The 57,671-nt window shown below is 70.9% G+C and carries 45 protein-coding genes and 1 pseudogene (2 of these 46 cut by a window edge); 25 read left to right on the forward strand and 21 right to left on the reverse strand.

Annotation, left to right across the window (positions count from 1 at the left end; genetic code table 11):
- Positions 1–281: the 5' end (the start) of an ABC transporter ATP-binding protein/permease gene (locus LIV37_RS41610; protein ID WP_020873070.1), read on the reverse strand. It extends 2,395 nt beyond the left edge of the window; the window shows 281 of its 2,676 coding nt (coding positions 1–281); its start codon is at positions 279–281; its stop codon lies beyond the left edge, outside the window.
- Positions 282–807: 526 nt separating this feature from the next.
- Between LIV37_RS41610 and LIV37_RS41615 the strand changes: the two genes are divergently transcribed.
- Both LIV37_RS41615 and LIV37_RS41620 read left to right on the forward strand, forming a co-directional pair.
- Complete coding sequence (locus tag LIV37_RS41615; RefSeq protein WP_121823880.1) at positions 808–1,749, forward strand: quinone oxidoreductase family protein; 942 nt, start codon at positions 808–810, stop codon at positions 1,747–1,749.
- Positions 1,750–1,783: 34 nt separating this feature from the next.
- On the forward strand, positions 1,784–2,377 hold the full coding sequence (locus LIV37_RS41620; protein WP_020873072.1) for a TetR/AcrR family transcriptional regulator: 594 nt from the start codon (positions 1,784–1,786) through the stop codon (positions 2,375–2,377).
- A 44-nt stretch (positions 2,378–2,421) separates the two neighbouring features.
- Here the strand turns inward: LIV37_RS41620 and LIV37_RS41625 are convergent, their stop codons facing one another.
- Both LIV37_RS41625 and LIV37_RS41630 read right to left on the reverse strand, forming a co-directional pair.
- Positions 2,422–4,365 carry an ATP-binding cassette domain-containing protein gene (locus LIV37_RS41625; RefSeq protein ID WP_020873073.1) on the reverse strand — a complete coding sequence of 648 codons (1,944 nt, stop codon included), beginning with the start codon at positions 4,363–4,365 and terminating at the stop codon, positions 2,422–2,424.
- A gap of 358 nt (positions 4,366–4,723) precedes the next feature.
- A complete protein-coding gene (locus LIV37_RS41630) occupies positions 4,724–4,948 on the reverse strand; it encodes a hypothetical protein (protein ID WP_020873074.1) in 225 nt (74 codons plus the stop codon).
- A 138-nt stretch (positions 4,949–5,086) separates the two neighbouring features.
- On the opposite strand from LIV37_RS41630, the gene LIV37_RS41635 reads away from it, so the two are divergent.
- Positions 5,087–6,028, forward strand: a complete 942-nt coding sequence (locus LIV37_RS41635; protein WP_020873075.1) for an aminoglycoside phosphotransferase family protein — start codon at positions 5,087–5,089, stop codon at positions 6,026–6,028.
- Between the two features lie 32 nt (positions 6,029–6,060).
- Here the strand turns inward: LIV37_RS41635 and LIV37_RS41640 are convergent, their stop codons facing one another.
- Entirely contained in the window at positions 6,061–7,227 is a 1,167-nt protein-coding gene (locus tag LIV37_RS41640; RefSeq protein WP_254807148.1) for an acyl-CoA dehydrogenase family protein, read from the reverse strand.
- Positions 7,224–8,487: pseudogene (locus LIV37_RS41645) on the reverse strand (CaiB/BaiF CoA transferase family protein). The gene LIV37_RS41640 and the pseudogene LIV37_RS41645 overlap by 4 nt, the downstream one beginning before the upstream one ends.
- A 137-nt stretch (positions 8,488–8,624) precedes the next feature.
- Between LIV37_RS41645 and LIV37_RS41650 the strand changes: the two are divergent.
- The 6 genes from LIV37_RS41650 to LIV37_RS41675 all read left to right on the forward strand — a co-directional run bounded on the left by LIV37_RS41650 (position 8,625) and on the right by LIV37_RS41675 (position 13,958).
- Positions 8,625–9,578, forward strand: a complete 954-nt coding sequence (locus tag LIV37_RS41650; protein ID WP_020873078.1) for a LysR family transcriptional regulator — start codon at positions 8,625–8,627, stop codon at positions 9,576–9,578.
- Between the two features lie 189 nt (positions 9,579–9,767).
- Positions 9,768–10,637, forward strand: a complete 870-nt coding sequence (locus tag LIV37_RS41655; protein ID WP_121823878.1) for an HTD2 family dehydratase — start codon at positions 9,768–9,770, stop codon at positions 10,635–10,637.
- Positions 10,634–11,461 carry an HpcH/HpaI aldolase/citrate lyase family protein gene (locus LIV37_RS41660; protein WP_020873080.1) on the forward strand — a complete coding sequence of 276 codons (828 nt, stop codon included), beginning with the start codon at positions 10,634–10,636 and terminating at the stop codon, positions 11,459–11,461. Before LIV37_RS41655 ends, LIV37_RS41660 begins: the two co-directional genes overlap by 4 nt.
- A gap of 243 nt (positions 11,462–11,704) precedes the next feature.
- Positions 11,705–11,845 (forward strand): hypothetical protein, encoded by a 141-nt coding sequence (locus tag LIV37_RS41665; protein ID WP_020873081.1) that lies wholly within the window; start codon positions 11,705–11,707, stop codon positions 11,843–11,845.
- A 128-nt stretch (positions 11,846–11,973) separates the two neighbouring features.
- Positions 11,974–13,056: an NADH:flavin oxidoreductase/NADH oxidase gene (locus LIV37_RS41670; RefSeq protein WP_020873082.1), complete on the forward strand. Its 1,083-nt coding sequence runs from the start codon at positions 11,974–11,976 to the stop codon at positions 13,054–13,056.
- A 104-nt stretch (positions 13,057–13,160) separates the two neighbouring features.
- Positions 13,161–13,958, forward strand: coding sequence for an alpha/beta fold hydrolase (locus tag LIV37_RS41675; protein WP_020873083.1), 798 nt, complete (start codon positions 13,161–13,163; stop codon positions 13,956–13,958).
- Between the two features lie 43 nt (positions 13,959–14,001).
- Here LIV37_RS41675 and LIV37_RS41680 read toward each other — a convergent pair whose 3' ends face one another.
- Positions 14,002–14,817 (reverse strand): IclR family transcriptional regulator, encoded by an 816-nt coding sequence (locus LIV37_RS41680; protein WP_020873084.1) that lies wholly within the window; start codon positions 14,815–14,817, stop codon positions 14,002–14,004.
- 149 nt (positions 14,818–14,966) lie between these two features.
- Here LIV37_RS41680 and LIV37_RS41685 point away from each other — a divergent pair, with 149 nt between their 5' ends.
- The 3 genes from LIV37_RS41685 (at position 14,967) to LIV37_RS41695 (ending at position 18,305) form a co-directional block, all read left to right on the forward strand.
- Positions 14,967–16,109: a CapA family protein gene (locus LIV37_RS41685; protein ID WP_020873085.1), complete on the forward strand. Its 1,143-nt coding sequence runs from the start codon at positions 14,967–14,969 to the stop codon at positions 16,107–16,109.
- 68 nt (positions 16,110–16,177) lie between these two features.
- On the forward strand, positions 16,178–17,071 hold the full coding sequence (locus LIV37_RS41690; RefSeq protein ID WP_020873086.1) for a polysaccharide deacetylase family protein: 894 nt from the start codon (positions 16,178–16,180) through the stop codon (positions 17,069–17,071).
- A 70-nt stretch (positions 17,072–17,141) separates the two neighbouring features.
- The gene (locus LIV37_RS41695) at positions 17,142–18,305 is read left to right on the forward strand and encodes a M20 family metallopeptidase (protein WP_020873087.1); all 1,164 of its coding nucleotides are present in this window, start codon (positions 17,142–17,144) and stop codon (positions 18,303–18,305) included.
- Positions 18,306–18,314: 9 nt separating this feature from the next.
- On the opposite strand, the gene LIV37_RS41700 is transcribed toward LIV37_RS41695, so the two are convergent.
- Positions 18,315–19,013, reverse strand: a complete 699-nt coding sequence (locus LIV37_RS41700; protein WP_202979576.1) for a GntR family transcriptional regulator — start codon at positions 19,011–19,013, stop codon at positions 18,315–18,317.
- A gap of 189 nt (positions 19,014–19,202) precedes the next feature.
- On the opposite strand from LIV37_RS41700, the gene LIV37_RS41705 reads away from it, so the two are divergent.
- The 3 genes from LIV37_RS41705 to LIV37_RS41715 all read left to right on the forward strand — a co-directional run bounded on the left by LIV37_RS41705 (position 19,203) and on the right by LIV37_RS41715 (position 23,018).
- Positions 19,203–19,625 carry a carboxymuconolactone decarboxylase family protein gene (locus LIV37_RS41705; RefSeq protein ID WP_020873089.1) on the forward strand — a complete coding sequence of 141 codons (423 nt, stop codon included), beginning with the start codon at positions 19,203–19,205 and terminating at the stop codon, positions 19,623–19,625.
- 106 nt (positions 19,626–19,731) lie between these two features.
- Positions 19,732–20,634, forward strand: coding sequence for an NAD(P)-dependent oxidoreductase (locus tag LIV37_RS41710; RefSeq protein WP_020873090.1), 903 nt, complete (start codon positions 19,732–19,734; stop codon positions 20,632–20,634).
- A 200-nt stretch (positions 20,635–20,834) separates the two neighbouring features.
- A complete protein-coding gene (locus tag LIV37_RS41715) occupies positions 20,835–23,018 on the forward strand; it encodes a SpoIIE family protein phosphatase (protein WP_020873091.1) in 2,184 nt (727 codons plus the stop codon).
- 75 nt (positions 23,019–23,093) lie between these two features.
- Here LIV37_RS41715 and LIV37_RS41720 read toward each other — a convergent pair whose 3' ends face one another.
- The gene (locus LIV37_RS41720) at positions 23,094–23,882 is read right to left on the reverse strand and encodes an AraC family transcriptional regulator (protein ID WP_020873092.1); all 789 of its coding nucleotides are present in this window, start codon (positions 23,880–23,882) and stop codon (positions 23,094–23,096) included.
- A 96-nt stretch (positions 23,883–23,978) separates the two neighbouring features.
- Between LIV37_RS41720 and LIV37_RS41725 the strand changes: the two genes are divergently transcribed.
- The gene (locus tag LIV37_RS41725) at positions 23,979–24,776 is read left to right on the forward strand and encodes a sulfite exporter TauE/SafE family protein (protein WP_121824972.1); all 798 of its coding nucleotides are present in this window, start codon (positions 23,979–23,981) and stop codon (positions 24,774–24,776) included.
- Positions 24,777–24,946: 170 nt separating this feature from the next.
- Here LIV37_RS41725 and LIV37_RS41730 read toward each other — a convergent pair whose 3' ends face one another.
- Together LIV37_RS41730 and LIV37_RS41735 are read right to left on the reverse strand one after the other, a co-directional pair.
- On the reverse strand, positions 24,947–26,176 hold the full coding sequence (locus LIV37_RS41730) for an ROK family transcriptional regulator (protein ID WP_121823875.1): 1,230 nt from the start codon (positions 26,174–26,176) through the stop codon (positions 24,947–24,949).
- Positions 26,177–26,322: 146 nt separating this feature from the next.
- On the reverse strand, positions 26,323–27,204 hold the full coding sequence (locus tag LIV37_RS41735) for an alpha/beta fold hydrolase (RefSeq protein ID WP_121823874.1): 882 nt from the start codon (positions 27,202–27,204) through the stop codon (positions 26,323–26,325).
- A gap of 180 nt (positions 27,205–27,384) precedes the next feature.
- Between LIV37_RS41735 and LIV37_RS41740 the strand changes: the two genes are divergently transcribed.
- The 3 genes from LIV37_RS41740 to LIV37_RS41750 all read left to right on the forward strand — a co-directional run bounded on the left by LIV37_RS41740 (position 27,385) and on the right by LIV37_RS41750 (position 32,802).
- Positions 27,385–28,326 (forward strand): helix-turn-helix transcriptional regulator, encoded by a 942-nt coding sequence (locus LIV37_RS41740; protein ID WP_020873095.1) that lies wholly within the window; start codon positions 27,385–27,387, stop codon positions 28,324–28,326.
- A gap of 63 nt (positions 28,327–28,389) precedes the next feature.
- A complete protein-coding gene (locus tag LIV37_RS41745; RefSeq protein WP_020873096.1) occupies positions 28,390–29,544 on the forward strand; it encodes a serine hydrolase domain-containing protein in 1,155 nt (384 codons plus the stop codon).
- A 126-nt stretch (positions 29,545–29,670) separates the two neighbouring features.
- The gene (locus LIV37_RS41750; RefSeq protein ID WP_020873097.1) at positions 29,671–32,802 is read left to right on the forward strand and encodes a discoidin domain-containing protein; all 3,132 of its coding nucleotides are present in this window, start codon (positions 29,671–29,673) and stop codon (positions 32,800–32,802) included.
- Positions 32,803–32,888: 86 nt separating this feature from the next.
- Here the strand turns inward: LIV37_RS41750 and LIV37_RS41755 are convergent, their stop codons facing one another.
- The 3 genes from LIV37_RS41755 to LIV37_RS41765 form a co-directional block, all read right to left on the reverse strand.
- On the reverse strand, positions 32,889–34,304 hold the full coding sequence (locus tag LIV37_RS41755) for an amidase (protein WP_020873098.1): 1,416 nt from the start codon (positions 34,302–34,304) through the stop codon (positions 32,889–32,891).
- A gap of 64 nt (positions 34,305–34,368) precedes the next feature.
- The gene (locus tag LIV37_RS41760; protein ID WP_020873099.1) at positions 34,369–35,115 is read right to left on the reverse strand and encodes a hypothetical protein; all 747 of its coding nucleotides are present in this window, start codon (positions 35,113–35,115) and stop codon (positions 34,369–34,371) included.
- A gap of 337 nt (positions 35,116–35,452) precedes the next feature.
- Complete coding sequence (locus LIV37_RS41765) at positions 35,453–36,364, reverse strand: LysR family transcriptional regulator (protein WP_020873100.1); 912 nt, start codon at positions 36,362–36,364, stop codon at positions 35,453–35,455.
- Between the two features lie 108 nt (positions 36,365–36,472).
- Between LIV37_RS41765 and LIV37_RS41770 the strand changes: the two genes are divergently transcribed.
- Positions 36,473–37,546: a YeiH family protein gene (locus LIV37_RS41770; protein WP_121823873.1), complete on the forward strand. Its 1,074-nt coding sequence runs from the start codon at positions 36,473–36,475 to the stop codon at positions 37,544–37,546.
- Positions 37,547–37,570: 24 nt separating this feature from the next.
- Here the strand turns inward: LIV37_RS41770 and LIV37_RS41775 are convergent, their stop codons facing one another.
- Together LIV37_RS41775 and LIV37_RS41780 are read right to left on the reverse strand one after the other, a co-directional pair.
- Positions 37,571–39,253 (reverse strand): tetratricopeptide repeat protein, encoded by a 1,683-nt coding sequence (locus tag LIV37_RS41775; protein WP_121823872.1) that lies wholly within the window; start codon positions 39,251–39,253, stop codon positions 37,571–37,573.
- A 45-nt stretch (positions 39,254–39,298) separates the two neighbouring features.
- Complete coding sequence (locus tag LIV37_RS41780) at positions 39,299–40,189, reverse strand: NAD-dependent protein deacetylase (RefSeq protein WP_020873103.1); 891 nt, start codon at positions 40,187–40,189, stop codon at positions 39,299–39,301.
- A gap of 91 nt (positions 40,190–40,280) precedes the next feature.
- On the opposite strand from LIV37_RS41780, the gene nthB reads away from it, so the two are divergent.
- The 3 genes from nthB to LIV37_RS41795 are packed head-to-tail and all read left to right on the forward strand — an operon-like array spanning position 40,281 to position 41,934.
- A complete protein-coding gene (nthB, locus tag LIV37_RS41785; protein ID WP_121823871.1) occupies positions 40,281–40,952 on the forward strand; it encodes a nitrile hydratase subunit beta in 672 nt (223 codons plus the stop codon).
- Positions 40,949–41,551, forward strand: coding sequence for a nitrile hydratase subunit alpha (gene nthA, locus LIV37_RS41790; RefSeq protein ID WP_020873105.1), 603 nt, complete (start codon positions 40,949–40,951; stop codon positions 41,549–41,551). Before nthB ends, nthA begins: the two co-directional genes overlap by 4 nt.
- Positions 41,548–41,934, forward strand: coding sequence for a nitrile hydratase accessory protein (locus LIV37_RS41795; protein ID WP_020873106.1), 387 nt, complete (start codon positions 41,548–41,550; stop codon positions 41,932–41,934). The genes nthA and LIV37_RS41795 overlap by 4 nt, the downstream gene beginning before the upstream one ends.
- Positions 41,935–41,997: 63 nt before the next feature.
- On the opposite strand, the gene LIV37_RS41800 is transcribed toward LIV37_RS41795, so the two are convergent.
- The 6 genes from LIV37_RS41800 to LIV37_RS41825 all read right to left on the reverse strand — a co-directional run bounded on the left by LIV37_RS41800 (position 41,998) and on the right by LIV37_RS41825 (position 53,859).
- On the reverse strand, positions 41,998–42,288 hold the full coding sequence (locus LIV37_RS41800; RefSeq protein ID WP_020873107.1) for an acyl carrier protein: 291 nt from the start codon (positions 42,286–42,288) through the stop codon (positions 41,998–42,000).
- A gap of 131 nt (positions 42,289–42,419) precedes the next feature.
- On the reverse strand, positions 42,420–43,529 hold the full coding sequence (locus tag LIV37_RS41805; protein ID WP_020873108.1) for a Rieske 2Fe-2S domain-containing protein: 1,110 nt from the start codon (positions 43,527–43,529) through the stop codon (positions 42,420–42,422).
- Between the two features lie 10 nt (positions 43,530–43,539).
- Positions 43,540–45,012, reverse strand: a complete 1,473-nt coding sequence (locus LIV37_RS41810; RefSeq protein ID WP_020873109.1) for a cytochrome P450 — start codon at positions 45,010–45,012, stop codon at positions 43,540–43,542.
- On the reverse strand, positions 45,009–46,037 hold the full coding sequence (locus tag LIV37_RS41815) for a 3-oxoacyl-[acyl-carrier-protein] synthase III C-terminal domain-containing protein (protein ID WP_020873110.1): 1,029 nt from the start codon (positions 46,035–46,037) through the stop codon (positions 45,009–45,011). Before LIV37_RS41815 ends, LIV37_RS41810 begins: the two co-directional genes overlap by 4 nt.
- A 17-nt stretch (positions 46,038–46,054) precedes the next feature.
- Positions 46,055–52,300 (reverse strand): SDR family oxidoreductase, encoded by a 6,246-nt coding sequence (locus tag LIV37_RS41820; RefSeq protein WP_020873111.1) that lies wholly within the window; start codon positions 52,298–52,300, stop codon positions 46,055–46,057.
- Positions 52,297–53,859, reverse strand: a complete 1,563-nt coding sequence (locus LIV37_RS41825) for an acyltransferase domain-containing protein (protein WP_158634845.1) — start codon at positions 53,857–53,859, stop codon at positions 52,297–52,299. Before LIV37_RS41825 ends, LIV37_RS41820 begins: the two co-directional genes overlap by 4 nt.
- A 683-nt stretch (positions 53,860–54,542) precedes the next feature.
- On the opposite strand from LIV37_RS41825, the gene LIV37_RS41830 reads away from it, so the two are divergent.
- Both LIV37_RS41830 and LIV37_RS41835 read left to right on the forward strand, forming a co-directional pair.
- Positions 54,543–55,658: a M24 family metallopeptidase gene (locus LIV37_RS41830; RefSeq protein ID WP_020873113.1), complete on the forward strand. Its 1,116-nt coding sequence runs from the start codon at positions 54,543–54,545 to the stop codon at positions 55,656–55,658.
- A 219-nt stretch (positions 55,659–55,877) separates the two neighbouring features.
- Positions 55,878–57,671, forward strand: partial view of a CARDB domain-containing protein gene (locus LIV37_RS41835; protein ID WP_121823869.1) — the 5' portion only. It continues 1,620 nt past the right edge of the window; 1,794 of the gene's 3,414 nt are visible here — the first part of the coding sequence; its start codon is at positions 55,878–55,880; its stop codon lies beyond the right edge, outside the window.

Raw genomic sequence — 57,671 nt, forward strand, 5'->3', positions numbered from 1 at the left:
AAGTCCAGCCGCATGCCGGTGGAGACGTTTCCCAGCCGGACGATCGAACCGTGGCCGATCTCCATCCGCTGGACACGGCGCCCTTCGGCGAATGTGCCGTTCGCGCTGCCGAGATCTTCGATGACCCACGTCCCGCCGTCGCAACGGATCATCAGGTGCCGCCGGGAGACCCGGCGGTCGATGCACGGGATGTCGGCCTCCAGATCGCGCCCGATGGTGTAGCTCCGGGACGCGTCCAGGGTCCAGGTGCGTCCATTGGCATGCAGTACAAGTTCCGGCACGTCTGCCCCAAGTCGGTCGTGTGCACCGAGGCCGTCTGCGCGAGTACAGACGGCGGCTCGGACGGTTCCTGCGGTTCCGGTGTGCGCCCGGACGTCCCGGGTGCGGATGTACGTCATACGGTCTGCGGCGCGAGATGGCGAACCACCACCGGTCCATACGACGCCGATGATTCCCCGGGGACCGAGCCGTGCGTTTCGCGACGAACGCGACGGGCTGCGCGCGGACGATCGATGAGCTCGTCGGCGATGCGGTCGAAGTGTTCGTCAGGCCTCACAGCGGTGTGTCCTCGTGGAGTCGGGGTCGGGGTCGGGGTCGGGTTCGGAGCCGGGGTCGGGCAGCCGGTGCGCGGCCCGGACCGGGGCACGGCGGCGCGCGTACGGTCATGGCCGGTATGGAAGAGGGCGCGGGACATGCGGAGGTTGCGCGCCATGGCGCGAAGCCTCGACGGGATGAACGCCTTGAACGGGTGCCCGCTCTTGTCGTATCGTTCCGATTCGGATCGGAACGTAATGAGAGGTGGCCACTATGCGAGCAGCGGTCGTGCAGCCGTCCGGGGCGCTTGGCCTGACCGACGTGCCACAGCCGGCCCCCGGGCCCGGCCAGGTACTCGTCGAGGCCGACGTGATCGGCGCGGGCTATGTCGACGTCATGCTCAGCCGAGGCGAGTACCGGGGCATCCCCGGCCCGGGCTCCGTGCCAGGGGTGGAAGTCGTCGGCCGAGTACAGGCGGCCGGGCCGGGCGCGCCCGGCGATCTGGTCGGCCGGCGGGTACTGGCCATGCCCGGCCTCGGCGGTTACGCCGAGCGAGTCGTCGTCGACGCGGACCGGGTCCTGCCGGTGCCGCAGGAGGCCGACGCAGCCGAGACGGTCGCGCTGGGCGTGAACGCGCTCGTCGCCGAGATCGCGCTGCACCGAGCCGGGACGGCGGCAGGCGAACACGTTCTCGTCCGCGGTGCGGGCGGCGGAATCGGTTCGCTGGCAACACAGATCGCATCCGCTCGCGGGGCCGAGGTCACCGCGGTCACTTCCTCGGCGGCCCGTGGCGAGCGTCTGCTGGAACTGGGCGCCGCGCGGATCGTGGACCGGACCGCCTCCGCCGTCCCCGACCAGAGCTACGACGTGGTCGTGGACACGGTCGCGGGTCCGGACATGGGCCGGTATCTGAAATCACTGCGCGACAACGGACGCTATGTGATGTGCGGCGGCGCCGGTGGCGCTCCGGGCGAAGACCTTCTCCCCACGCTGCTGAGCGATTTCCACAAGTCGCCGACGCTGCTGGCCCTCAGCCTGAACTCGATGACACCACAGGAACTGCTGCGCTCCTGGCAGGAGATCACGGCGCTGTGGACCGAGGGCCGGCTCACCCCCGTGCTCTACCAGCGCCTTGCGCTCACCGACGCCGAGCACGCCCTGGAGCTGCTGGAACGCGGAACACCGTTCGGCAAGGTGGTGCTGGTTCCTCGGTAAGGTGGGCGGATCACGGCGGCAGCAGGGAGGTGCGATGGCACGCCGACGCGACGAGCGCATCGACCGCGCCGTGCTGGCCGCGGTCTCCGAACTGGTGCGGGAGGTCGGCTACTCGGCGCTGACCATGGAGGCCGTCGCCGCCCGCGCGGGCACCACCAAACCGGCCATCCGCCGCCGCTGGAAGAGCCGGCAGCACCTGGTCATCGCGGCCATGGCGCACGATCGGGTCGGCGTTGTGGAGATCGACACCGGCTGCCTGCACTGCGACATCGTCGGCCACCTGGAGGCGCTGCGCGTCGGCATGGCCGATCCCGCCCTCAGCCGCGTGATCCCCGCACTGCTGGCCGACCTCGCCGACGATCCCCGGCTCCACGAGGAATTCCTCGCCATCGTCTGGGAACCCCGCAGGGATGCCTGCGGGGTCTCGCTGCGCAGGGCGCAGGAACGGGGCGAGGTAAAGCAGCTCAACGCCGACCTCCTGCTGGACCTGTTCGCCGCGCCCGTCGTCTTCCGGGCGTTGTTCCGCCATGCCGAGCTGGGGCCGGACTTCGCCGAACTCGTCACCCATGCCGTGCTCGTCGGAGTGGGGGACAATAGGCCGTCCTACTGCACGCGCCCAACCGGCTAGAGATCGTTATCCCCTGGAGGGGCCGGGGCGGTCGGTGCTGGTGGTCATGCGCGGCTGCTCGCCTCGCCGCCCGTGCGTTGCTGCAGTGCCCACAGTGACCTGAACAGCCCCGGCTCCCGGGTGAGTTGCGCGTACGTCCCTTCCTGTACGACCCGTCCTTGGTCGAGGACGACGATCCGGTCTGCCACGGCGACGTTGGCGAGCCGGTGGGTGATCAGCAGGATCGCTCGGTCCTTGGCCAGGCTCCGCAGTCCGGTGAAGATGTGGTGCTCCGCGCGGGCGTCCAGCGCGGCGGTGGGCTCGTCCATCACGAGCAGAGCCGCCTTCCGGTGGAACGCCCTTGTCAGCACCACACGCTGCCACTGCCCTCCGGACAACTGCTGCCCTCCGTACCACTCCGACGTCAGAAGGGTGTCGAGTCCCGACCGCAGGCCGGGCAGCATGTCCATCGCCCCGGACGCCTCGCAGGCCGCCAGGACGGCGGCGTCGCCGGTGTCCCCCTGCCCGAAGGTGATGTTGTCGCGGAGGGTCAGCGGCAGGTAGGTGTACTTCTGCGGGGCCAGGGCGGCATGTTTCCACGCCTCCCAGGGTTCCAGCTCCGCCGTGGTCGTGTGGTCCCACGCCACTTCGCCGGACGTGGGCAGCAGCAGACCGCAAAGGAGCCGGGACAGGGTGGATTTGCCCGATCCGTTCTCCCCGACGAGCGCCACGATCTCCCCGCGCCGCACTCGCAGGGACACCCCGCTGAGGCTGTCTTCGCCGGCGCCGTCGTACCGGTAGGTGACGTCGCGGACCTCGAACCGCTCCGGCGCCCCGGTGAGGGTCTTCGTGCCCCGGGACGCCGTCATGGCCTGTCCGTGGGCGTTGTCGAGGAAGTTCTGCCAGTCCTGGACGTACCAGCCGGTGCGTACCAGCCTGGCCCCGCCGTTGATGATGCCGCGCACGGAGCCGGTCGCGGTTTGGAGGGCGAAGACCGCACCGCCTCCGGCCGCGAGGTTCATGTGGCCGGAGGCCAGGAGCCAGAGCAGCGCGGCCCACACCGCGGCCGACGCCACGCCGCCGGCGACCGCACCGGCCAGCCCCATCCACGCACCGGTGTCCGCGGCCTTGCGCTCCGCCGCGTTGACCGAGGCGGCGAGCCGCCGGTACCGGCTGGTGAGGAAGGGGCCGGCCAGACAGGCCCGCATCTCCTCGCTGGACTCCACGTAGGCCATGTGCCAGCGGAGCTTGTGCAGCATCCGGCGCCGCCCCGAGGTCTCCAGCGCCGCCAGGTACACCACCCGGGCGGCCCGCACATACGCTGCGGCCTGCGGCAGACACGCCAGCAGGAGCAGCGGAAGGAGTGCCGGGTGCAGCACGGTGAGAACGGTCGCGCCGGCGGTGAGCGTGGCCGTGGCGGCCAGCACGTTCTGGGCCTCGTCGACAAGGTCGGGAGTGACTTGGGCGCCGCGGTCGGCGATGTCGTAGAAGTCGTTGTAGCCGGGCTTGTTGTTGGCCGCCAGCTCCGCGCCGAGCGCTGCCTCGATCATCGTCAGCTCCGCCGCCCGGGCCAGCACCGGCCGCAGCCGCGCCGTCAACCACGTGACCGAGATCCCCAGCAGGGCGCGCAGACCGGCCGCCGCGGCGATGACCGCCAGCCGCGGAGCCGCCTCCCACAGTCGCGCGGTGATGTCTCCCGACGAGATCAGCGCGGTGATCGTCCCCGTGACCGCGAGCAGCCCCACGGCGGCGAGCACACCCGTGCCGACCTGGCACGCCAGCAGGCCGAGCGTGGCGCCGCGATCCACCTGCCACGCCATCTTCAGGGACCGCAGGACCAGCGCGGGCAGCCGCCGCGCCATCGTGCTGGTCGTCATCTGCGCTCCGGCCTGGAGCCTGGACTTGTCGCGGTACAGGAACTCCTCGTCCCGTGCGCTGTCCGTGTCGTCCGGTGTGCTGGTGTCCGATGTGCCCGGAGTCGGTTGTTCTTGTGTGCTGGCCGAAGTCAACGTGGTCCCCCTTGGCGGTCGCGCGGCTGGCTTGTGAGGGTCAACGACTCAGCGGGAATTTCGAACACATGTGTTTCGGTCGGCCTTGGAACCCCGTGGTTGAGCGTGTGCCGGAGCGTGCGGGTTGCACCGGCCCTTGCCGCGCAAGGGCCGGGCCCGGAAGGGGGAGTGGCCAAAACGCCGATGGTGCGGCCGGCCCGTGGACTGCGAGGTGTGCCTCGTCCGGATCACCGGGCAGACCTCGCCCGAGTGGGCCGACGGCCCGCCGGCGGCTACGTGGGCGGGGCGCCGAATCCCGGCGGGCCCCGGTGCGCGACGTGCGACCGCTCGCACGGGCGTCCGGGGCGACGAGGGCCGACTACACCTCCTCGGTGGCGAACAGCTCGAGGTGCCCGCACTTGGGGCAGCGGAATGCCACTATCTGCCGCCGCGGCCGGCCCGTCCGCTTGGCACCCCCGAAAAACCCCCGCTCCATCGCGCCCTCGATCCAGCGCGCGTACCCGCGCGAGTGCTCGCCGGCGTCCTCGATGAAACCTTCCGCCAGACCGACGGTGCCGCAATGGGTGCACGTGTAGTTGTTCATCCTGCGAGTGTAGGAAACCCCGTGGCCAGGACGACCCGCGGCCGTCGACTCCTGCCCGGCCGGGACGACGGAGGTCCAGGGCCACGGCCTGCTGGATGTCACCAACGGCGGGTCACCGTCCGGCTATCGTGGCTCCGCATGACCCACACCGAGATCGAGATCACCGCGGAACTGGTCCGGGATCTGCTGCGCGACCAGCACCCCGACCTGGTCGATCACCCTGTGCGGCTCGGTGCGCGGGGCTGGGACAACCAGCTGTGGCGGCTCGGCGACGACCTCGCCGTCCGGCTGCCCTGGGCGACGCTGTCCGCGGACGCGCTGCTGCGCAAGGAGTACGCCTGGGTTCCCGCGCTCGCCCCGGGTCTTCCCCTGCCGGTCCCCGTCCCGCAACGTCTCGGGGAGCCCTCCGAGCGGTTTCCGCGGCCCTGGATCGTCACCACCTGGGTGCCGGGAACGCCCGCCGACCGCGCCCCCGCCACGCGCGCCACGGAGGCCGCCGACACCCTGGCCGGGTTTCTGACCGCTCTTCACCGGCCCGCCCCCGACGGGGCGCCGACCGGCCGCGACCGTGGCGGGCCGCTGGCCGACCATGCCGAGGGGTTCGCCGGGACTTTGGCCTCGGCCACCGAATCGGGGCTGATCACCGACCCGGACGCCGTCCGCGCCGTCTGGGAGGATGCCGTCGCCGCGCCCGACTGGACGGGGCCGGCCCTGTGGCTGCACGGCGATCTGCATCCGGCCAACGTCCTCACCGAGGACGGCACCTTCTGCGGCGTGATCGACTTCGGTAACCTCTTCGCGGGCGATCCGGCCTGCGATCTCGCCGCCGCTTGGACACTGCTGCCGGACGGCGCCGCCGACCGCTTCTACGACGCCTATCAGCCGGCCCCGGACGCGGCGACCCGACGCCGCGCCCGCGGCTGGGCGGTACTGAAAGCCCTCGTCTGCGTCCTCATCGGAGAGGCGGGCGTCCACGGCCGTCCGGGTGGCAAGCGCACCTGGGGCCCACCCGCCCATGCCACGCTGCGACGCCTCACCACGACGATCCACCACTCCGGTTCACCAGCGCCACAGTGGTGAGCTGCCGCCCTCTTGTGGATCGGGGCCCGGCCTCATGCGTCCAGACCGCCGCGCTTGACCAACTGGCTTGCGATGACATTGCGCTGGATCTCGTTGGTGCCCTCTCCGACAATCATCAGCGGAGCGTCACGGAAGTAGCGCTCGACGTCGTACTCCGTGGAGTATCCGTAACCGCCGTGGATGCGGACCGCGTTCAGGGCGATCTGCATCGCCGTCTCGGAGGCGAAGAGTTTCGCCATGCCTGCCTCCATGTCCACCCGGCGCCCGGCGTCCGCCTCCCGGGCCGCGTAGAGGGTCAGCTGACGCGCCGCGGTCAGTGAAGTCGCCATGTCGGCCAGGTAGTTGCCGATGGACTGGTGCTGCCAGATCGGCTTGCCGAACGACTCGCGTTCCTGTGCGTAGACGAGCGCGTCCTCGAGTGCCGCCCGGCCCACGCCGAGGGCGCGGGCGGCGACCTGGAGGCGGCCGGTCTCCAGCCCCCTCATCATCTGCGGGAACCCCTTGCCCGCCACGCCTCCGAGTACGGCATCCGCGGGCGCCCGGTAGTCCTCGAAGGACAACTCGCAGCTCTCCACGCCCTTGTAGCCGAGCTTGGGCAGATCACGCGAGACGGTCAGCCCGGGGCCGTGCTCGGCGAGCAGGATGGAGATGCCCGTGTGCGCGGGGCTCGCGTCCGGGTCGGTCTTGCACAGCAGGGCGATGAGCTGGGACCGGCGGGAGTTGGTGATCCATGTCTTCGAACCGTTCACCAGATAGCCGTCCGCGTCCCTCCGGGCTACGGTGCGCATCGCCTGGAGGTCGGAGCCGCCGCCCGGTTCGGTCAGTGCCATGGTCGCCCGGATCTCGCCGGTGGCCATCCGGGGCAAATAGCGCTGCTTCTGCTCCTCGGTGCCGAAGCGCAGCAGCAGCTTGGCGACGACCGTGTGCCCTCCCATCGCGCCCGCCAGGCTCATCCAGCCACGGGCCAGCTCTTCGGTGATCAGCACATAACAAGGGGTGGAGACCGGGGTACCGCCGTACTCCTCCGGGACGGCGAGTCCGAAGATCCCGAGCTGTTTCATCTGCTCGATGAGGGCTTCTGGGTAGGTGTTGGCGTGCTCCAGCGCCTGGACGACGGGCTTCACTTCCCTGTCGACGAAGTCGTGCACGGTGCTGACGATGAACCGCTCGTCCTCGGACAGGATGTCGAGTGTGCTCATGCTTGACGCTCCTCGTGGGGTGCCGGGGGAGACGGGGGTGCCGGGGATGCCGCCTCGGGCCGTTCGATGACGCGCTCGGTACTGAGGTTGTCGATGTCGGCCGCGCCGTACCCCAGCTCGGCCAGGACGCTGCTGGTGTGTTCTCCCGCGGCGGGTACGACGTCCATGCGCGGGGCCATGCCCGCGAGGTCCACCGGTGGCAGCAGCGCGGACACTGTTGATCCGCCGGGGATCCGCACATTTCGCCAACGGCCGCGGGCTCCGAGTACCGGGTGGGCCAGGAACTCCTCGATGTCGTTGACTCCGGCGTTGGCCAGACCCGCCCGGTCCAGCAGCTTCATCGCCGTTTCGCGGTCGAGTGCTCCGAGGCGGGCGGCCACGATCTCGTTCAGCTCCGTGCGGTGGGCCACCCGGCCGGAAGTGGTGGCGAAGCGCTGGTCCTCGATGAGGTCGGGACGTTCCAGGAGCTCGCACAGGGCGGTCCATTCGCGCTCGTTCTGCACCGTGAACAGGACTTCCCTGCCGTCGGCGCAGGCGTAGGCGCCATAGGGGGCGATGGTGGCGTGCTGGGTGCCGATACGCGGGGGCTGGGTGCCGCCGTGGCGGGTGTAGTAGGCGGGCTGGCTGACCCACTCGGCCAGGGCCTCGAACAGGGAGACCTCCACGGCTCTCGCGATTCCGGTGGTCGCGCGGGTGAACAGAGCGGTGAGGATGCCCGAGTAGGCGTACATGCCGGCGGCGATGTCCGCGATCGACACTCCGACGCGGGCGGAACCGTGCTCATTGCCGGTGAGCGAGACCAGGCCGGTCTGGCACTGCACCAGCAGGTCGTAGGCCTTGCGGCCGGCCCATGGGCCGCTGGTCCCGTAGCCGGAGATGGAACAGGGGATCAGCGAGGGGAAGCGCTCTGCCAGGGCCTCGGCGTCGAACCCCATCCGGGCGACCGCCCCCGGGGCCAGGTTCTGCACGAACACGTCTGCCCGTCCGAGCAGCCGCTCCAGGATCGCTCTGCCCGCGTTCGACTTCAGGTCGAGCGTCACGGATTCCTTGGAGCGGTTGAGCCAGACGAAATAGCTGGACTGCCCGTGCACGGTGGTGTCGTACCGGCGGGCGAAGTCACCACCGCCCGGGCGCTCCACCTTGATGACCCGCCGCGCCGAGATCCGCCAGCTGCCGGGTGGCGAACGGAGCGGCGACGGCCTGCTCGAGGCTGACGACGGTGATACCGGAAAGCGGCAGCTGGTCCGGGCTTTCGGTCATGGGATGGCCTCCAAGGGAGTGCGGGTCCAGCACCGGAGTACCATCATGAACACGCATTGATCGATGGGTGAAATAGAATTTCGTGATGGCCCCATGCGTTCCCCGGATGCCGCGGAGGGTGCGGGAAGGAGGACACCTTGGACGTCAAACAGCTCAAGGCGATCGTCACGGTGGCCGAGGTGGGCAGTGTCACGCGCGCCGCGGAACTGCTCCATCTGGTGCAGCCCGCCGTCACCCGGCAGATCCGCACCCTGGAGCAGGAGCTCGGCGTCGAGCTCTTCGAGCGGACCGGGCAGGGCATGCGCCCCACCGGAGCAGGGGCGATCATGGTCGACCGGGCGCGGCGCGCCCTGAACGAGCTGGAGCGGGCCCGCGCCGAGGTGCGGCCGACCCCCGGCAAGGTGGCCGGCATCGTCACCGTCGGCCTGCTGGAGAGCACCAGCGACCTGCTTGCCGAGCCACTGGTGACAGCGATCGCCCGCGACCACCCCGGCATCGAACTCCGGCTGATGACCGCCTACTCCGGACATCTCCAGCAGTGGCTGGACGACGGCGACCTCGACCTCACCCTGCTCTACAACCTGAACAGCACACCCTCCCTCAACGCCCTTCCGCTGGCGCGTGAGCGTCTGTGGGCCGTCGCGCCGGCGGCCGCCGGTCTGCGCGCCGACCGCCCTGTCACCTTCGCGGAAACGGCCGAGCACCCATTGGTCATGCCCACCTCGGGCCATGCGCTGCGCAGTCTGATCGACGCGGCGGCCACGCGTGCCGAATCCGCTATGAACGTCGTCGTGCAGACCAACTCCATGCGTGTGCAGAAGCGGCTCGTGCTGGCCGGTCACGGCTGGACCGTCCTGCCCGGTATCGGCATCGCCGAGGACGTGGCGCGGGGCACCCTGAGCGCCGCGCCGCTGAGCGAGCCCGACGTATGGCGGTCCATCGTCCTCGTCACCCCGAGGGCCGGACGCACCCCTCCCGGCGTGGAGGTCGTCGCACGAGAACTGGTCCATCAGGTCAACTCGGCGGTCACCGAGGGCAGATGGCCCTCCGCGCGGTTGCGGGGAGCCGAGGCTCCGGCCGGGCTCGAGTGATCTCGCGCCCCTGGCCCGGGAGCCCACTCGGCATCGTGCGAGGGCTGCGGTTCCTCATGCGCGCTACGCATGGGTGCATCAGCTCTTTTTATTACTCTGCCCGCTTCATCAGACCCCATGATGGAGCCCCTGTCTTGAACTGGGCGTTCGTACGCGCTCACCCACCGGACCGCAAAGGACACACGGACCATGCCAGCAACCCCACCCCCGCTCGAGTCCTACGTGGAGTCGTGGACGCCAGGGCCGATCATGGCCGAGGACCCCCTGCCCACCGGCCCGGTGGAAGCCTTCTCGGCACTGCTGGACCTGCCCGGCACAGCCGCCGGGGCCGGTGATCCAGTCCCTCCACTGTGGCACTGGTTCTACTTCCTCACCTGGCCCGCGCAGCGCGATCTGGGTGCCGACGGCCATCCGTCGCACGGGCACTTCCTGCCGCCTCTCCCCGGCCGGCAGCGCATGTGGGCCGGTGGGCGGTGCGAGATCACCGAGCCGCTCCGGCTCGGCGAGCCCGCCGAACGCGTCAGCAGCCTCGGCTCGATCACCGTGAAAGAGGGCCGCACGGGGGAGATGCTCTTCGTCACCGAGCGGCGCGAGTTCCGCCAGCGCGGTCGCATCCGCCTCGTCGAGGAGCAGGACATCGTCTACCGGTCCGGGCGCGGCGCCGGACGGCATCCGGTCGCCTTGGACGAGTCCGCCGTCCCCCGCCCCGCCGACCCGTGGCGGCTCCAGTCGCGACCGGATCCCGCGCTGCTCTTCCGCTTCAGCGCCCTCACGGCGAACGCCCACCGCATCCACTACGACACGCCGTACGTCCAGCGTGCGGAGGGCTACCCCGGGCTCGTGGTCCACGGCCCTCTGCTCGCTCTGCTCATGCTCGAACTGCCTCGCCGCCACTCCCCGGACGCCCGGGTGCGCTCCCTGTCCTACCGGCTGCGGCGGCCGGTGTTCTCCGGCGAACACCTCGCGGCCTGCGGTGTTCCCTCCGACGGCCGCGCCGAACTGCGCGTCGCCACCCACCGGGAAGACCAGCACGCCACAGCCGAGGTGACCTTCGCATGAGCACCCTCGCCGAGCGGATCGCCGTCGCCGGAAGTCTTCTCTTCGTGCCGGGGGACCGGCCCGATCGCTTCGGCAAGGCCGCCGCCTCCGGTGCCGATCTCGTCATCATCGACCTGGAGGACGCGGTCGCGGCACCGGACAAGGACCGTGCCCGCGACAACGCCGCCGCCTGGCTCGCCCACGGCAACCACGCGATCGTACGGATCAACCCGCCCGGTACCACCTGGGCGGAGACAGACCTGCGGATGGCGGCGGAGCACGGCAGTCCGGTCATGGTGCCCAAGGCCGAGGACCCCGTCGCCCTCGCGGACCTCGCCGCGCGTATCGCCGGACGGTGCGCTCTGGTCCCGCTCATCGAAACAGCGCTCGGCCTCGAGCGGGCTCACACCGTGTGCACCACACCCGGTGTCGTACGCGCCGCGTTCGGCAACATCGACCTCGCCGCACAACTCGGTGTGGCCCCCGACGACCACACAGCGCTGACCTTCGCCCGCTCCAGGCTGGTCCTCGCCTCGGCCGCGGCCGGTATCGCCCCACCCGTCGACGGTGTCACCACCGCCGTACGCGACACAGCGGCACTGCGTACCGACACCGCCCACGCCCGGCGCCTGGGCTTCACCGGAAAGCTCTGCATCCATCCCGCCCAACTGCCGCTCGTCGCCGAGGGGTTCGCCCCTTCGGCGGAGGAGCTGCGGTGGGCCCGTGCGGTGCTGGACGCCGGTGACTCCGTCACCACGGTGGACGGACAGATGGTCGACAAACCGGTACTGGAACGCGCCCGCCGCACCCTGGCCCGAGCGCGCGAACCGCACACCACCGCCTGACACCGCCGGTCAGGTCGCGCGGTGCGCTCCCTCCCGCCGGGCGCCGAGCCATATGTGGTCGGCGTCGTGACCATGCCGATTACCGTCGCGACCACGATGTAGATCCAGATTTTGTCCTGGTGACCGATGCTGGTCAGCCAGGAGCTGAAATAGGGTGCGGTGCCGCCGAACAGGGCAACGGCCGACGCGTAGGGGAGCCCGGTTCCGGTCGTGCGCACCGAGGTCGGGAACAGTTCGGCGTAAATGGCCGCCACGAGCCTGGCAACCAGCAGCACCAGCGGCGAGAACACTCCGATGCTCGCGTGGGTGGGGCACAGGGCGATGGCGAATCCGCCGGCCGACATCATGCCGACGGTCAACGTCAAGGCTTTCTTGCGGCCGTGACGGTCGGCTTCCTTCGCTTGCCCGGTCGATCCGCCATCGCCTTAGGCTGGAGTACCGTATTACGGTAATCTTGTCTGTCGAGATGCCGTGCGGCAGCCGTACGGCTCGTCACCAGAGAGGTGTTCAGCATGCCCAGCGCAGAGTTCCCGGCCCCGGAGATGCGCCCCTTGCGGCTCCGGGAGGTCACGGTTCCCAACCGTGTCTGGATGTCCCCCATGGCCCAGTACTCCGCCGGGGCCGAGGGGAAGCCGGCCGACTGGCACCTCGTGCACTACGGCGCGCGTGCGGTCGGTGGTGCGGGCCTGATCATGGTTGAGTCCACGGCCGTCGGACCGCGGCACCGGACCACCTCGGCGGACCTGGGCATCTGGAGCGAGGAGCAGGCGGCGGCGCATCGGCGCCTGACCTCGTTCATCGCCGAGCACGGCGGAGTTCCCGCGGTTCAGTTGATAGCCGCGGGACGAAAGGGTTCCCACCAGCTTCCGTGGGAAGGCGCTGGACAGAACGGCCCGGTGAGCCCGTCCGACGGCGGATGGGAAACGTTCGGTCCGTCGGCGATCCCGTTCGGGGACCTCGCTGTGCCACGGGAAGCCACCCGGGCGGACATCGACGAGGCCGTCGAGGCGTTCGCCCACGCGGCGCGGATGGCTCACCAGGCCGGGTACGACGTCGTGGAGATCCACGCCTCGCACGGATACCTGCTGCACCAGTTCCTCTCCCCCCTGTCCAACAGCAGGACGGACGAGTACGGGGGGAGCCTGCAGAACCGGATGCGCCTCCCGCTGCGTGTGGCCCGCGCCGTCCGCGAAGCGTTTCCGGCGAGCAAGCCGGTCTTCGTCCGCATCACCGCCACGGACTGGGCCAAGGGCGGCATCTCCATTGACGAGGCGTCGACTTTCGCCAAGGAGCTGGCGGCCGTGGGCATCGACCTTCTCGACGTCACGTCCGGTGTGCTGGTCCGAGACGCCCGGCCGCCGGCTCGGGACGGAGTCAACGTCGAGTTCGCGAAGACGCTCAAGAAAGCTTCGGGGATCGCGGTCGCCCCGGTCGGAGAGATACGCGACCTTTCGCTGGTCGGCGATGTCGTCGCCGAGGGTCACGTGGATGCCGTGCTCGTCGGGCGCGCTCTGCTCCGTGACCCCTACTTCGCGTTGCGCAACCGGGCCGGTGACAGGTTGGCCTGGCCGAATCAGTACCACCGCGCGGTGTGAGGCCTCCGGCATGAGGATCACCTCCTCGACGGTCAGCCTGGGCCCGGGGATCTTTGGACCATGATGCAATACAGTGAATCACGATGCGGCACAAGGAGTCTGTGATGTCGAAGGTAGGCGGGACGACGACACGTGTGGTCCAGCGCTCGGGTGACACGACGATCCGGTACACGATCAGCGGCCCGGCCGATGGACCGGCGGTGGTCTTCGTCCACGGCTGGGGATGCGACCGTGATGACTTCGGCGAGGTGACCGCCTTCCTCCCCGAGCACTACCGCGTCCTTGCGGTCGATCTCGCCGAGCACGGTGAGTCCCGGTCCGCACGAGATGTCTGGACGATGGAAGAGTTCGCCCGCGACGTGGCGGCGGTGGTGGAGGCCGAGCGCGTCGGCAGCTGTGTCGTGGTCGGGCACTCGCTCGGCGGAGCGGTGGCCGTCGAAGTCGGCCGGCTGCTGCCCGATGTGGTCTCGCATGTGGTCGCGCTCGACGCCTTGCACTATCTCTCCCTGTTTCCCGTACAGGACGAGAGCCAGGTGCAGGCGATGCTGCGGTCGTTCAGTGAAGACTTCCCCGCGGGGGTGCGGGGCATGGTCGAGGCCGGTTCACCGGCCGGCACCGATCCGGGGTTGAAGGACGCGTACTTCGAGAAGATGGTGTCCGTGCGGCAGCCCGCGGGCTTGGCGTCGCTCGAGGGCCTGGTGCGCTGGCGCATGGATGACGTGCTGCGCGAGGTGAAGCAGCCGATCACCGTGTTCGCGGTGCGTGAGATCCTCACGCAAGAGGCGATCGACCGCTACGGTGATCGCATCCGCATCGTGCCCGTCGACTTGGGCAGTCATCACTTTCACCGCGAGTCGCCCGAGGGCACGGCCGAACTCGTGGCCCGAGTGGTAGCCGAATAAGACCACCGCCGGGCCATCCGGCTCGTGGCCGCTGCCGGGGCTGTCAGGAGGATGAGATCAGTCGGCTGATCTCATCCGCCGCGGCGATGACCGACTGCGCCAGGTTCTTCTCCCGTGCGCTGTCGTAGCGGATCTCCGGCATGGAGAGCGTGAGCGCCGCGATGGGTTGCTCGGCCGAGTTCGTGACGACCGCGGCGATCGAGGAGACGTGCGGGCGGTACCACGACGACGAGATGTTGAGCGCGTACCCGCGTTCGGCGGTCCGGGCGATCTCCTGCCGGAGTTCATCCGCGTCCGGCATGGGGAACTCCGCGAACTCCTGAAGTTCGCGCCGCAGCAGTTGATCGACCTCCGCGGCCTCCAGGTGCGCCATGATGGCGACCCCCGCCGAGGTGGCTTGCAGGGGCAGCCGCGTGCCGATGTCGAGAAACACTCGAACGACGTGTGTGCTGTCCTCTCGCGCGACGACGACGTAATCCTCACCGTCGCGGAGGCCGAGGTGGACGGTCTCGTCCGTCTCGGCCGCGAGGCGCTTGATGACGGGTCCCGCCACCTCCCGGAGGTCCTGCTCTCCGGCGCCCCGCAGTCCGAGGGCGAGAGCCTTCATCGTCACACCCCACCGCGCGTGCTCGGGGTCGACGACCCGTAGCCAGCCGGCCTGCTGGAGTGTCACCAGGCATCGCTGTACCGAGCTCTTCGGAATGTGCGTCACGCGGGACAGTTCCGAGACGCCGATCGGCTGTCGCAGGGCGACTTCTTCGAAGACGCGGAGTGTGCTCAGCACGCTGTTCATCGATCGGACGCCGGCGCTCCGTTTGTCCTGGCCGGAGCCGTCCTTGTCGCCCTCTTCTATGCGCATAAGGCAAAAACCCTATCACCCGGCGTGACCTCGTTTCGGTGCGATCCGACCCGGCGCGCACCTGCCCGATCGACCCCTTCTGCTTTACGTATACACTCGAACTGGATTACATTGCGGCACAACGTATCGCGCTGTGGAACGGAGACACCATGGATCTCAACGTCGTAGGAGATGTCGTCGTCTCAGGGCTGCCGCGGCGCCCGATCCGGGATCCTGCCCGACCGGGCGACTCGGCCTTCGGGCTGCTCCGGGGCGGTGATCTGACGATCGGCAACCTGGAGGTACCGCTCACCGCGTCCGGGGAGCGTGCCGAGAAACTGGTCGCGATGCGCGCCCCGACGTCGGGCGCGGCGGAACTGGCGGCTCTGGGCTTCGACGTCATGTCCCTGGCCATGAACCACGCCATGGACTACGGCGCCGAGGGCATGCGCGACACGGCGCGGGCACTGGACGCCGCGGGAGTCCGGCACGCCGGCTTCGGCGAATCGATCTCCGAGGCGACCCGTCCCCGTGTGGTGTCCGCCGGCGAGAGCAGCCTGGCCTTTTTCAGCTTCTGCTCCGCACTCCCACTGGGTGCCAACGCCACTGCCGACCGGGCGGGCATCGGAGCGATCCGGGTGCGCCAGAGCTTCGAGTTCGACAGCGGTTTCATGGATGAGACACCCGGTACGCCTCCCTTCGTGCACTCGAGCGCGCACGAGCCGGACGTGCTGGCGGCCGAGGCTCTGATCCGCGAGGCCAGGAAGCGCAACGACTTCGTGGTCGTCGCGCTGCACTGGGGCGTTCCGTTCTGCTACCTGCCGACGGCGCAAGGCCCGCTGGCGCAGTACCAGCAGCCCTTGGCGCGGCGCTTGATCCACGCCGGGGCGGACCTCATCATCGGGCACCACCCGCACTGCCTCCATCCGGTCGAGTTCTACGAGGGCGGCCTGATCCTCTATTCGACCGGGAACTTCGTCTTCGACTGGTGCGACGGGTGGAGCCCGGGCTCGATGGTCGCGAAGGAAGACGCTCATCCCTCCGCTCCCTATCAGCCGGCCTTGCTGAAGGGGCCCTGGTACGAGAGTGCGGTGTTCCGGGTGCGGCTGGGAGGGGCCGCCGGGCCCGAGCTCCGCCTGGACCCCATCGAACTCGACGCGGACAGTCAGCCGATCATTCCGAGGCCCGGGGCGGCGGCCTCGATCCTCGCCCGGTTCGCCGAGGCATCGAGGGAGCTGGATCCGTCCATCGTGGTGGACGAGGACGGACACGTACGGCGCCGGGTGGCTGCCGGACCGGACGCCGATGCCTAGGCGCACCGCCCGCCGGAGTGTCTTTCGCGCCACCGGCGACACTCGACGTAGATCTCCTTGGAGGAAGCATGACCGAACAGCAGCCGTGGCAGTGGGATGAGCCGACCTGGCGTGGGCACGTCGGACGCGTACGCGCCGGGCGCCGGCTGCGGCCGGAGTCGTGGCCGGGGGGTGCCAAGGTAGCCGTGACCCTGTCCTTCGACTCCGACCACGAGACACCCGCGCTGCGCGACGGCGAAACCCTCCCGGGCAAGCTCGCACAAGGCGAATACGGCGCCCGCGTCGGTGTACCGAGGATCCTGAAACTGCTTGAACGCTTCAATGCGCCGTCGTCGTTCTTTGTGCCCGCCGTCTCCGCCCTGCTCCACGAGGGCGAGGTCAAGTCCTACGTGGATGCCGGGCACGAGGTCGCGCTGCACGGCTGGATACATGAACGCAATACGCAGCTGCCACCCGAAGCGGAGCGCGACCTCGCGTTCCGCGCGATGGACACGCTGGAGGGTCTCGCCGGGACGCGGCCGGTCGGCATCCGCACCCCGTCATGGGATTTCTCGCCGCACACCCTGGAGATCACCCGCGAGCTGGGCCTGACATACGACTCGTCCTTGATGGCCGACGACGACTGCTACGAGATCGTGGCCGACGGCGAGCCGACCGGCATCGTCGAGCTGCCCCCCGAGTGGATTCGCGACGACCTGGCGTACTTCACGATGGACCGGTTCACCTCGCTGCGGCCGTACACACCGCCGCGCGGGGTGCTGACGATCTGGCGTGACGAGTTCGACGCCGCCTACACCGAAGGCGGGATCTTCCAGCTCACCATGCACCCCCACTGCATCGGCCATCGCTCACGGATCGCGATCCTCACCGAACTGCTGGACCACATCGCCTCGCACGAGGGCGTCTGGTTCGCCACGCATGCCCAGGTCGTCGACCACGTGCTCACCGAAGCGGAGAAGTGACGCGGGACGTCCTCGTCACCGGCGGAGCAACCGGCAACATCCCCCAACTCCCTGGAAGGAAGGTGCGGCCATGTCGGACACCAAGGGGCGCGTCAAGCGCGAGTACGAGAAGAACCTGGACCTGGTCACCGGGCTCTCGCACAGGATCAACGCCAATCCTGAGCTGGCTTTCGAGGAGTACGAGACGTCGGCGGCGATCGTCGCGGCTCTCGAGAGCGGCGGTGAGTTCACGGTCGAGAAAGGGGTGGCCGATCTGACAACGGCATTCGTGGCGTCGGCCGGGTCCGGTGACCTGGTGTTCGGCGTCTGCGCGGAGATGGACGCCCTCCCCGGCATCGGTCACGGGTGTGGTCACAACGTCATCGCCGCGTCGGCCGTGGGTGCGGCGCTGGCGCTGGCCCCGTTCGCCGACGAACTCGGACTGACGGTGCGGGTCTTCGGCACACCTGCCGAGGAAAGCGGGACCGGCAAGGAGATCATGGTGAACCGCGGCGTCTTCGACGGGACCCACGCGGCCATCATGGTTCACCCCTCGCTGAAGGATGTCGTCACCCCGCAGCTCCGCGCCTCCCGGTCCTGGCGCATTACGTACACGGGTCGTGGCGGGCATGCCTCGCGGCCGTGGAGCGCGCTGAACGCCGCCGACGCGACGGTCGTCGCACAGACCGCCATCGGCCTGCTGCGTCAGCAGTTGCGCGACGGCATCAGGGTGCACCACGTCGTGAAGGAAGCCGGGTCGGCCGTCAATGTCATCGCGGACCACGCCGTGGTCGACTGCATGATCCGCTGCGACACGATCGACGAGGTCGATGAGGTATGGGAGCGGGTGCGACGGTGCTTCGACGCCGGAGCCATCGCCACCGGGGCCGGTGTGGAGTTCACGTCGCTGCCCTCCATCTACCGTGAGTTCCGCCATGACCAGGACCTGGCCCCCGTCTTCGAGTCCAACGCGAAGGCCATCGGCCGGACTTTCCCCGACTATCCCGACAAGATGTTCGGGTCGACCGACATGGGCAACGTCTCACTGCGGATCCCCGCGCTGCACCCCATGCTTTCGTTCGATCTTCCGACCGAGGAAGGCAATCACACCGCCGCGTTCGCGGCCGCCGCGGCGGGTCCCGACGGCGACCGGTTCGTTCACGACGCCGGACTGGCCATGGCACTGACGATCGCGGAGGTCGCGCAGTCGGAGCCGATCCGCGCGGGACTCATCGCCCGGGCCGCCAACGGCTGAAGAGGGGGCTCAGCCGACGGTGGGTTCCTGGTGTTCGAGCTGCCGGGCCGAGAGTTCGCGGAGCGTGGTCGCCGCGGCGTTGCGGACGTGGACCTCGCACGCCTCACGAGCGGCACCGGCATCACCACGCACGGCCGCGGCGTCGTGGATGGCGGCGAGCTCCCGAATGGTTTCCGGCGCTCGTCCCTCGGCCTGCATGGACAACCCGCGCAGCATCTGCACCCGGGCGTGGATGCCACGCAGGGTCGAATCGATGACCGGGTTCACCGCCCCGGCGATGAGGATGCTGTAGAACTCGTCCTTCATCGCCAGCCGCTCGGCCAGGTCGGCCTCACCGTAGGTGCCCGACATCCGCTGAAGCACCTTACCCAGGTCTTCGCGCTGCTCGGCGGTGGCCCGTTCGGCGAAGAGGGCCCCGGCCAAGCCCTCCAGGGCACACCGCACCTCGAAGAGGGCCTTGACGTCGAACGGCGTCAACTCGGTGACGACCGGGCCACGGTTGGGCACGGTGGTCACGAGTCCCTCGGATTCGAGCTGCCGCAGAACCTCGCGGATGACTGTCCGGGAGACCTCGTATCGCGCACACAACCGTGCTTCGACGAGCCGTTCACCTGGTTCGAATTCCGACGCCAGCATGTCCTCACGGAGCAGTTCGAGCACCTGGGACCGTAGTGGCGCGGCCACGCGCTGAACTCGTCGCGCTGCCACGCGACTACCTCCCTTCGAGTCAACTGTCAATAAGACCGTAATATACCACGGGGTGGACTGGTGTCGACTATTCCCGTCCGTAGGCCGTCGTTCCCCAGGTGTGCTTTCAGCTTCGAGGCTCAGGAGATCTTGCATTCTTGTAATACCGTATTACGGTAGTAGTGTTTGCTGTTGACCGAAGGAGTGCACATGGCCACTGTTCAGGAGCCGCAGCAGTACATCGACGACATGGCGCGCAAGCGGGGCTATGTCCTCGACTACCACAAGGTGATGGCCAAGCAGGATTTCGATGTACTGCGGGCCGCCAACGGTCTCGTCGGCGCGGCGTACCTCGACCAGCGAACTCTGGACCGCAGGACGAAGGAGCTCATCTTCATCGTCAGTCTCACGGTGATGCGTGCCTCGAAGGGGCACATCCAGAGCCACATCAAGGTCGCGCTCAGCCTGGGTCTCAGCCCGCGGGAGATTCTCGAGGCGATCGAGATCAGCCTGCCCGAGGCCGGCATCGTGGCTTTCCAGACCGGTTTCGAGGCCTGGCGTGAGGTCGTCGGAGCCGACGGTCTGGAACCGACCGTGGAGGTCTTCCAGGGCGGTTCCGGCGGCGCTGCCTGATGGTGCGCGAACGCGTCGGCCCCGCGGTGATCGGCGGCGGGGCGGCCTCGCCGCGCACGAGATCCACTCCCTGGTTCGGACCCACGACTCGAAAGGTGGAACGGTCATGACGGGCACTGTCACCTTCATCGGCCTCGGCACGATGGGGCAGCCCATGGTCCGCAGCCTCGCGCGATCCGTGCCGGTGGCGGTCTTCGACGTCGACCCGGATGCGATCGACGCCGTTGTGCGGAACGAAGGTGTGACGGCACTGGCCGGTCCCGTCGATGGGGCCGAGGGCGATGTCGTGATCCTCATGCTTCCGAACAGCGCGATCGTCGAGCGCGTCCTCGGCGACCCGGAAGACGCGGAGAGCCTCGCCGGCCGTCTGCGCCCGGGCACGCTGGTCGTCGACATGGGCTCGTCGGCACCTTTGGCGACTCAGCGGATGGCCGCCCGGCTCCGGGAGCGCCATGTGGCGATGATCGACGCCCCGGTCTCCGGTGGCCCCCGGAAGGCCGCGACGGCCGAGTTGACGATCATGGTCGGTGGGCCGGCCGAAGACTACGAGCGGGCCCTTCCGCTGCTGCGCGCGATGGGCTCGTCGGTGACGCACGTCGGCCCCTCCGGATCCGCGCACGCACTGAAGGCCCTCAACAACCTGCTGTCGGCCATCGGGCTGGTCGGGGCGCTCGAGGTGCTCACCGCCGGGACCAAGTTCGGCTTGGACCCCCGGACCATGCTCGACGTCATCAACCGGTCCACCGGCCGCAACCAGTCAACCGAGGTCAAGATCGGGCCGGAGGTGCTGGACGGACGGTTCCAGGTCGGGTTCTCCCTCCCGCTGACCGTCAAGGACATCACCACCGCTCTGGAACTGTCGGCGTCCATGGGCCTGTCACTGGAGGTGTCGGAGGCCTGCGTCCAGTTCTGCCGGGCCGCGCTTGCCGACCTTGGTGAGAAGAACCCGGACCAGTCCGAGATGGCCCGCTACCTGGCAAAGGCGACCGGCGTCGATCTGACCGGATGACTGCGCCGCCGGGAAAACGGTCGATGCACGACGGCGACGAATAAGAATGCGGGTATATATATCGTTTGGGGCCTTAACAGAGTTGTATGGGATGATATACGAGTTGGTCACGGATCTCTCCGAGAAGGTACGTAATGGACCAGAAGGCGCCTGGGCCGGGTGGTCCGGGGGCGAACGGACCGGCGCGTCGGAATGAGGTCATGGCCGCGGCGCTGCGGCGGCTCCACACACGCTTGCGTGCGAGTACCAGCACGGTCTACCTCGTGACGGGTGACGGCCGGGAATTGGCCGCCGCTGTGTCGGTGGACAGCCCCTTGGGGTTCACGGTGACACCGCGAATGTCCGTTGACGACCGTTGGCGGTCCGCGGCGTCAGCGCACCGCACAGGCGAGCGGGTGATCATGCGTAACGCGGACTACGAGAAGCTGATCCGTGATGATCCGGCCCTCGTTCTGTACATGCCGTTCCCCGTGCTCGTGATCTCGGTCCCGCTCCGTACCCAGGAGCGTCGATTCGGGGCCTTGAACTTGCGCTGGATTCCTCCGCGCCCGGTCGACGCGGAAGAGTTCCGGTATCTGGCAACGGTCTCGGATGCTCTGGCGCTCGACTTGCAGACGTTCATCGAACAGGGCGTCGCGGTGGAGGCGCCCTTCGTGCCGCTGTTCGTCTCCGCGGACGAACCCGCCGCCCCGGCGGTGACAGCGCCCGCGGCGGACGGGCGGGACGACTGGCAGTCGGCGGTCGGCTCGTCGGTCGCGGCCAGTACGTTCGTCTACCAGCTGCTCGAACTCGCCTCCGAGCTGACCGCGGCGGTCCGCCCGCGCGATGTCGTCTCGATCGCGTGGACCCAGGTGGCGCGGCCCTTGGGCGGGCGGGCGGTGATGCTGTGCCTGGTGGAAAGCGCGCGACTGCGGGTGGTGGGGTCGGCCGGTTTCCCCAAAGAAGCCGTGCGCCGTGTGAACGGGCTCCCGCTGTCCCGGCACGCACCGGAGGCCGACACGGTAGTGAAGATCGCCCCCATGTTCTTCGAGACGGCCCAGGACCTGCGCGCCTCCTACCCCGGCCTCGATCGGGACGAGGAGGGTCAGTCCTGGGCGTTTCTGCCGCTGATCGCGGACGGGCGGGCCATCGGGTGCTGCGTGCTGGTCTTCGACCGGCCCCGCAGGATGCGATTCGACGAACGCGCGCTCCTCATGCTCATGTTGGGACAGGTGGGCCAGTCCCTGGAGAAGACCCGGGCGTACGAGCTCGAGCACGCTCTGGCGCAGGGGCTGCAGCGGGGCCTGCTGCCGCGCAGCCTGCCGCACCTGGCCGAGGTCGACATCACCGCGCGCTATCTGCCGGCGACCGCGGGACCCAATGTGGGGGGCGACTGGTACGACGTCGTCCCACTGCCCGGCAGGGGCGTCGGATTCGTCATCGGCGACGTGGAGGGACACAGCCTCGAGGCGGCTGGGATCATGGGGCAGATCCGTACCGCCGTGCGGTCCTACGCGGCCGAGGGGCACGATCCGTCCACCGTGCTGAGCCGCAGCAACCGCCTGATCACCGAGCTGGACACCGACCTGTTCGCCACCTGCTGCTGTCTTTGGCTGGACCTGGACACGGGCGGCGCCGCGGTGGCCAGCGCCGGTCACTCCCCTCCCGTCCTCAGCGACAGGGACGGCCTGACAACCGTCCCCGACCTGCTCGCCGGACCTCCGCTGGGGGTCGATCCCGGAGCGGTCTACCCCCAGACAGAGATCGAACTGTCACCGGACGGAATGATCGCCCTCTACACCGACGGTCTGCTCGACGCCCGGCGCGTCGGCCCCGACGCCGCCGCCGAGCGGCTCTCCCGTCACCTGGCCGAAGGCCGCACGCGGAACCTGGAAGTGGTGGCCGACCAGCTCATCGGCGTCTCCCCGCCACAGGCGCTGCGCGAAGACGACGCCGCGCTGCTGCTCCTGCGCTACGAAGGGGCACCGGAGCGCCCTCACCGGCGCGTGGCCCGCGCCTCCGTACAGCGCCACGACCTGCAACGGGTGGGGCACATCCGCCATGTCCTGCGTGACCTGCTCCATGACTGGGACCTCGACGTCCTCACCGACGGTCTGGAGCTCATGGCCTCCGAGGTGGTGACCAACGCCTTGATCCACGCCCAGAGCGAGGTGGACGTGCGGCTCCGGGAGTACCCCGACCGCCTGCGCGTGGAGGTGCGGGACAGCGACCCTCATCCGCCCGTCCCCGTCGCCTTCGTCGGCCCTGACGAACCGGGCAACCAGGAGGCGGAGTCCGGGCGCGGGCTGCTCATCGTCGACGCCCTGGCCTCCGCCTGGGGAAGCTCACCGGCCGGCCGGGGAAAGACCACCTGGTTCGAACTCGACATTCCGCCATCGCCATGAGAGGGCGCGTCGTCAGGCACGTCAGGCACGTCAGGCACGTCAGGCACGTCAGGCACGTCAGGCACGTCAGGCACGTCAGGTGCGGCTGGGGCGAGTGCCTTGGCCGCCGGGGGTGAAACGGGACGGCGGCAGGCCGAAGGCGCGGGTGAAGGCGGTGGTGAAGGCGGCGGGGGAGGCGTAGCCGAGGCGGCCGGCGGTCTCGGTGACGGTAGCGGTGCGCAGCAGCGGGACCGCCGCGAGCAGGCGGGCGCGGGCCCGCCAGACGGCGGGGCTGTCTCCGGTCTCCGCGCGGAAGCGCCGGGTGAAGGCCCGTTCGCTCTGGGCCGTCCGGCCGGCCCAGACCGCGTTGGTGATGCCGACGTCCGGTGCGGCCAGATACTCCCGGCACAGTTCCGCCAGGTCGGCGGAGGGCGGAATCGCGACATGGAAGGGGAGCGGGGTGCGCCCGGATATCTCGTGCAGCAGGAGCGCGGCTATGCACCCTTCCCGTCCCGACAAGCTGTAGTCGGCCTCGAACTCGACGGCGGTCAGGAGGAGTTCGCGGAGCAGCGGGGGTACGTCCACGACCGTGCAGGTGGCGGGCCACCAGGGAACGGCGTCCGGCTCGATGTACAGGCTCCGGGTGCTCACCCCCAGCATCCGGACCCGGTGCCGGGTGGCGGCCGGAATCAGGACGGCGCGCTCGGGCGGGACGGTCCACGTACCGGCGCCGGTGTCGACGACCATGACCCCGGTGGCGCCGTAGAGGAACTGCGCGCGGCGATGCTCGTGCCAGTCCAGTACGTGTCCCGGCGGATAGTCCGTGCCGAGCGGCAGCACGACCCGGTTGACGTGGTCGATGGCGTCCAGGGGGACGTTTCTCACCCCACCACCGTACTGGCCGAGACGCGAAAGAACTGTGCCGGTCTTCGCATGCGGGAAGGGCGGCGGCCCTGGTGGGGTGGTCCCGTGGACATCGCGATGCTGATCGGGATCGGGCTCCTCACCGGAGTGACGACGGTTTTGTTCGGGTTCGGCGGCGGGTTCGCCGCGGTCCCGGTGGTGGTGTGGGCGGACGCCGCGCTCGGCGCGGACGCGATACGGGTGGCCACGGCCACCTCGGCCCTGGTGATGGTGGTGAACGCGGCGTTCGCGACGGCCGTCACGGCCCGGCGCGTGCTCGGCGCCCTCCGCGGCAGCACGGGGCTGCTCCTCCTGCTGGCGGCCGGTGCCACGGCCGGTGCGCTCGCCACCCGCCGCGCCCCACCGGCGCTGGTCCTCTGGCTGTTCGTCGCGTATGTGGCCAGCACCATCGTCGACCTGCTGCTGCGCCCCGGCTTCCTGCGCCCCGGTGCGCACATCGAGTCGGCAGACGGACCGCGGCCGCTGCCGGCCGTCCTCGGCGCCCCCATTGGCGCGGTCGCGGCGTTCCTCGGTGTGGGTGGCAGCGTCATGACCGTCCCCGCGGTGAGGCGCGCCGGGCACACGATGCACATGGCGAGCGCGCTGGCCAACCCCCTCACCTTGGCCATCGCGCTCCCGGCCGCCGCGGTCTCGCTCGGCGGCACCCCGCTCCCGGCCTCCGCCGGTGCGCATGTCCACCTGGTGGGCCTCGTCGACCCCGGTGCCGCCGCGGCCCTGCTCGCCGGTGCCCTGCCGGTCATCGGGGTGCTGCGACGGCGCCCACCGCGCATCCCCGACCGGATCCACGCCTGGGCGTACATAGGACTGCTCACCGTCGTGGTGGCGGCGATGTCGCTGTCGGCCGTTTCACGGTGACGGCGGCGAAGGCGGTGACGGTCTTGCCGACCCCGGCGGGGCGGTCAGTGTCAGCAGCCGTACCTGGTGCGGCAGCCGGGCCCGCTCCACCAACTCGTGGGTGCGGCCCACGAGGCTGCTCAGCCGGCTCAGCGGTCCGCCGCCCGGCGCGCAGCGGTCACGGCCGTCCCCTACGGCCGCTCGGGAGTGCCGAACCGCCGGCGCACCGTGGCACGTGCCTCCCCATACCGGTGTCCGCGCTGAGCCATGTGCTCTCGCCGGTTCTCGTGCTGCCGGGGCGCCATGCGGGCGATGGCGCCGAGCGCCGCGGCGGAGTCGCCGAGTCCGGCCGGGCGCACCGCCGGCCGCCCGTACGAGCCGCGCAGCACGCGCGTGTCCAGCGCCCGTTCGATCGACCGCATCAGAGCCGGACCGGCGTCGACCAGCTCACCGCCTACGACGATCACGCCAGGGCCCACGGCGTGGCTCACGGTGTCCAGCATTCCGCCGATGCGAGCGCCGGCCCGCTCCAGGACCGCATGAGCCTTACGGTCGCCCGACCTGACCGCGGCCACCAGCTCCGGCACGTCCGCCGCCGTACCTCCGGCGGCGCGGTAGGCGTCGAGTACGGCCCCGATCGAGGCCACCGTCTCCAGGCACCCGGTGCCACCGCATTCGCAGGGCGCGCCGTCCGGTTCCACGGTGATGTGGCCGAACTCTCCGGAGTGGCCGTGAGCGCCGCGGTGGAGTGCGCCGGCCACCACGAGTCCGCCGCCGACGCCGTGCGACAACCGCAGGTACAGCACGTCCTGTTCGCCGGCGGCCGCGCCCCAGATCGTCTCGGCCAGGGCCGCCAGCCGGGTGTTGTTGTCGATCAGCACCCGCGTACCGAAGCGCTCGCGGACCAGCTCGGAAACCGTGTTGTGCCGGGACGCCCGCATGGGGCCGCGATCCGGCGGGCCGACCGGCCCGACCACCCCGACGCCGATGCCATCCGGCGCGCCGGATCGCAGCGTCCCGCCCGTCAGGGTGTCCGCCAGCCGCCATGCGATGTCGACACGGGCCTGCCACGGGGTGTCGGGGCCGTGTGCCTCCCCCACGGCGCCGACGATCTCGCGTGACGCGTCCATCGTGGCCACCCGCACCGCCCGCCGCGCGAACTCGATCCCGAGCAGCAGGCCGGTTCCGGTGTTCACGGTGAGCACCTCGGCCGGGCGGCCCCGCTTGCGTCGGGCCGCTTGCGGTATCGAGGCGAGGACGGTGCCGTTGTCCATGAGCGCTCCGACGGCGTCGTGGAGCACGGTACGGGACAGGCCGCACAGGGTCCCCAGCTCTCCCCGCGTCAGCGGGCCGTGTTCGCGCAACAGGCGCAGCACCAGGGTCTTGTGGGCGGCGGAGGCCCGTGTCCTCTCAGTCAGCATGGCGGAAGGGTCCCCTCTTTGAACGCACCTGTGACGTGGGCAGGACGCCGGTGAGTCGGTCGCTTGTGGCCCGGGAGGCTAGAGAGGGTCTTTGTGGGAATTCTGTGGGTTTACGAGGCGGCGCGGCCACAGGTGCCCGGACCGCGTCAGGCCCCGGCGGCCCGCGACCGGTCGGGCCGGTGTATCGCCCGGTGAGCCACGTGGATGACATCCGCGAGGGCGGCCGGCCGGGAGAGGAACGGTGAGTGCGAGGAATCCATTTCCACGACCGTCGTCGGCTGGGCGGAGACGGCGTCGATTTCCCGGACCATGAGGCGCTGCAACGTGGGCCGTATGGCGTTGTCCCTGGTGCAGACGACATAGCTGTGCGGGATCGAACCGTACCGTTCGGCGGTCACCGTGATCGGTTCGGAGACGACGCCGGCGGGCGCGTCCGTGGTCAGCAGCGAGATCGCCGCCTCGGCGGTCACCTCGTCGGTGACGTCGTTGTAGAACGTCTCGCGGATGACGGCCCGACGGTCGGTGTCGCCCGTGTCGTAGCGCAGCGCACCGACCGACGCCGGGTCCGCCGAGAGCGCGCCCGCCACCATCTCTCCCGCGTTCTCCGGCAGGCGGAGGTACTGCGCCGCCGGCGCCCCACTGACCGGGGCGAACGCCGTTACGTACATGAGCTCGGCGAACAGTTCCGGCGCCTGTTCGGCCGCGGCGGTCGCCACGGTGCCGCCCATGCTGTGCGCCACGACCAGACACGGCCGGCCGCCGCCGATCCGCCGCACCTGCTCGACCAGGCTCGCGGCCGCGGAGGACGCAGTGATCCCGGCCACCGGCGAGGGCTCCACGGCGAACGCCCCGGCATCGAACGGACGCGCCCATCGCGACCGGGGCGAGCGGCCCTTCAGACCGTGTCCGTCGAGGTCCACGGCGACCGAGGCGACACCACGGCTCGCGAGCTGCTCGCCGACCAGGCTCCAGCACCAGCTGCCGTGCCAGAAACCGTGCACAAGAACGACAGGGGTCGTGGCTTCCACGCTTTTCCTCTTTCATCCACATCTCATCAACCAACTGGGGACAGCAGGACCATAGACACGCGCGGGAGACGGGCAAACAGCTCAGCCACGTACTGACGACCAGTGGATAAAACGGGCGGCACCCGGTGTGCCGACCGGCCCATGTGCGCTGGGTGCGTGCCCAGTGCGACGATGCACCTCATGAAGCGCCCTCTCGACGCGGTCCACGGTCCGATCGCCAGTGCGGACCCGGGCTGGCGGCCCACCCCGGGGACCCAGGTGACGGACCGGATCCAATTGGGGGACTTCCTCCGCCGTCGCCGTGAGTCACTGCGTCCGGAGGATCTCGGCCTCGCCCCCGGCACCCGGCGCAGGACTCCGGGGCTGCGCCGCGACGAGGTGGCGGCGATGGCCAGCATGTCCACGGCCTACTACGAGAGTCTCGAGCAGGCGCGTGGCCCCCAGCCATCGGTCGCGATACTCGGGAGCATCGCGACCGCCCTGCGACTGACCCCCGACGAACGGCGTCATCTGTACCTGCTGGCCGGGCACGCGCCGCCGATGCCCGCCGAGCCCCCGGACTACGTCGACCCGGGACTGTCGTACACACTGGACGCGGTGGCGGCCACGACACCCGCGCTCATCTCCGACGACCTCTCCAACGTCCTGGCACAGAACCGTTTGAACGTCGCCCTGTTCGGCACGTTCGCCGACCGGCCCGGCCACGAGAAGAACCTGACCTGGCACTGGTTCACCTCCGCGCACTGGCGTTCCGTACTGCGCTCGGCGTCGCCCCAGGAGGAGGTGGCGACCAGCCTGTTGTACGTGGCCGACCTCAGGGCCACGGTCACCCAGCGCGGCCACGATCCCGCCGCCGCGGCACTGGTCTCCGATCTGCGTGCGGCCAGCGCGGAGTTCGCCGAGATGTGGGACCAGCACCGGGTGTCGACGCTGCACTGCTCGACGAAGTCCGTGTTCCACGAGCGGGTGGGGCGCCTTGATCTGGACTGCGTCGTCCTCGCCAGCCCACTGTCCCGGCAACGGCTTCTCCTGCTTCAACCCGTGCGGGGCACGGAGACCACGGACCGCCTGAGCCGCCTCCAGCTGTCGATCAGCGGCGAGCGATCCACCCGAGTCATTTAATCCGCGTGCCGCCCGCTTTTGTCCCGCTCCTTGACGTGGCGTCAGATGTTAGCGTGAGCCGCCATGAGCAACACAGACGGAAGGCACGACGCCCGATTCGACACCGTCCGCGCCAAGTTCGAACAGAACGTGGCCTCCGGCGAGGAACTGGGCGCGTCCCTGGTCCTCGACATGGACGGCGACGTCGTCATCGACCTGTGGGGCGGCTTCCGCGACCCGGCTCGCACCGTGGCGTGGGACGAACACACCATAACCAATGTGTGGTCGACCACGAAGGCCGTCACCAGCCTGGCGGCGCTCATGCTCGTCGATCGTGGCGAACTCGACATCCACGCCCCGGTGGTCGAGTACTGGCCCGAGTTCGCCGCCAACGGCAAACAGGGCGTCGAAATCCGCCACCTTCTCTCGCACACCTCCGGGGTCGCCGGTCTCGACCAGCCCGCCGTGCTCGAGGACCTCTACGACTGGGAGAAGTCCACCACCCGGATGGCCGCTCAGGCCCCGTGGTGGGAGCCGGGAACGGCCTCGGGCTACCACTTGACGAACTTCGGTCACCTGCTCGGCGAGGTCGTCCGCCGCGTGAGCGGAAAGCCCCTGAAGCGGTTCGTCGCCGAGGAGATCGCCGGCCCGCTGGGCGCCGACTTCCAGATCGGTGCCGCCGAGGAGGACTGGGGCCGGATCGCGAACGTGATTCCGCCACCCCCCATGCGGTTCGACGCCGACGCCCTGGGAGCGGACAACCCGGGCGTCAAGGCCGCGAGCGGACCCTTCATAGAGGCGGCCGACGCCAACACACCGGAGTGGCGCCGCGCGGACATGGGCGCGATCAACGGGCATGGCAACGCTCGCTCCGTCGCCCGAATGCTGTCCGCGATCGCCCGCGGTGGTGAGGTCGACGGCGTCCGCCTGCTCGGCCCGGACACGATCGATCTCATCTTCAACGAGCAGGCCAACGGTGTGGACCTGGTCCTCGGCATCCCGCTGCGCTGGGGTGTCGGCTATGCGTTGCCCAGGAAGGACACCATCGCCTGGATCCCCGACGGAAGGATCTGCTTCTGGGGAGGCTGGGGCGGGTCAATGATCATCATGGACCTCGATCGGCGCATGACCATTTCCTACATGATGAACGGGATGGCCCCCGGCATCATCGGTTCCGACCGGAGCGGCACCTACGTCACGGCCATCTACGACGCGCTCCGGAACGACGCCCAGCGGTGAATTCCGCTCCGCGGATTCGAAAACCGGTGAACGGCTGACGTCACACCCGTTGACGCGCGGACCGGGACCGCCGAAGAATGTGCGACACCCTTTGACAACGTTGTCTAACCTTCGAGGTGTCGTTCCGTGTCGCACCCGCCCCTGCCCCTCGACCGCCGCCGCTTCCTGCACCTCGCCGGGCTCACGGGGGCGCTGGCCGCCCTGCCACCGCTCACCGGAGCCGCCAGCGCCCACGCGGCGCAGGGCCGCACGGACACACCGCCCGACGCCGTCGCGGCCACCTACCTGCGGGTGCTCCTGGACCACACCCGGTGGTCCGAGACGCAGTGGGACGAGGCCCAGGGCCACTACCGGGCCAAGGACTTCGGGTTCGCCGTGGTCCTCGGCAACGCGGTCCTGCTCACTCACGGCACCTACGACGCGGAGCGCGCGGGCACCGACCGGGAGACCCTCGAGCGGCGCACGCTCGCCACCATCCGCCACTTCGCCGCGTCGAACCGGCTCACCGGCGGCGACGAGTGGGGACGCACGCTCTTCTTCGACACCACCTTCCAGTCGTACTTCGTCCTCGCCGCCCGGCTGCTGTGGAAGGACCTCGACACCGCGACGCGGCAGAACATAGAGACCATCGTCCGCGAACAGGCCGCCTACACCACGTCGTTGGGCAGCGGCGACGACCCCGCCTCGGGCGACTGGACACCGAACGGCCTGAGCGGCGGACACGTCGGCGACACCAAGCTGGAGGAGATGGGCCTGTACGCGCAGACCCTCGCACCGGCACTCGCCTGGGCCCACGACGACCGCCGCGCCGCCGACTGGGCCACGTGGTACGGCATCTGGTCGCGCAACGAGGCGGGGCTGCCGCCCGCCGACCTCGCCAACCCCGCCCGCGTGGACGGCGTCGCCGTCTCCGAGAACACCGCCCGCAACCTGTACGACACCTTCATCGTCGAGAATCACGGCTCCTTCGGCCCGCACTACCAGGAGGAGCTGTGGCGCACCTCCGGCCGCAACGCCGCGCACTTCCTGGCCGCCGGACGCCCCCTCCCACAGGTCCTCGCACGGCAGCCGAACGCCCAGCCGCTGTGGCGCACGCTGCTGGGCGTCATGAGCGACGCGGGCGAACCGCTGATGCCGATGGTCGACGACCGCGAGCACCTCTACGGCAGGGACGTCATTCCGCTCGCCTTCCTCTCCCAGGTGATGCGTGACCGGGCCGCGGCGCGCGCGGAGCAGGAGCTGGCGTCGCGGCTGGAGGCGTACCAGCAGTACCCGCCCGAGCACCGGATGGCGAAGTTCTCGGGGGAACCGAAGTACGAGCCGGAGGCACGCGCCGAGATCGCGATCAGCTACCTGCTGCACGTGTGGGCGGCGGCGTCCGGGCGGCCCGTCAAGGCGCTGTCGCGCGACGAGCTCTTCGCGCGGGCCTCCGGTGTCACGGACTTCGGCACCGGCCCCGGACTGGTGTCGCACCAGTCGCGAACCGCGTGGGCCGGTGCCGTGACCAAGCCCGGCTTCGTGAAGTTCGCCTGGCAGCCGGGACACGACGACTGGCTGTTCCGGGTCGGCGGCGCGACCCCCATGTTCCTGCCCGCCACCACCGCTAAGGTCCAGGGCCGTACCGTCCGCGTGTACGAGACCCCGCGCGACGGCTTCGACGGCAGCGCGACGCTCCTGCGCCTCGACGGCGGCTGGGCCGGGTTCGCGACGCTCCCCACGGGCTCGATCGTCTACGCGACCGGCGGCACCGCCGACGCCGAGGGCCACCTCGAGGTGCACAACCTGACGATGCCCGGAATGCCGGGGCTCGACGGCGCGCGCACCTACCGCTTCGAGGAGGGCGAGGCGACCGTCCGCGCCCGCGACACCTCCACCGGAACACCCGCCGGACGGGTCGACGACCTCGGCTTCACACCCACGACGGTGCGCCACGTCCGCATGCTCGGCGTACGGCCCGACCCGGCCTACGGATACTCCCTGTACGCCTTCGAGGCGCGCGACGGCGCCCAGGGCACGGACCTCGCGCGCGGCGGGTCCGCCACCGCCTCGTCGGCCGACGCCGGGAAGGGCGCGCCGCTCGCGGTCGACGGCGACGCGGCCACCCGCTGGGCTGTCTCGAGGGCCGACCGTCCGCGCGCCGACAGCTGGCTGGCCGTCGACCTCGGCGCCGAGCGCCGGATCGACCGGGTCACCCTGCGCTGGGAATCGGCGGCCGGCCGCGGCTACCGCGTCCAGGGTTCCGCCGACGGCCGGGACTGGAGGGACCTGGCGACGGGGCCGAGGCCGGCGGTGAGCAGCCGCGGCGGCTGGCTCGACGTCGATGGACGCGCCGGGCTGGTGGTGCGGGACGGCCGGAACCCGATCGGCGTCTACGACGACAAGATCGTCCTCGGCGACGGCCCGGCGACGCCTCTCCTCGTCGAGGGCTTCCCCGGCACGTCGGCCGGGGAGCTGCGCGCGATCGCCCGGAGGACCGCGCCCACGGCGGAGGCCACCGAGGTGCGCACGACGCTGACGGACGGACACCTGACCCTGTTCAACCTCTCCGGCGAGTCCGTCACGACGCGGATCGCGATCCCGCGCACCGGCACGGACACGGTGGTCTTCGAGGGTACGCAGAGACTGACCGCCGACGGCACGTCCTTCGAGGCCGCGCTGCCCGCCGCCACGGCGGTCGTGCTCGCCCCGCGCTTCACGCTCACCCCCCTCACGAGCCGGCGCCTGCCGTCGGGCCTGCGGGTCCAGGTCGTCGACGGCGCGACCGTGCGCCTGTCCGGGGCCTCCTGCACCCTGCGCGTCCGGGCCCAGGGGCGCAGCGGCGTCGCCGTCGTCGACGCGGACCGGACGATCACCGTCGTCCTGGACGGCGCGGCCGCCCACCCGTACGACGACCTGGCCCTCGGCAGGACGGTCTTCCCCACGAGCCCGCTGCCGGAGGGCATGTCCGACCCCGCGGCGGCGGTGGACGGCGACGCCCACACCGCCTGGAAGCCGGGCACGCGCGGCCGCATGGTCGTGGACCTCGGCGCGGCCCGCCCGGTCCGCCTGGTGGAGACCGAGTGGACGGCGGGCACGGCGCCGGGCGCGAAGGTCGGCTTCAGCACGGACGGCATCACCTACCGGGACGCCGGGACCCTCACCGGCCGGGGCCGGGTGCGCCGGCTGACCGCCTCCGAGACGGCCCGCTACGTCAGCGTCGAGGTCGACGGATCGGCCCATGCGGCGGTGTCACACCTGCGGCGCCTGACGGTGCGCTGACCGCTCCGCGTCCGCCGGGCCGTCCGGGGACGGCGGCCCACAGGGCGAAGGGGGAGGCGCCCCCTCCGGATGGATCGGCGGCCGGGTCAGCTGAGGTCGGGGCGGCGGTGCCGGACCGGGCTGACGTCCTCCAGGGCCGCGCCGAGCCGCAGGATCGTCGCCTCGTCGTACCAGCGGGAGACGAGCTGGACGCCGATCGGCAGATCGCCGTCGGAGGCTCCGAAGGGGAGGGAGAGCGCGGGCAGGCCGGTGAGATTGAACGGGACCGTCGCGCGCATGATGCCGCGTGCCGGGACGGTGACGTCGCCGACCTCGAATGTCTGCTGGGCGTGCGGCGGCGCGGGGATGGGGCACACGGGGCACAGCAGGACGTCGTAGCGCTCGAAGTACCCGGAGAACATCGAACTGAGCGCCTCGACCCGTTGCCGGGCGGCGACGTAGTCGGTCAGCGTCACGTCCGGCGCGGTCAGCGCGCGCCGGATGACGCTGTGCAGTTCGGACTCGCGGCCGGCGACGGCCTGCCGGAAGTACGGCACGGCCTCGGCGGTGAGCAGCACCGCGCTCAGCTCGGTCGCGTCGAGGGTCTCCAACTCGGGGAGCGGGGCCGGTTCGACCGTGCAGCCCAGGGCCCGCAGGGCGTCGGCCGCCGCGGTGACGGTGGCCGCCACCTCGCGGTCCACCGGGCCGAAGGCGGGCTCGGTCGCCCAGCCCACCCGCAGCCCGGCCACGTCCCTCGGCCCGGGCGGGCCGGCCGGGTGCGGGTGGTGCTGCCGCACGTAACCGTCGACACCGTCGGGTCCTGCGAGGACCCCCAGCGCGGCCGTGATGTCCCGCACGCTGCGGGCCATTGGGCCGACGTGCCAGTAGCGCCGGGGCACTTCGGGCCAGTGGCCGGTGATCGGGATGCGGCCCCGGGTGGCCTTCAGCGCGACGATGCCGGTGTCGTGGGCCGGCCCCCGCACCGAGATGGCGACATCGCTGCCCAACCCGAGCGGGGACATCCCGGCGGCGATCGCCGCTGATTCCCCGCCACTCGATCCGCCCGGAGTCCGCTCCTGGTCCCAGGGGTTGAGCGACCTGCCGGTGATGGCGTTGTCGGTCTCGGTCCAGTAGGAGAACTCGGGCAGGTTCGTCTTGGCCAGCGGAATCCCGCCCGCGGCGCGGAGCCTGGCCACCGCGGTCGCGTCCCCGGCCGGGACATGGTCCCGGAACAGGGCCGAGCCGCGTGCGGCGACCACCCCCGCCACATCCAGCGAGTCCTTGACCGTGAACGGGACGCCGTGCAGCGCGCCCAGAGCCGTGCCCGCCCGCACGGCCCGGTCGGCGGCGCGCGCCGCGTCCAGTGCCCGCTCGACGGTCACCGTCACGGCGTTGACTTTCGGGTCGACCGCCGCGATACGGTCCAGGTGCGCCCGCACCACCTCCACGGCGGACACCCGTCGTCCTGCGATGAGCGCCGCCAGCTCGGTCGCGTCCCGGTAGTACAGTTCACTCTCGCCCACAGGCCCGCCCTTCCGCCGTCAACAAGATGCACGACGCATCTGCGTCCGCAGCGTAGGGGATGGCTCAGCCGCGTATGGTCACGCCGTGGAGTGTGCGCAGTCGGTACAGTTCCCACAGGGAGAGCCCGGTCACCGACAGCGGCCCGCCGAACAGGGAGCAGAACTGGGCCCACATCGGCCCGTTGGGCATGCCGCTCCCGGTCACGTTGAAGACGGCGATGATCCAGACCATCACTACCGTGAGCACGGCCGGCAGCGCGGCGTGCACATAGGCGGTGTTGAAGGCGGAGCGTGCGACGTAGGCCGATGCCAGGAAGAAGAACGGCAGCCCCCACAGCACGAACACGAGCGCCGGGACCGCGGCCACGAACAGCCACACCCCGTGCAGCCCTTCCAGCACCCCGGGGTTGGCCGAGACCCCCCACAACGTGGCGGCGAGGACGGCCACGGTCAGGACGTACCAGCCGACGGTCTTGGCCGGGACACTGAGCCGGGAGCGCAGCAACCGCCGCCGCTCCGCGGGCGCGTAGCGGATGAAGAGGGCGATGACCACCGGTCCGGCGATGAGGAGCAGGACCGGGGTCACGATGAGTTGGGCGGCACTCTCGCTGGCCTGGTCCTCCAGATCGCCGTCCGATCCGTACACGTAGTAGAGGGCGAGCGTCGCGAGGACGCCGAGCACCGTCCGGGTGATCTGGACGCGGTCGACCACGGGGTCGTGGACGCGCCCGCCGCCATCCTGGTCGAACAGTTTCCGCGCGGGCCGGTGCGCCAGGCGGAGCAGGGGGATGAGGAAGGAGAGGAAGGGCACTCGCCGGTACCAGCGCCGGCTCCTGGGCGCCGGCCGGTAGGGCCCGGGCGGCGGGGGCGGGGGCCCGTAGGGGTTCGGTGGCGGCCCGTACGGATCCGGTGCCGGCGGCCCGTAAGGACCAGGCGCCGGCGGCGGTCCCCAACGGTTGCCGCCCTGCCCGGGGCCGTTCGGCTGGCCCCATCCCCCCGTTGCCATCGCGGCTCCTCCCGCCCATGCGTGTCGACCACGCGTTTTTCGCCAGTTGGCCGGGGAATTGTAGGTCACGAAGACGAACCAGGCGCTGCCCGGTAGTTGGGCGGTGGGTTGTTTCTCCGACAGCATGCCGGGACGTGACGACTCACGTCGGGAGACCGCGGCGGCGTCTCGTCACGGCCAGAAGTTCCGCCGCGGGGCCGACGGGGACGCGGCCCGAAGCCCAGACGGCTCGCAGGTCACGGCGTAGTTCGAGGCCCTCGACCGGCACCGACACAAGGCGGCCATCGGCGAGGTCGGCGCCTACCGCGAGCTCGCTGATCACCGCCGGGCCGGTTCCGGCGATCACGGCATTGCGTACGGCGGTCGCCGACCCCAGTTCCAGGAGGGGCCGCGGTTCGCCCACGCCGGTCTTGCGCAGAGCCTGGTCCAGGGTCTCGCGGGTGCCCGATCCGCGTTCGCGCAGCACCAGCGGCGCGGCGCCGAGCTCGGCGACGCTCAGCGGGCGGCGGCGGCGCGTCCAGGGGTGGTCCGGGGCGACCACCACGAGCAGCCGGTCGCGGGCGACCTGCCGGGCGTACAGCCCCGCCGGGGCCCGCGGTGATTCGACGAACCCCAGGTCCGCCGCTCCGCTGCGGAGCAGATCCGGAACGTGTTCGCTGTTGGTCACCTGGAGACCGACGTACAACTCCGGCCGAGTGCGGCGCAGCTCGCCGATCCAGCCCGGTACCAGACACTCGGCCACCGTCATGCTGGCCGCCACCCTCAGCTCGGCGTCCCGCTTCGTACGCAGCGCCTCCGTGCCGGTCAGCAGCCCCTCCATCTCCTGAAGGACCCGCTGCGCCCAGCCCGCCACGGCCCGGCCCGCGTCGGTGAGCTGCGATCCCCGCCGCGTCCGGTCCACCAGCACCAGACCCAGCCTGCGCTCCAGCGCGGACAGCCGCTTGCTCGCCGACGGCTGCGCGAGGCCGAGCCGCGCCGCCGCACCGCTCAAGCTCCCCACGTCTCCGACAAGGACGAGGAGCCGCAGTGATTCCGGATCCGGCAACTGGCTCATAGCCCCAGGGTATGGCCCTGAGCCGGTCGGCAGTCATTCCTGTTGGCTATGACTTCCTCACGATCTCGGGGCTACAACCGTGGTCCGGAGCGCATCAGAGTCGAGGCCATGAGCGAAGATCTGGACTGTCCGGTCCCTACCCGGCCGGAGGCTGAACCGACGCGGGCGTCGTCCCGCCCCGCCATGGCCTCTCTCGTACCTGGTCTGGCCCTCGTCCTGGCCCTCGCGGTGGCGGGCACGGCGGTCGGGAAGGCGTTCCCGCTCGTCGGCGGCCCCGTGGCCGGGATCGTCCTCGGTGTGCTGCTGGCCGCCCTGAAGAGGCCAGGAGCACGATGGCGTCCCGGCATCGGTTTCGCGAGCAAGTGGGTTCTGCAGGTTTCGGTCGTCGTCCTGGGCTTGCAACTGTCGCTGCCCCAGATCGTCCAGGTGGGCGTCGGCTCGCTTCCGGTGATGATCGGCTCGTTGGCGGTCTGTCTGACCGCCGCATACGGCATCGGCGGGTGGCTCGGCATCGCCGGGGACCTGCGCACGCTGATCGGCGTGGGCACGGGCGTCTGCGGCGCGTCGGCGATCGCGGCGACCGCCCCGGTCATCGGCGCGGCGGGGGTCGAGGTGGCCTACGCGGTCTCCACCATCTTCCTGTTCAACGTGGCCGCCGTGCTCACCTTCCCGCTGCTCGGCCATCTCCTGGGGATGAGCCGGCACAGCTTCGGCCTCTTCGCGGGAACGGCGGTCAACGACACGTCCTCGGTGGTCGCCGCCGCCACCAGCTACGGCGGCGCCGCGGCGGACTACGCGGTCGTCGTCAAGCTCACCCGCAGCCTCATGATCATCCCCATCTGTCTGGGGCTGGCCTGGCTGGTGAGACGCCGCGACCGGGCCGCGGCGGAAGCCACGGCCCGTCCCCGGCTTCAGGTGGTCAAGCTGGTGCCCGTGTTCCTGATCGGCTTCCTGCTGATGACCACGGTGAACAGCCTGGGTGTCATCCCGGCCGCCGCCCACCACGGACTCGGCGAGCTCTCGGTCTTCCTCATCACCGTCGCGCTCTCCGCGACGGGCCTGTCCACCGACCTCGCAGCGCTGCGCCGCACCGGCCCCCGGCCGCTCGTCCTCGGTGCCTGCCTGTGGGCGGTGGTCTCGGCGACCAGCCTGGTTCTCCAACTGCTGACCGGTTCCTTGTGAGCGGGAGCCCGGCCGCGCCGGTCTTCATCCGTGAGCTTCTCCGCCCGGGCCGGGCGGACGTGCGCGGCATTCCTCGGCCTCGCGCGGCCGGCCGAGGAAGATGAGCAGTTCGGCGAGGTCTTCCGCCGCGTAGGGGTCGCCCAGATCGATGGCCACGCGGTAGAGGGACACGGCTTCCTCCAGGCTGCCCATCTTCTGCGCGAGCGTGGCCAACGCGTGCGCCGCGTGCTTCGAGCCGTTGTTCAACGCCCGGCGGTACAGTGCGGCGGCCTCCGCCAGACGGTCCGCCCTTTCCAGCAGATCGCCGAGGTTCAGCGCGGCGTAGGGATCACCACCCCTGAGCGCACTGCGATACAGGGCCTCGGCCTCGTCGACGCGGCCCTCCCTCTCCAGGAGGACGGCGAGGTTGTTCGCGGCGTCGAGATGGCCTTTGCCGAGCGCCTGACGGTACAGCGATTCGGCCTCCTGGGCACGGCCGAGCTCACCCAGCAGGAGCGCGAGGTCGTTCGCGGCGTACGGATTTCCCGCGTCCGCGAGGGGCCGCCAGGCCTCTTCGGCGGCCTGGGGCGCGACATCCTGGGCGTTCCTGGCGATGACCCATCGATCGGCGTCGGCATCCGTATGGGCGAGCGCGGCTTCCCAGACCTGGTCCGGGATTTCCGTATCCGCGTGGTCGACCAGATAGTCGAAGGCCAGCCACTTCTCCGTGCCCGCCGGAAGGAGGAGGCTGGTCACTCCGTGGCGCACCTCCGAGGCCCAGTCGAATGCCGTGTCCACCGATTCGAGCCGCGATATCGCCCCCTCGGCGGGCAAGTACCACTGGTGCGCGTCCTCCAGCAAGGCCCGGGGGTAGGGGCCACGCAGACCGCAGCGGGTGAGGTCGACGGCCGCTCTCACCAACGCCGCCCCGCGGGCGTGGCCGTTCCCGGGGCCGGCCCGGCGCCACTCCCGCAACAGGGAGGGTCCCGCCGCCAGATATTCGGCGACTCCGTACATGCCGTGGTGGGTCAGCGCGTCGAGAATACGAGGGTCGTCACAGCGCTCGGCGCGGGAAAGCTCCCCCTCGCTCCAGAGCCGGTCCAGATCGATGACCTCGGCCGCCCGCAGGAGTTGGGCCCCGGAGCCGTGGTCGCGTGCGGCGCTGAACGATTCGAACGGCTTGAGCCGCATCGTCGCGACGACCGGCACCCGCAACCGCGTCAACGCGGCCAGTACGTCGATTTGCAGTCCGCCGGGCCTCAGATACCGTTCCAGGTCGTCCAGCCACACCACACACCGCGAACCGCCGCGCTCGATGGACAGCGGCACACCGGTCAGATCGTTGTCCGCCGACGGCGCGCACACGCGGTACACCGGCAACACCGCCCGTACCGCCTCGAACGCCGCCCGGGTCTTCCCGGCCGTGGAGTCGCCCACCACGAGGACCATGCCGCCGTGCCGCTCGGCTTCGGCGACGCGGCGGCGGATCCGCTCGTCGGCGTCGCGTGCGATGTACGGCGGGACATCGCCGTCCCCGCCACCGGCACCCGGGCGGGACGGGTGGGTGCCCGCCACCAACGCCTCCCACTCACCGGCGAGTGGCCAGTTCCCCGGGTCCTCCGGGAAGGGGGGCGGGTTCGCGCAGGACGATGTGATCGTGAGGTTTTCCAGGTTGCCCGCCTGCACCGCCGCGCCGAAGCATCCCCCGGAGATCTCATTGCTCCCCATGCCGGTCACAATATCCGCGGCCGTGGGGACGGACCGCGGATCCGGCTACTGTGCCGCCCCGGGGATGCCCAGCCGGCCGGCCACGGCGGTGAGGGCCGTTCCCAGCGGGAGCGCGACCCGGGTGACGGCGTGCTGGTCGCCCCGGGTCGGGTCCAGGTTGACGATCAGTACCGGCTTTCCGGCCCGGGCCGCCTGGCGGACGAACCGGAGCCCGGACATCACCGTCAGCGAGGAGCCCAGGACCAGCAGCGAGGCCGCCTCGCGGACCAGTTCGCGGCAGTGCTCGACCCGCTTCGGCGGAACGGCTTCGCCGAAGAACACCACGTCCGGTTTGAGGATGCCGCCGCAGACCGTACAGGGCAGCACGCGGAAGTCCCCGACCTGTTCGTCGGTGAGGTCGGCGTCGCCGTCCGGGTTGATTCCGGCGGCCACCGGCTCGAAGCCCACATTGGCCTCCTCCAGCCGCCGGGCGAGTTCGCGGCGCGGGCTGAAGGTGCCGCAGGAGAGGCAGACGACCCGGTCCAGGCTTCCGTGGAGTTCCACGACGCCCTCGCTGCCGGCCGCCTGGTGCAGACCGTCGACGTTCTGGGTGATCACGCCCGAGAGCAGGCCGTGCCGCGCGAACGCGGCCACGGCCCGGTGCCCGTCGTTGGGGCGGGCGCGGCCGAAGGTGCGCCAGCCGAGGTGGCTGCGGGCCCAGTACCGGCGCCGGGCCCGGGCGTCGGCCGTGAAGTCCTGGTAGGTCATCGGGGTGTGCCGGCTCAGGCTCCCGCCCACGCCCCGGTAGTCGGGGATGCCCGACTCCGTGGAGATGCCCGCCCCGCTGAGCACCAGCACACCGCCGGTGCTCAGCGCGTCGGCGACCGGCTCCGGATCCGTGCTGCCCGGCGGCAGGTCCTCGGCGGGGGTCCAGCTCAAAGTGGGGCGCATGCGCATGCCGCCAGAGTACGGAACGCGACACGGATGACACCTGGCGTATACGATTCGGGCCATCTAGTCCATTATGTCCTATTCAGGGAGTGGTGTCGTGGAGGGGATTGCCGATATGGGCGGCACCCCAGGATGGGGTCCCGTCCATCCGCCGAGGCGTGATGAGCCGGTCTTCGAGGAGCCCTGGCAGAGCCGGGCCTTCGCGCTGGCGACTCTCTCCGGCCGCGTCGCGTACGGCGGCGTCAACCTCGACGCCTTCCGGCACGCGCTCGAGCGTCTGGACCGGGCCGCCTACCTGAACGACGGCTACTACGGGCGATGGCTCAACGGCGCGGAGCTGATGCTCACCGACAGCGCCATCCTGGCGCCGGGTGCCATCGACGCCCGCGCCCGCAACCTACGGGGCGAACACGTGGCGGAGCCACCGATCCCCGAGCCCGCGGTACCCGACTACGCGCCGACCGCCGAGGGCTCGCTGCGCTCCGTGGCCACCGCCCCCGCCTTCGCCGTCGGCGAGCGGGTACGGGCCAAGGCCATGCCGGTGCCCGGGCACACCCGGCTGCCGGGCTATGTACGGGGACACACCGGGACCGTCGAGATCGTCCAGCCCGCCTTCGTGCTGCCGGACACCAACGCCCACTTCCAGGGCGAGCATCCGCAGCACGTCTACTCGGTGCGGTTCGCCTCGCGCGAGCTGTGGGGCGCCGACGCCGAACCCTTCGCGCTCACCGCCGAGCTGTTCGAGAGCTATCTGGAGGCCACCTCATGACCCGCACCGACGGCGGGGCGGGCGAGAGCCCTCCCGCGGCCCTGCGCACCGAGGCGCTCGAGCAACTGCTCACCGAACGGGGTCTGATCGACCCGAAGGCGCTGGACGGGGTGATCACCACCTACGAGACCAACGTGGGCCCGCTCAACGGCGCCAAGGTCGTCGCCAGGGCCTGGACCGACCCGGAGTACCGGCGGCGGCTGCTCGAAGACGGCACGGCGGCCATCAAGGAGCTCGGCTTCTCAGGGGCGCAGGGCGAGCACATCGTCGTCGTGGAGAACACCGCGACCACCCACAACGTGGTGGTGTGCACCCTGTGCTCGTGCTACCCGTGGCCGGTGCTCGGCCTGCCGCCGAGCTGGTACAAGGACCCTGCCTACCGCGCACGCGTGGTGAAGGAGCCCCGCACCGTACTGTCCGAGATGGGCCTCGAACTCGACCACGACGTGCGGATCACCGTCCACGACTCCACCAGTGAGGTGCGCTGGTTCGTACTGCCCGAGCGTCCGGCCGGCACCGGGCACCTGTCCGAGGAACAACTCGTGCCGCTGGTGACCCGGGACGCGATGGTCGGCGTGGCCAAGGTGGTGGCGCCATGACCGCGCCGCTGGACATCGAGGGCCCGGCCGCACCGCCGCGCTCCAACGGCGAGTTGGTGTTCGCCGAGCCCTGGGAGGGCCGCGCGTTCGCCATGGCCGTCAGCCTGTACGAGGCGGGCGCGTTCACCTGGCCGCGGTTCCAGGCCGCGCTGATCGCCCGGATCGCGGCGCGGGAGACCGCGCTGACACGGGACGAGCCATTTCACTACTACCGGCTCTGGCTGGCCGCCCTGGAGGACGTGCTCGTCGGTCTGTGCGCCGTGTCCACGGACGAAGTGAACACACGCGCCCACACCCTGGCGCGACGTCACCCGGGCCACGACCACCGGGACGACCACGACCACGACCACGACCATGGCTCATCGTCCCGGCACCGGCCGTAGACCAGGGTCGTCGTCACGAGCGGGGAACCCCGCGAGGTCACCGAGGCCGCCGCCGTGACGGATTCACGCACCGGAGCCGCCGGGGGCGGGCTGCCGGAGCCGTTCGACCAGCGCGGCCATCCGCCGCACGGTGCGGAAGTTCTCCAACCGCAGGTCGGCGCCGCGGATGGCGATGCCGTACGACTTCTCCAGATGCACCACCAGCTCCATGGCGAAGAGCGAGGACAGTCCACCGGAGCCGAAGACATCCGCGTCGGTCGCCCAGGTCGTCCCCGTGCGCTTCGCCAGGAACCCCAGCATTTCCGTCTGGACGGTGCTGGATTCCGGCACCGGCTGGTCGGATGACGTGGTCATACCCGTTCTCCCTCGTACTCGTAGAAGCCGCGCAGCCCCGCATGAGCCGGTCGACCGATTCGGCGCTCGGTGATCGGCGGCGAAGCGGCCCGGGAGCGGCCTGAGCGCTCCCGGGCCGCCGTCGCCGGTGGTCACTCGTCCGAGCGGCTCGCGCCGGCCCGGGGAGGTCGCGGTGGCATGAGGTCGCCCGTGGGTTCCGTGTAGAACTGCTGCGCCCACTGCCGGTACCGGCCGATCGGACCGTCGCCCTTGGCGAGCTTCGGGTGCTCGACATGCTCCTGGTAGTGCCACATCAGCAGGTCCGCGCCGGTGTCGACGCTCGCCACCCGCTGGAGGACGGCGCTGAGCAGCCGGGCGACGGGCATGGCCGCCGCGCGCCCCACCGTTCCGGGCACGCCGGGGATGCCGTTCAGCTCCAGCTTCGTACCGAACCGGAGCTGGATGCGTCCCGGGCTGGTAGGGGTCGCGTGGAGCATCACATAGAGGGTGCCGGCGTCCCGGGGGAGGACCGTGCGCGCCGCGATGGTGGCCAGTCCGATCACCGTGAGCGTGTAGGACTGGCGGAACCCGCGCATCATGGTGCCGCGGGCGGTCGCGGTGACGGTGCTGGTCGGTTCCCCGGCCACCGGAGTGCCCTCGATGTCGAGACCTTTGAGACCGTGCAACGCCGGCAGATGACCCCAGTCGAAGGCGTTCTCGATGACGTCCTGCGGATGACCGGCGATGTCGAAGGTGTCATGGCTGTACGGCTGCCGGTCGTCCATGGGGAAGACCGGGACCTCCCACTGCGGCGGCACACCGAGGGCGTGCCACCACACGTAGATCGAGCCGTTGGCCTCGCACACCGGGTACTGCGCCAGCGACGCCTTCGGCGGGGGTTTGTCGTAACCCGTGCGCACACAGGTGCCGTCCGGGTCGAACGCGAACCGGTGGAAGGGGCAGACGATGTCCTCGCCCTCGATCGATCCGCCGACCCCGAGATGCGCACCCAGATGCGGGCACCGGGGCCGGACGGCCCGCGGCACGCCCTTGGCCGTCCGGTAGAGGACGACCTCCGTGCCCGCGAGCGGACGGGTGGTGACGGATCCGGGCCGCACCTCGTCGGTGAAGGCCAGACAGAACCAGCCGTTCGGATAGGGGAGGGAAGGAGTCCGCAGGCTGTCGGCCGGGGCCGCGCCGGGCAGGCTGACCCTCCGGGCGTTGAGAAGCTGCTTCACCAGGGGCTTCAGGTGAGGCTTCACGGCATCACTCCTAGTGCTTCACCGGGCAGCCGCCGGCGCCCGGCGGCGTGGATGGCTGGGCGGGTGTGGATGGCTGGGCGGAGGTGGACCGCGGCGTGGCCGCGTGCGCTTCGGCGTCGCCGGTGCCGCTCGTCCGCCGCTCACTGATCCGCAGGCGCAGCCCGCGCGAACTCAGGCTGGTCTCCACCTTGGGCCGGAACGGCTGGTCGCCGACGGGGGTCAGCTCCCAGCGGGCGACGATGGCGGTGAGGGCCAGGATGGCCTCGGTGAGGGCGAACTGGTCCCCGATGCACTTGCGCGCCCCGGCGCCGAACGGGATGTAGGCGGCCCGGTCGGGCTGACCGCCGACCCAGCGGTCCGGGTCGAACCGGTCGGGCTCGGGGTAGAGGTCGGGCCGGCGGTGCAGGAGGTACGGGCTGAGCACGATGGTGCTGCCGCCCTTGAGCCGCACCCCGCCGAGTTCGGTGTCCTGCCGGACCGCGCGGGTCATCATCCAGGCGGGCGGATACAGCCGCAGCGTCTCGGTCACCACCCGGGCGGCCAGGTCGAGCGAGGGCAGCTGCGCGGGGTCGGCCTTCCCACCGGCCAGGACCTGATGGGTCTCGGCCCGGAGACGGTGCTGGACGTCCGGGTTGGTGGCGAGCAGGTGCATGGCCCAGGCCAGGGTGATGGCCGTGGTCTCCATCCCGCCGAGGAAGAACGTGAGGGCCTCGTCCGCCAGTTCGGTGTCGCTCAGTTGCTTCTGGCCGTCCTGGCTCTCCTCGTCGACCGCCCCCACCAGCGTGGAGAGCAGGTCGGCATGGTCGGTCGGATCGGCACGCCGCTCGGCGATGATCTCCGCGATGGTGGCCGACAGCCGGTCACGGGCCTGGTCGTATTGCCGCTTGCGCGGAGTGGGCACCCGGCGCAGCAGGGCCGGTGTCATCATTCGGCGGAAGAACGCGGTCACGATGGTGGAGGTGTCGGCAAGGGCCCGCCGCATGGTCTCGGCGGGCAGCGAGCCGCTGAACATCGTCTCCATGGTGGCGCGCGTCGTCAGCGTCATCATTTCCTGGGTGATGTCGAGGACGTCGCCGTCGCGCCAGGATGCCGCCTTCACCTCGGCCGCCCGGGCGAACACCGCCCCGTACCCGGCGAGCCGGGTGGGGTGGAACGACGGCTGGCACAGCCGCCGCTGCCGCCGGTGCAGGGGGTACGGGCAGGTGGACAGGCCGTCGCCGATGACCTCGCGGATCCGGTCGTAGATCGGGCCGCCCTTGTCGAAGACACGGTCGTTCAGGAACACCTGCCGGGTCAGGTCCGGATCGCAGATCATCATGGCGGTACTCGGGCCCAGCCGCACGCGGACCATCTCGCGGTACCCGGACAGGGACATGATGAACGCCAGCGGATCGCGGAGCAGGGGCAGCGCATGGCCCAGCAGCGGCAGGGCCCGCGGAGCCAGCGGCACCGACGCGGCGGTCGCCGTACTCGTGTCCGTCATGGACAAACTCCTTCTGTTTGTGAGCGACCGGCGGGTGCCGCGGCGACGGGATCGCGGGTGACCTCGAACAGCGCGGTGGTCCAGCGGAAGCCGACCCCGAAACTCACGACGAGGACGCGTTCCCCGGCCCGCAGCGTGCCGGAGCGGAACGTCCGGTCGAGGGCGAGCAGGACGTCGGACGGACCGGCGTGGCCGATGTGCCGGCCGTAGGTCCAGCTGGTGTCGTCGGCGCGGAGGCCGAGCGGTGAGCCGCTGAGCAGCATGTCGAGCACGACCGACCCGATCGCGATGGGCACCACGTGCGCGATGTCCGCCGGTTTCACCCCGGCCTCGTCCAGGACGGTCTCGATGCAGCGGTGGGTGGCCCGTTGCAGCACGTCGATATGGGGCATGAACCCGGTCTCCTCGACGGGGGACCGCCGGGCCACACCGGTGTAGCCCTCCCTGGCCCGGGTCTGCCCCTCCAACTGCGACTCCGTGACATGGGCGGTCGCCACCAGGCGGGCGAAGCCCGTCCCCCGGGTGAGGACGGCGGCGGCGCCCGCGTCACCCGCCACGTAGCCCAACTCCCGGGAATAGCCCCACCGTTCGTCCGGGAACCGGGCACCGGTCGTGACCAGCGCGGCCTTCGCGTCCGGCCGGGCGGCCAGGTGGTCGGCCGCGGCGACGAGCGCGGCGGCCCCGCCGTCACTGGCGGCACCGACCTCGATCCCGGCGGTGTCCCTTCCCCCGAGCACCCGCATCAGGTACGCCGAGGGCGTGTAGTGGTCCCCGTCCTGGAAGCCGGCGTGCACGAGCAGACTCAAGCAGGCACTGGCCACGTCCGCGTGGCGCAGTGCCTTGAGACCGGCCCGGGCCGCCATCTGTGTGGCCGTGTTGTCCTTCGAGACGGCGGCCGAGGTGAATCCGTTGAGCGCCATCATGGAGGGCTGTCCGGCGCCCGGTCCGCCCCGCGGCTCCTGCTCCGGCCTGATGGGGGGTATCCACGCGCCGGTCCCGGCGATCGTGATGTCCTGCCACAACACTGCTGTCTCCTCCGCTGTCACGAAAGGGGCGACTGGGGAACGCGGGCGCGCGGCCGGACCAGCTCTCCGCTGTGGTCCAAGGCGTGCGCGGTGACCCCGGTGATACGGGCCAGCACCCGCCCGCGACCGCTCACGGCGGTCAGGTCCCCGGTGGCGAAGTCGCAGTGCAGCCGGATGGCCGGGTGCTCCGCGCTGAGCAGGCAATCGTTGCCCGGCCCGCTGAGCTCGACCTCGTCGAGGCCGGCCATCGGGCCGACCAGGGGCGGGTGGTCACCGCGCGGTGGCAGCAGCAACAGATGCACCATCGCGTCCAGCAGGATCGCCGGTACGGTCATCCCCGCGAGGGCCGGAGCCCAGGCGGCGTGGTCCAGGCCGAACCTGGCGCTGTTCCCGTCCGGCCCGCGGGCGTAGTCGCTGGTGCCGGCGAACGGGCCGGTGAGCGAGATCGGCGGGTCGGGGGAGTAGACCGGCATCGCGAAATCCGGTTCGGGGTCGTGGGACGAGAAGTCGGGTGGCCCGGCGAGCACCGGGTAGCGGTCCGCCAGCACGACCGTCGTCTCGCACAGCAGGTCGTTGAAGCGCAGCACCTTGCCGTTCTTGCCGATCCGGTGCGCCGTCATCCTGACGGCCACCTCGGCGCCGTCGCGCCTCCGGCTGGTGACCCGGGCCTCCACCGCGACGGTGCGCAGCGGTCCGGCGAGCCTGACCGTGATCGACGTCCGGCAGACGAGACCACGGAACCCGGTGACCACGAGGCCGGGGCACAGGGCCGCGGCCGCGGCGGCCGCGGCTTCGAGGGTGAACGTACCTGCCAGCGTGTACTCACCGTTGACCCGGTGGTGACGCATCCACCGCCCGTCCCGCTCGGCCAGGGTGCTCGGATCCCAGGTCTTGGTGAAGACGGCCCAGCTCTCGCCACGGTGCAGAACACCGTCGAGCAGCGGACTGGTCAGCGACGGATCCGGCGGGGCGGGCGGCGGCGCGTCCGGAGCGGGGATCCGCGGCTCGCCGGAGGAGCCGTAGGCGCTGATCCCGCGCGGACCGTAGGTGCTGATCCCGCGCCGGGCCAGCAGGACGCGTTCGTCCTCCCGGATGAAGAACGCCACCCCGCCGGCCGGTGGCCGGGTCATGGCGGAGAGGAACTGCGCGCACCCTTGCTCGGTGCTGATGTAGGCGTCCATCTGGTTGCGTTTGAGGGTCTCCCGCATGGTGACGCTGCTCGCGACGCCGACCTCGCGCCAGCCGCTCCAGAGGATCGCCAACTCCTGGTGGCCCACCGGTCCGTGCCGCTGGGCCCAGGCGCTCGCGTACGCGAGGTACTCGTTGACGGCGCAGTAGTCGACGTCACCGGGCGCGGGAGCGAGCGTCGCCAGGGTGCTGAAGTTGCACCAGATCCGGGGCGGACGCCCGGCCAGGGCCCGTTTGAGGTTGCGGTAACCGGTCGCCTTGGTGGCCCGGACCGCCCGGAAATCGGTCAGGGTCTTGGCGTGCAGCGCCCGCGACCGCAGGTCGAGGACGGTGTTGATGAGCAGGTCGATCCGTCCGTGCCGGTCGACGACCTCGCTGAGGACGGCGGTGGTGGCCTCGGAGTCGAGGACGTCGCATACGCGGTGGTGGACCCGGTCCCGACCGCACAGCTCCGTCAGCCGTCGCACGGTACGGCGTACCTCCAGGCGCGCCTGGGCCTTCTCGTAGGCGGCGCGCAGCTCGCCCACCGAGGCGCCGGGGCGTCTGCGGTGTTCGGCGGCGATGAACTCGGCCTGCGGCGGCAGCGCGTCGTCGGTTTCCGGCAGTGGGGTGCGGCCGATGACGTACACATGCGGCCGGTCGCTGGTGCGGGCGATCGCGTGGAGGAGCTCGGGGGTGATGCCCCGCGCGCCGCCGAAGGCGACCACGACCGCGCCGGGTGGCAGTGAGGCGGCTCCCGCCGGGGGCGGCGGAGCGTGGTCGTCGGCGACGGCCAGGGTGAACCAGTCGCCCCCGCGGCAGGCCAGTGTGTGGGTCGGCACCTGGGCGGAGCCCGCCAGTGCCAGCTGGTCAAGGGCGGTCGCGGCGTCCGGCGCGTCGCTGAGCAGGGTCACCCCGCCGCACTGCGGGACCTCGGCCCGGACGGAGCGGACCAGGCCGGTGAACAGCCCGCTCAGCGGGGGTGGCAGATCGTCCGGCACCGCGCCGAGCAGGAGTGCGCCGAGCGAGCCGCCGGTGCGCAGCGCGGGCAGCGCCGCCTGGAGTGTGGTGAACGTGAGGTCCTGAAGGTCCTCCATCCTCGTGGCCTCGGCGTCGTCGCTCCCGTCGTCGCGTCGGTCGTCGCGTCCGTCGTCCAGGACGGGCAGCCGGGACAGGACCCGGATATGGCGCGGGATGAACGGCAGGCCGGCCAGGGCGCCGGGGGCCTCCTCGGGCGGGACGTGGATGGCGGCTCCGAGGCCCGGCCGCGGTGACCAGACGGCGGTGTCCGGGCCGGTGGCGGCCGCGGCGAGATCCGGGGTGTCGGTGATGACGATGGTGCCCGGCGGGATCGATCGCGTGGCCGAGCCGCCCTGCGGCGGGGGCGTCGGGACGAATCGGAGGGTCTGGCGGCGGCCGGTGAAGTCCTCGGCGGGCTCCGGACCGGCCGGGCCGGGCGCGGTGCGCTCGGGCGCGGTGCGCTCGGGCTCAGTGTGTGCGGCCGTGTCCGACCCGGTGTGTGCGGCCGTGTCCGACCCGGTGTGTGCGGCCGTGTCCGGCTCGGTGTGTGTGGCCCGGTCCGGCTCCTCCTGGGCCGGGCCGTGGTGATGCGGGCCGTCCGGCCGGGTGAACCGGATCAGTTGTGATCCGGCGGCGGCGGGTGTCACGACGGTGTCCGCTCCGGTGGAGACGGCCTTGAGGACCGTCAGCATGGCGTCCAGCGACAGATAGGTGTGTCCGGCGTCGGCCAGTACGGGAAGGGCGTGTCCGGGCGTGGCCGGGGGCCCGGGGTCGGTGGCGTCGACCGCGGTGGAGAGCGAACCCAGGACGGGCAGGTCGTGCTCCAGCGCGGTGGAGAGCCGGGTGACCGCCAGGACGGCGGCGCCTTCCGCGATGGACCGGCCCTCCGGCACCAGATCGTCGAGGTGGCGGTCCCAGCCGCTGATGGGCCGCTGGCACACCGCGCCGACGAGGGCGAGATCGCAGGCGCGGTGCCGGAGTTGCCGCAGGGCCACGTCGAGGGCGGTGTGCGTGGAGTCCCGGTGGGCGTAGACGCTGGTGCCCATGCCCCGGAAGTCGTAGTAGTTGGCGGCCCGCCCCGACAGGATGCAGGAGACCGCCCCGGTGAAGTCGTCCTCGTTCAGATCGCCCGGGATCACCCCCTTGGCCTCCGCCATCCCCTTCGCGAGGTACTCCTTGAGCGTCCGCGCCTGCACCGGGTCGGGCAGGAGGTCGAAGGTGGTGGCGCACTCGCCGGCGTGCACCCGCAGCGCGGCCCGGGTGTTGTGCGTGGTCGGCAGCGTCGCTCCCACGACCACCGCCGTGGTGGGCCGCAGGCTGACGCCCGGCTCGCCGAGCTGGTCCAGCAGCGGGCCGAGAGCCTGGAGCATCATCAGGTGGGCGGGGTCCATGTGCCGCATCGTCAGCGGCGGGATGCGCACCTCACGTGGGGACGGCAGGGGGTACGGCACACCGAACCCGGCCTCCGGGAGCGGGCCGTCACCACTCAGCCAGGCGGGCACCTGGGCGGTTTCCAGGCCGGGCAGATGGGTGTTCCAGCCCACGACGACCAGTTGCTCCGTGTCCGCGGGGGCTTCTCCGCCCCGCCGCCGCGTGGGGGCGGCCCGTGGCACGCGGTCGGACAGGACCACGTGCGCGTCCGCTCCTCCGAGGCCGAACGACGACACCCCGACCACGCGCGGCCGTGCGTCGTCCGTCGGCCAGGGCGCGTCCCTGACCGGTACGGTCAGCCGTGTGCCGTCCTCCAGCAGTGGGTGCGGATCGGTGACCACGGGCTGACCCGGGACCGCCCCGCGTTCGAGGGCGACCAGCGCGTGCGCGACCGAGACCAGGCCCGCCAGTACACCGGTGTGCCCGAAGACCTGCTTGTTCGACGTCAGCAGGCACGCCCGCTTCCGCGGCCCCAACCGGGAGAGCAGCGAGCGCAGTTCGATCTCGTCGCCCACCGGCGTGCCGGTGCCGTGTGCCACCACCCAGTCCACGTCGTCGGCCTCGACGCCCGCGTCGGCCCAGGCTCGGGCGATCGCCAGCTCCTGCCCGCGCGTGGCCGGGGCGTGAATGCCCTTTCCCCGGCCGTCGGCGGCCAGACCGGTGCCCCGGATGACACCGAGCACCCGGTCGCCGTCCGCCACGGCCCGCGCGTACGACTTCAGGGCGAGCATGATGGAGCCCTCACCGATGAGGGTTCCGTCCGCCGCCTTGTCGAAGGGGCGTATCCTGCCGCTCATCGAGATGCCCTGGGCCCGGCAGAAGAGGGTGAACCCGATCGGCTCGATCACCGAGGTGCCACCGGCCAGCGCCACATCGCAGGAACCCTCGCGCAGCGCCTTGACCGCCGCGTCCAGAGCGAACAATCCGCTGGCACAGGCCGCGTCGAGGGTCAGGTGCTGCGAATCGTCGGGGATCAGCCCGCGCAGCGCGTCGCGGGAGACGGACGCGGGCAGGTAGGCCTTCGGGTCCCCGCCGTCGCCACCGTAGTGCGCGCTGATCGCGTGGTCGGCCAGCTCGGCCAGCCAGTCGCCGTCCTGGTCGGCGGGGATCGCCTCGCGCACCATGCGCCGGTACTCGTCCCCCAGCACGACACCCTGGGGGCCGAGCCCCGTCTGGTCGTGGATACCGGTGGTCGTGGCGAGCCAGCGGTCCGTCGGGCGTCGGTGCACTCCGGCCAGGGCCTGGACGGCGCAGTGCCGCAGCCAGCGAGTGGTACGCGGCCACCCGGGGTGGCCGACGTTCCCGTCCGGTTCGGCGATCGAGGCGGGGTCGGGGACGAAGCCGTGGACGTACGCGGCCTCGCGAACGTAGAAGGCGTCGGTCTCCTCCCGGGTGGGCGCCCAGAAGTGCTTCAGGTCGAAGGCGGACGGCTCGCTGCAGAGCAGGACGCCCTCCCGTAACCGGTCCCAGAACTCCGCCGTGTTGTTCGCGCCGGGCAGGACCAGACCGAGGCCGACCACCGCGACGGCTTCGGGGTCCGCCTCCGGCGCTTGGCCCTGTGCCGGGGCCGCCACCGATGCCAACGCCGGTGCCGGTGCTGGGGTCTCCGGGGTTCGCTCCGGCGCCGGGGCGGCCACCGGAGCCGGTGCCGATGCGGGTGCGGGGTGGGGAGCCGCCGGTCGTTCGGGGGCGGGTCGGCTCGCCTCGGTGGACGTCGTCGCTCCGGTCGACGTCGTCGCTCCGGTCGACGCCGTCGCCTCGGCCGACGCCGCCGCCTCGGCCGACGCCGTCGTCACTGCCGCCGCGGGCACCGGTTGGCGCCGGGCGGGCCTGCTCACCTGGTCCGCCAGCCTGCTGTGCAACCGCAGGCCCTGCATCCCGCCGATGCTGATGCCGCCGTCGGCGACGATCGTCTGCCCGGTGATGAATCCGGCGTCCTCGTGCAGGAGGTGGACGATCAACTTGGCCGCCTCCGGCGTCGAGACGGTACGGCTCATCAGCTCGCTGGCCTCGGCCGGGCCACCCGGTGTCGCCGCCGGGCCGTCGAGGTTGACGACGATCTCGCTGGCTACGGAGCCCAGCAGCACCGTGTTGACCCGGATGCCCTGGCCGACCAGTTCGAGCGCCAGATAGCGGACCAGGGACTCCAGGGCCGCCTTGGTGACACCGCCGGGGCCGTAACCCTGAACCGGCTGGTGCGCCCCGACGCTGGAGAGACAGAGGATGCTCGCGCCGTCTCTTCCCGCCATCAGTTCGGCCGCGCGGCGCGAACAGTGGTAGGCCGCCATCACGTTGGTGGACCACGCCCGCTGCCAGTACGTGTCATCGATGTCGAACAGGGGCAGGAAGGCCCCGCCCGCGGCGTTGTTGATCAGAATGTCCAGACCGCCGTGCCGCTCCTGGACCAGGTCGAACATCCGGTCGATCTCGCTGGTCTTGGCCACCGAGGCACGGATGAACTCGCAGCTGTGACCGGCCTGTTCCAGCTCCGCCCGCAGCTGCTTCGCCTGTTCGACCGAATGGAAGTAATTGACGATCACGTGGGCCCCGCTCCCCGCCAAGCGGCGCACGATGTCCGCGCCGAGGCTCTTCGCGGCCCCCGTCACCAGGGCGACCCGACCTCGCAGGTTCTCTGTGGGGGTCATCGTCCGGCGGCCCCCGCTCGGGCCTGCACGACGGCCTCCGCGATCCGGCGCAGCGTGCCTACGGTCAGCAGAGAGGAATTCGCCCGCAGATCGGGCAGGTCGTACCGGTCGGACACCATCCCGAGCAGGGCGACCTGCTTGAGCGACTCCACACCCAGCTCGGCCTCCAGGCCGTCGTCCTCACCGAGCAGATCGGGCGGGTAGCCCAGGAAGTCGCCGTAGAGCGTCCGCAACTCCGCCAGCACCGTCTCATAGTCCGACCCGGCGGACGACGGCGAGGCGACCGGGGCGACCGGGGAGGCCGGGGCGACCGCGACTGGGGCGACGACGGTCGAGGCGGCCGCGACCGGGGCGGCGGCCGGGGCGACCGCGACCGGAGTGGCCGCGACCGGAGCGAACGGGGGAGCCGGAGCCGGAGGAGCGGCGGGGACCGGGGAGGAGACGGGGGCCACATAAGACACGGGGGCCACATAGGACACGGGGACCGCCGGTGGTTCGGACACGGCGGCCCGCACCGGCAGATCGGTGACGGGGAGTGTCGCGACCGGCCCGGCCGGCGCGGGCTCACTCACCCGCACGACGGGGCCATGCCCGTTGCTCGACGGTGCCGCCAAGCGTGAGCGGAACGGGCCACCGCCGGTGGACTCGTCGACCAGCGCCCGGACGGCCTCGACCGGGTCGCTCTCGCTCAGCGGAACGACACACTGCACCCCGGGGATCGAGGCCTCGACGAACTTGGTGACGACGGGCCACTCCCCGCACTCGACGAAGGCGTCGGCGCCGGCCGCGTGCAGCTCACGGATGGTGTGCAGCATCCGGACCCGGGAGGTGAGCGCGCCGGCGACCAGGTCGACCGGGTCGTCGTCGCCGACATCCCGCCCCAGCCATGGTGAGCACACCCGCCAGCGCCCGGCACCGTACGGCACCCGTGGCGCGGATTCCCGCAGGTCTCGCGCGGCCTGCGCCATCGCCGGAGTATGGGTCGGATGTGGGACGTCGAGCTGGAGACTTGGCCAGCCGAGCGCGTCGGCCACCCGCTCCACATGTTCGATCAACGCTTCGGGGCCGCTGATGACGCTCTGCCGGGGGGCGTTCTCGCAGGCCAGTACCAGGTGCGGATGGTTGATCAGCTCGGCGAGCGACTCCGCCCGGCGGCCGTCCACTCCGACCGCGAGCATCTTTCCGCCCCAGCTCTGCCGGGTCAGTACCTGGGACCGGGCCACGGCCAGGCGCGCGGCGTCCTCCACGGACAGATGACCCGCGGCGGCCAGGGCCCACAGTTCCCCGATGCTCTGCCCGACGATCGCGATGGGTTTGGCGCCTTCGGCGATCAGCATATGGTGCGTGGCGATGCTGACCGCGAAGATCTCCAGATATTGCACCTCGGGGCCGCGCCGGTCACTCGTCTCGTTTTGTTCGACAAGCCGGGCACTGATGTTGGGCAGCCCCATTTCCTGGGCTGCCTTGTCGATGCGCGACAGCGTTTCACGTACGGCCTCGTACCGGTTGTATAAGTCGCACAGGATGCCTCCGCGCGGGGCAGCGACCGTTCCCGGCATGACAAAGACAGAATCCACCACGTGCATCACCCTCATCTCCCGTCCCGACCGCCGACGATGTTGCATTGGCTTAGCCGGGCCCTGAAACGCCACGACGGCGCGATGAAATCGACGACATACGTCCGCTTGCTGCGGTATATCGGAGCGGCGAGTCCAGCGAAAAAAATTCGACCCTGGCCACCCATTGTTGGTGGCCATTCCCGCAAATGCGTGACCCTGAAGAGGGTTTTCCCGGCTGATCGGGTTCGCTAATTAAGGTAACTGTGCTTCTTTCGGGGGGTCAACGATCTTAGGGTCTCAGTTTCGGCCTAAGCTGATCGCGTTCATGACTAGTGAATTATGTGGCGTCAGGGGGCGATTGCGGTCTTGCCGCCCGCCAAGGCCTCGTGTTAGCCGCGTGGGGCCAAATATGGCGCCAATGTCTGGAATGCCTGTTCTGGTTCAAGGTGATTGGGGCGTTTGAACGTGATACGTCCGGGATCTCGACCGCCTTTCGGTGAACCAATTTGGCCGAGACCGAGTGCTTGTGTGCACCAATCAGTTCTTTAGCTGTTAGTGCTCCGGTCGGATTTAAAAAAGTGTGCCAAGCAGGCGAAAATGATGTCGCCGGAGAGCCCCTGTCCGGTCGAGGATGGTCTGGCCTGCTGCCTCAGCCGGCCCGACACCAGGATGGAGAACTTCCCGTGATCCTCACCGACCTCTACCCCGCCGACCGTCTGGAGCGCGCCCGGGAGGCCGCCGCCGAAGCGGGTCTGGGCGCGCTGCTGATCAGTCCCGGCGCCGACCTGCGCTACCTGACGGGTTATCACGCACTTCCCCTGGAGCGGCTCACCTGTCTCGTGCTCCCCGTGGACGGCGAACCCCTCCTCCTGGTGCCGGAGCTGGAGCGGCCCGCCGCGCTCGCGTCCCCCGCGGGGAACCTCGGGATCGAGATCGCCGGATGGGCCGAGACCGAGAACCCGTACGCCCTCGTCGCGGCCAGGCTGCCCGCCGGTACGGCCCGGGTCGGCGTCGACAACCACATGTGGGCCGAGAAGGTCGTCGCCTTCCGCGCCGTACTGCCCGACGCCGACCAGGCGCTCGCCGGAGAGGTGCTCGGCCGGCTGCGGATCCGCAAGACCGAGGCCGAGGCCGAGGCGCTGCGCCGGGCGGGGGCGGCCATCGACCGGGTGCACGCCCGCATGGGCGAGTGGCTGCGCGCCGGGCGCACCGAACGCGAGGTCGGCCGGGACATCGCGGACGCCATCGTGACCGAGGGCCATGTGCGGGCCGACTTCGTCATCGTCGGCTCCGGACCCCACAGCGCCAGTCCCCACCATGAGCTGTCGGACCGGGTGATCCTGCCCGGTGACCCCGTGGTGGTCGATATCGGGGGGACCACCGAAGACGGCTACTGCTCCGACTCCACCCGCGCTTACGTCGTCGGCGAGCCGCCGGCCGAGTACCGGCGGCTGTACGAGGTGCTGCTGACCGCTCAGCGTGCCCAGACCGATGCGGTGCGGCCCGGTATCACCGCCGAGCAGCTGGACGCGATCGGCCGGGATGTCATCACGGACGCGGGCTTCGGGCCGCACTTCATCCACCGCACCGGTCATGGCATCGGGCTGGAAACGCACGAGGAGCCCTACATCGTGGCGGGCTCCGCCCTGCCGCTGGAGCCTGGTATGGCCTTCTCCGTCGAGCCGGGCATCTACCTTCCCGACCGGTTCGGAGCCCGCATCGAGGACATCGTCATCTGCACCGACGACGGCGGTGAGCGGCTCAATCGCACCAGCCGTGAACTGGTCGTACTGCCCTGACCGTCCCCGAGCCGGGTTCGCTCCTGCCGCGGCCGGTCAAGTACCGCCGTGCGCCGAGTCGTTGACAAAGTCGATGAGCGGTAGAAATCTGTCAAAGCATCGCTGCAAAAGATAGACGAAATCGCTCAACTCTCGCACTGCGGCTGGCTCGGCACCACCGCTGCATCGTCTGGGCCTGCTGAACACCGTCATCGTCCACCAGGCGATCGGGAGGGCCTCATGAGAAGAAGACATCGCGGTCGACGGTTATCCGCCGGGCTTGTGACGGCAGGTCTGCTCGCGGTCGGGGTGCTGCCCGTGACAGCCCACGCCGCGGAGGGGGCCCGGGCCGCGGAGGGAGCGAATCTGGCGCTGGGCAGGCCGGTGACGGCCAGCGGGGCGCACGGCTCCTACCCGGCGAGCAATGTCACCGACGGCAGCCAGGCCTCCTACTGGGAGGGTCCCGCGGGCTCGTTCCCGCAGTGGGTGCAGGTCGACCTCGGGACCAAGACGGACGTCGACGAGGTGGTACTGAAGCTCCCCGCGTCGTGGGAGCCCCGCACCGAGGCCGTGAGAGTCCAGGCCAGCGCTGACGGCCAGGACTTCACCACCGTGGTTCCGGATGTGCGCGAGGACTTCTCCCCCTCGTCCGGCAACACCGTGGCGCTCGACGTCACGGCCGAGGCGCGGTACGTGCGCGTACAGGTGACCGGCAACACGGGCTGGAACGCCGCCCAGCTCTCCGAGGTGGAGGTGCGCGGGGAGGCCGGCGGGGAGAATCCGGGGGACCCGCCCGCGGGCACCAACCTGGCCCTGCGCAAGCCGATCGAGGCCTCGTCGACCACCCAGGACTACGTCGCGGGCAACGCCAACGACGGCAGTACCGCCACCTACTGGGAGGCGGGCGGCCAGTCCTCGACGCTGACCGCGAAGCTCGGCGCCGACGCCGATCTGACCGGCGTCGTCGTCAAGCTGAACCCCGACTCCGTCTGGTCCACCCGGACGCAGAGCGTTCAGGTGCTGGGCCGGGCGGCCGGACAGTCCGGCTTCACCTCGCTGAAGGACCGGGCCGACTACACCTTCAGCCCGTCGCAGAACAAGAACACGGTGACCATCCCGGTCACGGGCCGGTACGCGGACGTACGCCTCCAGTTCTCCGGCAACACCGGCGCGGGCGGAGGCCAGGTCGCCGAGTTCGAGGTCGTCGGCACGGCCGCACCCGCCCCCGACCTGACCGTCACCGGACTCGACTGGTCGCCCGATTCGCCCTCCGAGACGGACGCGGTCACCGTCGAGGCGACGGTCCGCAACGCCGGGACGGCCGTCGCGCCCGCGACCACGGTGAACGTCAGCCTCGAGGGCACGGTCGCCGGCAGCGGCGCCGTCGGCGCGCTCGCGCCGGGCGCGTCGCTGAAGGTGCCGGTCAAGGTCGGCAAGCGGCCCATGGGCAGCTACACCGTCTCCGCCGTCGTCGACCCGGCCGACACGGTCGCCGAGCTCGACAACACCAACAACAGCCGCAACGCCGCCTCGAAGCTGGTCATCGGCCAGGCCCCCGGACCGGACCTGGAGGTCACCGGCATCACCACCAACCCCGCCAGCCCGGCCGTGGGCGCCAAGGTCACCTTCACCGTCGCGGTGCACAACAGGGGCACCAGCGCCGTGCCCGCCGGGTCGGTCACCCGGCTCACCGCCGGCGGGACGACGCTGAACGGCACGGCGGCCACCATCCCGGCCGGTGGCACGGACACCGTGGCCATCGGCGGCGACTGGACCGCCACCAGTGGGGGAGCGACGCTCACCGCGACGGCCGACGCCACCGGCACCGTCACCGAGACCAACGAGGACAACAACACCTTCGCCCGCTCCCTCGTCGTCGGACGCGGCGCCGCCGTGCCGTACACCGAGTACGAGGCGGAGGACGGCCGGTACGACGGCACCCTGCTGAGGACGGACGCCAAGCGCACCTTCGGGCACACCAACTTCGCCACCGAGTCCTCCGGGCGCGAATCGGTCCGGCTCGACACCAGCGGC

The sequence above is a fragment of the Streptomyces rapamycinicus NRRL 5491 genome, from assembly GCF_024298965.1.
Lineage (GTDB): Bacteria > Actinomycetota > Actinomycetes > Streptomycetales > Streptomycetaceae > Streptomyces > Streptomyces rapamycinicus.

Coding starts and splice junctions, on each gene's coding strand:
- LIV37_RS41640 (WP_254807148.1), bottom strand. CDS start 7,227: ATGAGCACACTCGACATCCTGTCCGAGGACGAGCGGTTCATCGTCAGC.
- LIV37_RS41765 (WP_020873100.1), bottom strand. CDS start 36,364: ATGAGCCAGTTGCCGGATCCGGAATCACTGCGGCTCCTCGTCCTTGTC.
- LIV37_RS41670 (WP_020873082.1), top strand. CDS start 11,974: ATGCCCAGCGCAGAGTTCCCGGCCCCGGAGATGCGCCCCTTGCGGCTC.
- LIV37_RS41675 (WP_020873083.1), top strand. CDS start 13,161: ATGTCGAAGGTAGGCGGGACGACGACACGTGTGGTCCAGCGCTCGGGT.
- LIV37_RS41725 (WP_121824972.1), top strand. CDS start 23,979: ATGCTGATCGGGATCGGGCTCCTCACCGGAGTGACGACGGTTTTGTTC.
- LIV37_RS41635 (WP_020873075.1), top strand. CDS start 5,087: ATGACCCACACCGAGATCGAGATCACCGCGGAACTGGTCCGGGATCTG.
- LIV37_RS41740 (WP_020873095.1), top strand. CDS start 27,385: ATGAAGCGCCCTCTCGACGCGGTCCACGGTCCGATCGCCAGTGCGGAC.
- LIV37_RS41715 (WP_020873091.1), top strand. CDS start 20,835: ATGGCCGCGGCGCTGCGGCGGCTCCACACACGCTTGCGTGCGAGTACC.
- LIV37_RS41745 (WP_020873096.1), top strand. CDS start 28,390: ATGAGCAACACAGACGGAAGGCACGACGCCCGATTCGACACCGTCCGC.
- LIV37_RS41810 (WP_020873109.1), bottom strand. CDS start 45,012: ATGACGGACACGAGTACGGCGACCGCCGCGTCGGTGCCGCTGGCTCCG.
- LIV37_RS41630 (WP_020873074.1), bottom strand. CDS start 4,948: ATGAACAACTACACGTGCACCCATTGCGGCACCGTCGGTCTGGCGGAA.
- LIV37_RS41680 (WP_020873084.1), bottom strand. CDS start 14,817: ATGCGCATAGAAGAGGGCGACAAGGACGGCTCCGGCCAGGACAAACGG.
- LIV37_RS41730 (WP_121823875.1), bottom strand. CDS start 26,176: ATGCTGACTGAGAGGACACGGGCCTCCGCCGCCCACAAGACCCTGGTG.
- LIV37_RS41825 (WP_158634845.1), bottom strand. CDS start 53,859: ATGCCGGGAACGGTCGCTGCCCCGCGCGGAGGCATCCTGTGCGACTTA.
- LIV37_RS41770 (WP_121823873.1), top strand. CDS start 36,473: ATGAGCGAAGATCTGGACTGTCCGGTCCCTACCCGGCCGGAGGCTGAA.
- LIV37_RS41690 (WP_020873086.1), top strand. CDS start 16,178: ATGACCGAACAGCAGCCGTGGCAGTGGGATGAGCCGACCTGGCGTGGG.
- LIV37_RS41775 (WP_121823872.1), bottom strand. CDS start 39,253: ATGGGGAGCAATGAGATCTCCGGGGGATGCTTCGGCGCGGCGGTGCAG.
- LIV37_RS41620 (WP_020873072.1), top strand. CDS start 1,784: ATGGCACGCCGACGCGACGAGCGCATCGACCGCGCCGTGCTGGCCGCG.
- nthA (WP_020873105.1), top strand. CDS start 40,949: ATGACCCGCACCGACGGCGGGGCGGGCGAGAGCCCTCCCGCGGCCCTG.
- LIV37_RS41695 (WP_020873087.1), top strand. CDS start 17,142: ATGTCGGACACCAAGGGGCGCGTCAAGCGCGAGTACGAGAAGAACCTG.
- LIV37_RS41705 (WP_020873089.1), top strand. CDS start 19,203: ATGGCCACTGTTCAGGAGCCGCAGCAGTACATCGACGACATGGCGCGC.
- LIV37_RS41710 (WP_020873090.1), top strand. CDS start 19,732: ATGACGGGCACTGTCACCTTCATCGGCCTCGGCACGATGGGGCAGCCC.
- LIV37_RS41685 (WP_020873085.1), top strand. CDS start 14,967: ATGGATCTCAACGTCGTAGGAGATGTCGTCGTCTCAGGGCTGCCGCGG.
- LIV37_RS41795 (WP_020873106.1), top strand. CDS start 41,548: ATGACCGCGCCGCTGGACATCGAGGGCCCGGCCGCACCGCCGCGCTCC.
- LIV37_RS41780 (WP_020873103.1), bottom strand. CDS start 40,189: ATGCGCATGCGCCCCACTTTGAGCTGGACCCCCGCCGAGGACCTGCCG.
- LIV37_RS41655 (WP_121823878.1), top strand. CDS start 9,768: ATGCCAGCAACCCCACCCCCGCTCGAGTCCTACGTGGAGTCGTGGACG.
- LIV37_RS41660 (WP_020873080.1), top strand. CDS start 10,634: ATGAGCACCCTCGCCGAGCGGATCGCCGTCGCCGGAAGTCTTCTCTTC.
- LIV37_RS41615 (WP_121823880.1), top strand. CDS start 808: ATGCGAGCAGCGGTCGTGCAGCCGTCCGGGGCGCTTGGCCTGACCGAC.
- LIV37_RS41665 (WP_020873081.1), top strand. CDS start 11,705: ATGGCCGCCACGAGCCTGGCAACCAGCAGCACCAGCGGCGAGAACACT.
- LIV37_RS41800 (WP_020873107.1), bottom strand. CDS start 42,288: ATGACCACGTCATCCGACCAGCCGGTGCCGGAATCCAGCACCGTCCAG.
- LIV37_RS41820 (WP_020873111.1), bottom strand. CDS start 52,300: ATGACCCCCACAGAGAACCTGCGAGGTCGGGTCGCCCTGGTGACGGGG.